This is a genomic window from Thiocapsa marina 5811 (genome assembly GCF_000223985.1).
GTDB lineage: Bacteria > Pseudomonadota > Gammaproteobacteria > Chromatiales > Chromatiaceae > Thiocapsa > Thiocapsa marina.
Window position 1 is genome coordinate 1 of record NZ_AFWV01000021.1, and the last position, 56,276, is coordinate 56,276.

Below are 56,276 nucleotides of genomic sequence, written 5' to 3' on the forward strand. Positions count from 1 at the left end.
GACAGGTCGTGCGCCACGCGCTGATCTGCTCGGCGAACAGGCCCTTGCGTCGACAGTACGCGCCCAGCTCCAACTCGTTGAGAGTGGCGGTCTCCACCACCACGGCAAACTTCTCCTCGCTGTCGAGCGTGGCGTCAGGTACCGTCGATGCCCGCGGTCGACGGGCCCGACCCAGCGCCTCGCGCCGCCAGCCGTAGAGGGTGTCGCGCGGGATGCCGGTTTGCGCGGCCAACTGCGGCACGCCGACGTTGTTGGGCGGCAGCAGCTTCGTCAGGATGCTGTCTTTCAGCTCACTCGAATAGGTCGTCATGTCGGTCGCCTTGTCATGCCTCGGGGCGCTTGCGTCGCGCCCTCCGGGGTCAGCCGTTCAGTCGCCCTACGGGCTCCTTCCCGGCTGACCCCGGAGGGCGCAAAGCCCCGGGTCGGTGATGCCCCATCCTCCCACACATCCTCCCAAAGGGAGGCGACATCTATCCTGACACCTGGGGCCGCCGAGCAGGTGGTGATGCTCAAGACCCTGCGCTGCCGGGTGCGCGTGGTCTGGGTCTACCGACGCACCCAATGGATCGCGCTGGTGACCACGGACCTGACCCTGACGGTTGCGCAAATCATCGAAATCTATGGGGCGCGCTGGAAAATCGAAGCCGGATTCAGAGAAATCAAGCAGGAGATCGGCAGTGCCCAGACGCAGACCCGCAATCCCGATGCGGTCACCAACCATCTCCAGTTCTGCATGGCGGCCACCACCATCACCTGGATCTACGGGGCCAGCTTAGAGCAGGCCCCCGCGCGGCGATACGCCGCCGCACGTCGTACCGAATATGCCTTCGCCGACCTGCGCCGAACGCTCGCCCATGATCTCGCCGACGTGGGTTTCGGGGTCGATTGCGGCGATCCCGGCCACGGCGCCCGAAATCCCCTCATCGCTGCAGTCATGGGGCTGGTCGCCTGAGGAAAACGAGAAACTTCAGATCAACAAATGATCCATCTCAAAGAGCCCTCGATACGGATGTTGTTGTTCTGTTGCCTGATCGGTTTCGCGATGGCGGCGCTTGCCGCGCCCGCCGATCCGTTGATCGCGAGTCTGCAAACGAAGTTGGCCGAGTCCGGCCACGACCCCGGCCCGGCCGACGGCGTTTGGGGCAAGAACACGGAACAAGCCTTGCGGGCGTATCAGCAGCAGGAGGGGCTAACGGTGAACGGACGATTGGATCAGACGACCGCTCGGCGCCTCGATCTGGACCTCGGCGCCGTGGATCAGTCCCCCGGGGATATCGTCGACCTCCTCGCTGCGGGTAAGATCACGGTCGAAACCGAGTGGAGCGGCATCCAACAGGTCCTGGTCAAGGTCAAGCCGCGGGTTCCCTATCCGGTCAGTGTGCGGATCCCGGTGGGTACCTTTTTCGTGTCGCGAAACGCTGCCTCGCAGAACATGGTAGCGACGGGAGCGGAAACGATCAGGCTCACCGACGATGACTGGGTGACGGTAGCGATGCCTGCGGCGTGCGCCAACCGTCCCAGGAACGTTCCGGACGGCGGAGACAGCTTTAGGGTTCGGCGGTCGCCCAAACAGGCCGACCTCGGCCGACTCATGCCGGTCTTGGACCGGGCGAAGGTTGGTTTCGCGGTGCGCCAGGCGGCGGTCTGGATCGTGACGGACAATGCCGATTACGCGGATCTCGGAATCTTGATCCAGAACATGGGATCTCGGGCCATCGACGCTTCGGATGCCGCGCGCGCGATGCGCCTCTGCGATGAGGCCGGGATCGATGTGGAGCGCAAGGCGATCTGGCGCGACCGCAAACAGATCGCCGCGCAATTGGGCGATTCGGATCTAAAACGCTGGCTCGAGCAGAAGTGATTTCGGCGATCTGACCGTGCCCGGTCGCTCTCAAGCGGGCGGGACGGGCACGCCCGCGCACCGTCGGGGATCGCCTTCAAGCACATCATGCGGGCTTTGCCCGTCCTACGAGAGCGACGCCATGCTCAGACTCCGCGCCCCCGGGTTTGCCCCGCTCGGAGCGCCGTGCGCGCCGGTTCCGGGGTTGCTGCGCGCGCTGCGCGGGCGGCTCCCTGCCTCGGGCATGCGGCCGGTCCTCCGGCGGCTGCCCGCGGTGGCGCTCGTCGCCGCGCTGATCCCCGCGGCCGCGGCGACCGCGGCCGAGGCGTTGCGCATCACCTGGGATCGCGATCTCTACAACCCGCAGGCCGAGGTGGACGACGTACTGGTGCCGGTGCCCTGCGGCGGGGCGATGGTGTTTCGCTGGGTGGCGGCGGACGGGACGGTGCCGGCGGGGTCGAGCGCGGCGACACGCGCGCTGTATGGGCTGCGCGGTCCGTTCGCGTATCGCGCCCCGGGCGAGGGGACGGGGCAGCCGGCGTTGCTGGTGGGCAAATACGAGGTGACCGCATTGCAGCATGCGGCGCTGCAGGCAGCCTCGGGCGGGTCCTGTCCGGCGGTCGATGCGGCCGGTCGTCGGGTGCAGGGTCGGGTGGCGTGGCAGGACGCGGTGCAGGCGGCGGCGGGGTGGAGTGTCTGGCTGGCCGAGCGGGCCGCGGGGGTGCCCGACTGCGCGAGCGCGCTCGTGCTGTGCGTGCCGCGGGTGGCGGACGGGGATCGGGTGATGGCGCGCCTGCCGACGGAGGCGGAGTGGGAGTATGCCGCGCGCGGCGGGGTGAAGGTCACCCCGGAGCAGTTTGCCGCGCCGCTGTATCCGATGCCCGAGGGGCTGCGCGGTCACGCCTGGTTCGCCGACAATGCCGACGGGCGGGTGCGCCCGATCGGCTATCGCGCGGCCAATCCGCTGGGTCTGCATGATGTTTACGGCAACGTCGAAGAGCTGCAGCTGGGGCTGAATCGCGACCGGCGTTATCCCGGTCAGGTGGGTGCGGCGGTGATTCGGGGCGGGAGCGTGCACAGCGGGGCCGAGGACCTGCGTGCGGGTCGGCGCAGCGAGGTGCCGCTGTACGGTCCCGGCGGGGTGATTCGGGCCCCCGACAACGGCTACCGGCTGGTGCTCGATCGCGCGCCCGGAGCGGTTGGTCCCATCGCACTGGCGAGCGGACTGGCGGCCCCGGGCGCGGCGCGCACGCAGCCCGGACATCTGCAGGTCAACGTCGATGTCGCCGCCGAGGTCCGTCTGGACGGCCGTGCGGTCGGGCGTGCCGCGCCCGGTGCGCCGCTGGCGCTGCGCGGCCTGGCGCCCGGGGAGCATGCGCTCGAGGTGTCGGCGCAAGGGTATGGTCGGGTGCGCGAGTCTCCGACGGTGGAGGCGGCGCGCTGGACGCAGGTGGCGGTGGCGTTGCCGGCGGCGCGCGGTTTGTGGGGCTGGTGGGCCGATCTGTCTCTGGCGTCCGAGCGGGCCGGGCTGCCGTCCTGGCTGCCGTCGGGGATGGTGCTGCTGGTGCTGACGGGCGTGACCCTGCTGTGGCGCCGGCGTCGGTTGGTGGCGCGTGTCGGCGCGGGCGGCGAGGCGGGCACGGCGCCGTCCGTGGTTCGCGCGACCGAGCCGGAGGTGGCGGAGCGGAGCGCGCCGACTATCCTGAAGGTGGCAGCGCTCGAGCGACCGACGCTGATTAAGCCCACGCAAGCCTTCGAGCCCGAGATGATCGCGCTGCCGGGCGGGGAGTTCTGGATGGGCTCTTCGGAGTATGAGCGAGGGCGCTCAAGTGACGAGGGTCCACAGCATCGGGTGCGGATCGCGCCCTTTGCGATCGGCAAGACGGCGGTGACGTTCGGTCAGTACGACGCGTTCTGTGAGGCGACAGGTCGAGACAACCCTTCGGATGCCGGTTGGGGACGCGGCGAGCGTCCGGTCATCAATGTGAGTTGGGACGATGCGGCGGCCTATGCGCAGTGGCTGTCGAAAGAGACTGGCCTGGCTTATCGGTTGCCCACCGAGGCCGAATGGGAGTATGCGGCGCGCGCGGGGACGCGGACGCCATTTTGGACGGGGCAGTGTATTCACACGGACCAGGCCAACTACGATGGCAACCTTGACTACGCCAACTGTGGTGCGAAGACCGGGGTGTGCCGAGTGAAGACGGTTCGGGTAGGGAGCTTGCCGGCGAACCCGTGGGGTTTGCACGAGGTGCACGGGAACGTCTGGGAATGGGTCCAGGACACCTATCACAGGAGCTATGCCGGCGCGCCTGCGGATGGGCGCGCCTGGGAGACAAGCGGCGAGTCCAATCGGGTGGTGCGCGGCGGCTGCTGGGGCGGCGACCCGAGGAGCCTGAGGGCGGCGTTCCGCCTCCGGTACCGACCCGAAGACCGCAGCCACTACTTCGGTTTTCGTCTCGCCAGGACCTTATCCCCTTAACTCTTTACCCCTTGATAGCAGGAGCGTTTCAGGCATGCATCCGAATGGATTGGGGGTCCAGGGGGCGGAGCCCCCTGGTGGCCGCGTCGGCGTCTCGCGTACAGCCCGTCTTGTCTTGCGTAGGATTGGCAGAGCGGGAGCGATGCCCACCTTTCCGGCTCCGATGCGGGCCTTCTGTCCGCCCGGGCTCGCGCGTGGTTGCCGTTCCGGGGTCGCGCCGCATGGTGCCTGATTGGTGGCCGGGACGACGGGCACTGCTCTCGCTCTGCACGTCCTGCGGGCTGCGGTCAGATCAATCGATCGGTCTCGCTCGGGGCATTCCCATCCGGCTCCGCGATCCCTCGGGAGAGCTCTCGCGGGCGCCTGTGTTCAAGTCTGATCCTCGATCGGAGGACCGAGCAGCATCGTCTCAAGTGCAGGGTGTACGACCGGGATCCCGGGCGGTGGCTATACTCTCTTCGGCGACGGCCCTTGGATCCCGACGTCGTCGGGGCGAGTCCGTCGCGGAGATCCGCCATGACCGCAGCGCCCCGGCGCATCGCCTCCGAGTCACCTACCCGTCCGCGCTCGCCGCCCTCGGCGTCGCTGGCCTTCCGGGTCGGGCTTCTCGCTGGGCCGATCGAGTGGACGGACGGGACCGGGGTTGACCGGCTTGCGGGCATCCTGGGCGAGATCCTTGCCGCGGTGCGAACGGCCGTGGTCGACTTTCAGCGGGCCCATCCCGGACTCTATGCGGAGTCCGCGCCGACACTCCGGGCGGTCACGCGGCTCGCGCAGGGCGCGGACCGCGTCTTCGGCGAGCAGGCACTGGATCTGGGCTATGCGCTCTGCTGCGCCTTTCCCTTCGCCCAAGCGGAGTCCGAGGGTGACGCTCATGATGCGCCTGAGCACCAGCCCGGATCACTCGGGTGCGTTCGTGCGCTGCTGGTGCGGGCGGAGGCCTGCGGCGGGTTGACCCGGTTCGAGCTGGAAGGTGACAGGGCGGATCCGGCGGGGGCCCATCTCGCGGCGGGGCGCGTGGTGCTCAATCAATCGGATCTCCTGATCGCGGTGCGCGGCGATGGGCAGCCCCCTGGCGCGGAGGGGCTGGATGCCCTAATTCACGATGCGGTGCAGGCGCGGATCCCGGTGCTGTGGCTCGACCCACGCGCGCCCGCCGGCTGGCTGCTGGTGCGCACACACGCCGAGTTGGGGCGCGTGCCGAGCCTAGCTGGTCCCGCTGGCGTGTGCGTCGCCGAGGCACCCGATTGGACCGGGTTGGGGGCACTCGTGGACGAGATCCTGGATTTGCCGCCGACCATGGGGCCGGCAACGCACTTGGACCACCCGGCCCACCGCGAGTCGCTCTTCGACTGTTATCGCAAGGAACGTCGACCCGTCCTGAATCTCGCGATCGCCTGGCGGGTCTTTCGCGAGCTGCACGGGGCGCATCGCTTGCGGGTGCCGCCGCTGCGGGTGCCCGATTTCGAGCAGGCGGCGCTGCGCGACTGGCCGGATGCGCCGGATGTGGCCGGCTGGGTGAACCGGCAGCTTCGACCGCACTACGCCTGGGCGGGCAAGCTCTCCGGGCTCTACGCGGATGTCTATCGAAGCTCCTATGTCCTGGCGTATCTGCTGGCCGCTGTGGCGGTGACCCTGGCCCTGCTGCCCGGCGCGGTGGGCGCCTATGTCGAGATCCCCGGGTTTGCGACCTTTGCAAACGGCGCCGAGCTGCTGGTGATAGGCATCGTGCTGATCCTGATCTTCGGTGCCCGGCACCGGCACTGGCATACCCGGTGGATGGACTACCGCTTGCTCGCCGAGATGATTCGGCAACTGCGTTTTCTCATCCCTCTCGCCGGGCACTGGCCGCTGCCGCGCATGCCTGCGCATTGGGAGACCTACGGCAACCCGAGCCGGACCTGGATGGCCTGGCACATGCGCGGGATCGCACGCGCGACCGGTTTGCCGAATGCGCGGGTCGACCAGGTGTATCTCCGGAGCTGTCTCGCCTATCTCAAGCAGGTGATCGCCGGGCAGCGTGCCTTCCACGCGGACAGCGCCCGCCATTCCGAGGAAATCGACCACTCGCTGCATCGGTTCGCGCTCTGGTTGCTGATCGCGACCATCGTCTGTATCGTCGCCCACCTGATCCCCGCCCTGCATACCCTGGGGCCCATCCTGACCCTCGCCTGCGCCGGCCTGCCGGCCTTCGGCGCCGCTCTTCACGGGATCAAGAATCAGGGCGAGTTCTCGCGTATCGCCAAGCGCTCGCAGGCGATGGCCCGACAGTTGGAGCAGTTGCTCGGTGAGATCGCCGCCCTGGAGGGCCAGCCCGCGCTGCTTTCCGCGGACGTGACGCGGGTGGCGTACGATGCCGCCCGTCTGATGGTGGACGAGGTGCTGGACTGGCGGGTGATCTTCACCGATCGCCCGCCGGTGATTCCGGCATGACCGGTGCGGCGGGGCGGGTTCGGCGACGCCGGTGTGGCCAGACTCGGGCAGGGCCGGAAATCAGCGCGCCCGGACCCGCGGCCGATCCGACGCGGCGCTTGCCGCGCGGGGCAGCATCAGCGCCAGCCCACTACGAGGATCTGTCGAGGCGGCTCCCGGCGCCGGGCGTCTGACAACAAGGGATCAGGTCACGCGCCCCGATTCCACGCGATCCCCTGCTGGAGTGCATGCGATGTCAAGATCCGTCCTGCTGGCCCTCGGTCTGACCCTGCTGCCTGCCGCGCAGGCCTGCGACACGACCTGGGACATCACCCTGGTAACCTTCGGCGAGGGGGTGTCGATCGAGCTGCGTGCCGGTTCCCCTGGAACCTCGCGCGTCCTGGCGACCCGCCAAAGCTCCGGCGGGCACGTCGTTTTCAGCAATCTGTGTGCCGGGGACTACTTCCTCGCCATCGGCAACAACGAGACGGTGAACGTGACGCCGGTGCGCACCTTCGAGGACGGCGCCGACTACCAGAGCCGCATCACCGTTCAGACCGGTTCCGGGAACGTGTCCACACGGTCGCGCAGCTCGCTCTGAGGTTCACGCCTGCCGGCGCGGACGCGCGCGACGGTTCGCCGATCGCCCATCTGTCGACGTCGCGGGCCGCCAGGGGTTCCTCGGGCTGGGTCATTTGCGACCCCAACCGACAGGGTGTGCGCCATCACGGACACCCCCAGCACCGATAGCGACCTCTTCGCTCGCCGAGGCGCCGCGCGAAGCGTTGATCTCAGCCCACTACTGATAAACGACAGATCCTGCCCTGGTCGTCCGCTGCCTCCCGTGAGAACGGCGCCCGCGGTCCCGAGTAGCGCAAACATCGAGTCGAGGCAGGCGTGATGTCGCGGACAGGTGCGAACCCCCCGAGACCGGGATCTTCAAGGCGTCGAGATCATAATGCGAAATGTATGGTTGGCCTGCTCCGTCTCCGCCGCGGTCCTGTTCATCTCGACCCTGCTGCTGTTTCCGTGGCGCGAGCCAGGAGCAGTCATTCGACTTTCGACGGGCGAGTTCTTGGCGACTCCGGATATCGTGACACTCTCGCCACTCATTCTTGGTCGACCGCTGCCCCGCGGAGAACCGGCTTTCGTGCTCCATCTCAAGCCGGATATGGACGATTACGCGAGTCAATTACCGCTCGGCGAGTCCGTCGCACTTGTCGCAACCAGTGTCGCGCGAAACGGCTATGGCGTCGAGTCACGAAACGCCTCCGTCGCCTGGGGCGAATGGATCATGTCCCACGCTGCGCTTTCGATGGTGGTCGGATTGGTCGTGTATGGGTTGTTGCAGCGGCGTTGACAGTGCTCGACGGTCTCTACTCATGCCGGCATGGATGCTATTTCGAGGGTCTGTCGGAAGGTCGAGATGAACAAAAATGGCGCTTTGAACGTGAATGCGAGGCGATTTCCAAGGGGATGAGATGGACAGAGGCGCACAGGCGGTCGGGCGAGCCAGCCGCTACGCAGTGTCCGGCCGACGCGATCGAACGGTTTCATGCGGCCGGCACGCTCATCTTCAGATCCTCCGAGCCGGTCAGACGCGCCAAGGTCGGAGCCGTCGGGTAACCGTCGCAATGGGCAGGCGGATGTCGATGGGTTCGGGCGGCCGGTGTGCGCGCCTCAAGCGGTGCGCACGGTCTCGGCAGTTCATTCCGGTCACTCTTCGGCACGATCGTCATCCCGTTCGATGTGCCCATTCGCGGCAGGGGCAATCGATCGCGCTCCGACCGGCAGGAGTCTCTCAGCCCACTACGCGAGTTTGAGGGTCCAGGGATACACGGGTTACCCATACCGGGGGTGCGAGTTGGCCTTATGACGACCTGCACGCTCGTTCAACGCGAGGATCGATTCGATGGTGAGCTCGAACGGCTGGATCTTTCGTAACGAGGTCCGGAGCGGGATGGGGCATCCTCGCGGGAGCGAGACAGTCACTGCGTTCGCGAGGAGAAACAAGATCGGTTGCGTGACTTCGAGTCCCGAACCGCGGTGCGGGTCGCGGCTCCCGATGGTTTCTATCGATCCGGCATCGCGGCAGAAGGCAGGCGCGGCCTTATTGGCCCCGGTGTGCGACGGCCTCGGGGCAACAAGCCGCAGGGAGGTCCGTCGGCAGGGATCGAATGTCGCGTTCTCGCTCGCGACAGAGGCGTCGCTTCGACCAACACAGATCGACACCAGCGTCGAATGGTGTAAGTATTTACAGACGGTTTATCTGGTTAATCCATTCATATCCACGGCAGCTTCGTCCCCCGCAACCATGCTCAATGACACACACAACAGCCCGCCACCAACACTGATCAGCGGTCAGTCCACGACCCTGGTTCTTCCCGGGCGTTGGGGTGTTTGCCGAGGCCCCCACGACCGCTCAGGCGGAGCACCCCGGCGGGTTCGGAGGTATCGGTTTGCGGTTCGTGGACACGCTCGCGCCGGACCCGTCCGAACGGGCGGGTCAAGACGACCTCATCGGCCAAGCGACCGAAGCGGCACTGCTGCGAAACCCGGTCGCCGAGATGGCCCTCCCGTTCTTGGTCTCCGCCTGGCCGATCGCGGCGCCGGAGTCCACCGACGTGCTCGAAGGGTGCTGGAGTTTGCTGGGCCGACCCGCCCTCGGCAACCAGCCCCTGCCGGTCAGTCCTCTGATGCCGCCATCCAGCGCACACCCACGGTTCTTCGTCGACAAGCAGCGGGCAACTGCGCCGCCGTGGAAAGCATCTTCCAGCGGCTACGGTTAATGAGCCAATAATCCAATACAACAGCACAACAACGAACAGAAATAGAAATAGCCATGCCTGCGAACATCGCCAAATTCGTAGAGGTCATTTTGGAAGCCATTGGCGACTTACGGGAAGGAATCTCCGGAGAGAGCCTTACTCTTAACGGGAGCCGTTTGCGAAGAGGACATCTTGATTGCTGGCTGCCAAGTGCCCTGGCCGAGTTGTTGTCGTAAGGAACCACTCGTCCGTTTCAACGCAATCTACCGCGCTTTCAAATCAACGACCGTTTTGCTCAACGAGGTTCAATCATGTCACAAGAAGAAGCTCAAGCACTCCTATTTGGCTTTGTAATTTTCTCTCTGATTGTAAGCGTTCTGCTATCGTCGTCCTCATCTTCTAAGGGTTACAGTGGTGGGCTGCTTTTTACGTACGGAATGGCATCGTTGTTTGGTCTCGGGCCGATCCTGTGGCCAATCGGGTTGGGGGTAGCTTTGATCTTGATCACAGCGGCATTTTTCGCAAAGAATCTCAGCGAGATCAGCGATTCGGAAAAGCGAGAGATGACGCGTAAGAGCGTGAACCGTGCCGCATTGCTTATGACGATAATTGGCGGCGGATTTTTCATACTCGGTGTCATGGTCTGAGTGCGGCGTGGATAGTGCGACGAGAACTAAGGCTCTTAGCCGCCCCTGCGCTCTGGTTGTAAAAGGAAGAGATGTACCGAAACTTTAACCTTAAATTCATTTGGAAACAGCGGATCTCGAGCAGAACATGAATACTGTCGATCAAGCATTCGAAATCCATCGGCCGTCGAAACGTAATCGTCGAAATGGCTTTTGCAAAAGGCTGTCCGTCATTGGCATAGCCATAACGATCGGAGCGTCTGGAAATGCTTGCGGGGACCCAGGCTATGACCTCGTGCAAGCGGCCTTCGCCGGCGATGGGGCGGACGTTGAACGTCTGCTCGCCGCGGGAGTCCCAGTCAATGCTCGCGCCGGCGACGCCTCCACGGCACTCATCTCGGCTTCCCAAGCCGGACATACGGAAGTCGTCAAAGTACTCATCGCCGCCGGCGCAGAGCCAGACGCGAGAGCTAAGAAAGGCATTACTGCCCTAACCCAAGCGACCCAATCCGGCCATTCCGAGATTGTCGAGGCTTTATTAGATGCCGGTGCCGACCCGGATCTCGCCCGAGATGACGGTACTACGCCGCTTTTAATCGCATCACAGTTCAATGATCTCGATGTCTTAGATGCTCTTCTCAAAGCAGGGGCCGACGTCAATGCGAAGCGGCAGGATGGCTCCGTCGCCCTCATTCCCGCGGCAGCTGCTGGAAATATCGAAGTCACAAGTCGGCTCCTTGATGCCGGTGCCGACGTCAAAGCGATGAACGGTAACGGCGCGACCGCACTGTACGCCGCCGTCAGCACCGGGCGGCCGGACCTTGTGAAACTCCTGATCGACGCCGGCTCCGACGTGAACACAAAAGCAAAAGGGGGCTTCACGCCCCTGATCCAAGCGGTACTGCGGCCCGGGAACCGCGGCGTCGTGGATCTTCTGCTCGGCAATGGGGCGGCCGTCGACGACACGTCTGATGACGGCACGACAGCCCTCATGGCGGCAGCCCATTCCGGGGACGTGGAGGTCGTCACCGAATTGGTGCGTGCCCGGGCGAACGTCAATGCCAGGAGAAGTCACGGCGCCACCGCGCTACACAATGCAGCCGCTGGAGGACATTCAGAGATTATCAAAGCGTTGGTGGCCGCAAATGCCGACATCGACGCTAAAGCCGCGAGCTCCACGAAAGAAGGGAGGAACGAGGCCACAGCCTTGGAAGTCGCAGCGCATCTTGGTCACCGGGATGCCGTCAGAGTGCTCCTGGCTGCAGGGCCTGATTTGACCGCCGCCTCAAACCCGATCCCGCTCGCCATCAACATGATCCAATCCAAACTCGTGGAAGGAGGGTTCGGCTCCTTAGTTGTCGACGGAGAACTGGGTTCCAAGACCCGAGATGCATTTGCGAGATATCAGAAAACAGCGGGCCTCGATGTGACTGGCGACCCTGACCCACCAACGCTTCGCCTCCTCTTCTTCGAATCGAAAGATGCAAGCGCCGCAGCCAATGGCGAGCAGTTGGCAAGCGCTTCCCATCCGTCGATAGCGAGGGATCAGCCGCAGAAACCGGACCAGGAGGTGTCGGAAGCTGAACGGCAGGTTATCTACTATAAAGCTATAGGAAAAGACCTGGTAGCGGCCGTGGAGCTTGGGAAGACGCTGCAGCGAATGGCTCCGCAGGTGAACCTATCAGTCAAAATCGTCGGGGACAAATTGATTCCGCTTGCTGCGGATCTCGAACGACCCGGCTCATATGGCGCTGATCTCCGTAAATTGGAAAAGCAGTTGCGGAAGGGTGCCAATCAGGCCCTCGTGGTCATTCAGGGCTTTAAGGCTCCCACAACCGCTCCTGACGGATATGATGCGTTGCAGTGGCGACTCATCCAAGGACCAGGAGAACCTGGGGAGGTCGTGCCCGCCTATCAGCGCGGGAGAACGCTCTTGTCCTACTGCGAAGCGAACGGGCTTGTCGAAGCGTGTGACTTACTAAGACAATTCCCCGGGCCAGACTGAGAAGCCGGTTATCGCGGCAACGAAGCGGTGTTCCCTATTGCACCATCAGGGAGAAGACGGCATGAACGTTAGTAAGCTTATACTTCTGTGCGTAGTCGTGTCGGTTGTCGGCTTAACTTCGACCTTGGAAGTTCGGGCATCAGTGTCCGATCCGATCATTGCGGATCTTCAAGCAAAGTTGCTGATTGCCGGATTTAGTCCGGGACCAGCGGATGGATATTGGGGAGGAAAAACAGAAGCCGCCCTGAAGGCGTTTCAAGAAGCCGGTGGTTTGCCTTCTAGCGGGCGGCTCGATGCTGAAACTGCAGCGCGCTTGGAGATCGATATTCCGGGCACGGAGGGAACTCCTCAGGACATCCATGACTTGATCGACGCCGGGAAGGTAGAGGTCAAAGCGTCCGCTCGGGCAATGGATCTAGTCGGCATCGAGCTGCGGTCAGGGAGGCCTTACTCGATCAGCGTACGTATCCCACTCGGCACCTATTTTACCGCGGGGTCTCCAGATCTACAGAACATGCTGACTACCAAGGAGGTTATCCGCAGTCTTAACAGCGAGGACTGGGTTTCAATAAGTATCCAGGCTGCGAGCACAGACCGTCAAAGAGGAATTCCCGGGGGCGACGTGCGACTCAAGGTTCAGAAGCTACCGGGAACGTCCGAACTACCCAAACTGTTTCCTGTGTTCTCCTCCTCAGGGGCGTCATATCCGGTACTGCAGGCGGCGATCTGGATCGTCACCGACAATTCCACATTTGAAGAACTCGCGGTGTTGATTCAGAGTCAGGACGGTTTCTCTGCGACCCGCAGTATCAATGAGCCGGAGGTTGCAAGGGCGATGCGGATTTGTAGTGAGGCGGGTATCGACATAAAAGCTAGAAAGATTTGGAGTGATCGAGCAACGATTCGGGGCGAGTTAGCCGACGAGACACTAAAGGAGTGGTTGGAACAGGACCCCTAGCTTTTCGTTCCAGGAACAGGGAAGGGTTCCTTGGCTCGAACGTATTTCGGCAATGATGACTGGTTAGACGCGAATGCGGTAGTCGAATGGCTCTTCGCCAGCTTTGCGGAGATCCCGTGCGGCAAACGACCGGAGCTGAAAGGGACGGGATGCTTTGCGACATTGCTCGGTGATTCGGCCTTGATGTCGTGAACTTGGGTGTGCGTTGGCTCATTCCCATGAGCAAGGACGGTTCGTCCAGAAACTCTTTGATTAATCGGGGGTGTCGGGGAGAGCTATGATTAAGTGCCTGAAGGTCTGTAGAATTAATGGCGGCGCCCAAGGTGAGGATATTGGGCTGCTGATGGGGGACCTTATACTTAGCTACGACGGTGCTCCCGTTAGGACGAACCTGCAACTGTCCAATGCCGTCTATTCTGCTCAGCGAAGAAACAAAGACTCCGCAACAGTGATCGTTCGTCGTGATGGACTTCTGATCGCTTTGGAGGCGAATCCCCGCCGAGAACTTGGGATCGGCTGCGAGGAAGTGGACGTTGCAGACGACCTATCGGTTGGGAGTAGTGCTTTAGGGGGCACTCGAGATTTAACTCCGGGTCAGGCTCTGTCGGATAAGAAGAAAGGGAGCAGTCCATTTAGGGAGTTGTTCGTAGGCGTTATTGCGGTTGCATTAGGGTGTTTATTTCTCTACATGAGCACGGTTTCCGCCGAAGGGTCGATGCAAGCCCTCCTTGGCGGCGTGGTCTTTTTAATTGCCGGATCTCTTTCTATCCTGGCTGGCGCCTCAAGGTTGTTGGACTCGCGATCCCGTCGCGGGGTAGCGGATCTTGATAAGGCCGCCGATCAAGCGGTGATGGCCGTGAGCAAGTTCGAGAAGGCTTGCGGAAAGTATGCGGAGGGAAATTACGATGAAGCACGGAGGCTTTTTCGGGAACAGGTGGATGAGAAGCCGGATTCCGATCTCGGAAAGGCAGCGAAAGTCCAGCTCAGGTTTCTTGGGGCAAACCCGTTGCCATGGCTACCTGTGTGGCCAATTGCGTTGATTGGGATACTCTTTTTCAGTAATGCCCCACGGGGTGTTTATTTAGCTCCAAGCATCCCCGACCTGTATAGGCTCGGCCCCTATTGGGTTGTTGGGATTCTGACACTCTATTGGCTGATTCATTCGTTCGTCTGGCCTACTGTGTTCGATGCTAGTCAGCGTTTTGCGAGCGCGGTTGGTTGGCTATGGTTCATCGGTATTTCGACTTTAATTATCGGACTCTTGGAAGCGGCTCAGATTATTGCCCTACTGGACCTCGCGCAGGAAGACGTTGTGTACATTATAGCAACAGGGGCTGTGGTGCTGTTGGTAGCCTTGGCCGCAGGAAGAGCTCCGCCACTGGTTGGGCTTATGATATTGATCTTCGCATCCCTGGCATGGGCCGTTGATACCGCCTTAGTCTTGTCCATAGTAGCCGTTTCGTTCGTTAGTTCACACGTCGCAGTTGAGCCAGTTTTCTATGGTTGGGCGGTTGTTCACTTAATCGCACTTTCGTCCTTATTGCGAGGCGTGGGCGGAGCCAGGGCGCTTTATGCTTTGAGTAGGGAATCATTCTCAGAAAACGCCTCTTGGGAGTTGGTAGGGGGCAAAGGCACGGGCACAGCCGGAGAAAAGAAGTATTAAATAGGGACTGATCATCATACGAGAATGCTGCGGTCGCTTCCAAACACGCGGTCAGTCGGGGGTCGCACTGCTGACCTTTGGCCAGCATCGCCCGACTGGCCTCGCCGCCGGTGCGGTGCTGTGGGCAGATGTCGTAGGCCGGGGTCAGCCGATCGCTTTGGCCATTGCAGAAGGCTGCGTGATTGCGGGCACGCTCGTCGGTATTGTCTGAAACGACATTCATCACAATGCTCCATTCAGCTCCACGAGTGCCTGACGCGAATCGGCGAATTCTCGGCGTACGCCGTGCGCCAGATCCTCGTAGCTGGCCAAGGGCGCTTCCATCTTGCGCAGGCCGATGAGAATAGGGGTGAAGAACATGATCCGGCGCTGCCATCCCGTGCGATCGCGGACGCGTTCGATACTCTCGACCAGTAGTATGGTGCGGTGCAGGGCCTGGGTCAGGGCAACCGCGCCAACGTCCGCGCCTGCCCGATCCGCCAGACGCATCGCCAGATGTTCGGCCTTGACCAGGTTGTACAGATCGGCCCGGCTGGAAAGCCTGGCGGTGAGTTCCAGACCCCGAAACGCCTGTTTGCAGTCATGAGCGCCCGGACGGCGCGGCCGGCTTGACGAGTCGAAACCCCAAATACCCGCGACAGACCGTGGGATGGTAATCGCAGCGGTTGCTGCACCGGGGATACTCCGGGGACAGGTTGTTCCAGCTTCCGCCCCGAGCGACCCGGGTGGCTCCTTGGTTTGGTCCTTGGGGGTCGAGGGGCCGGGGCGGATCGGTGGATTCCGACTGGTCCTCCCACCATTCATCGATCTCATCCGCCGGATGGTCCGCATTGTCCGCATCCACATCCTGGTCCCGGGCGTTCTCATCGTCCGGGATTTCCGGCGCGTCTGGATCGAGGGCGTACCAATCCGCGCACCATTCCTCGACGTTGCCGCTCTGGTTGTAGGTCCAGTACCCGGAGACGCCGAGCGGATACCCAGAGACCGGACAGGTGGTGTGGCTGCCTCGGCTGCCGTGGTAGCGCACGCGTGTCGCGTCGCAGGCGTTGCCCCACGGAAAGCTCAGCCCCCGGGGTCCGCAGGCCGCCTTCTCCCATTGCGCCTCGGTCGGGAGCTGACACCCGGCCCAGTGTGCATAGGCGAGTGCATCATGCCAGGAGACGCAGACTACCGGATGGTCGGCCTTGTCTGCCGGGAAGCGGCGGCCCTGCCACACCGCCGGGGCGGCGCGAAGCTCGGAGTGGTCCGGTGGGGGGTGTCCGGTCGCCTCGACGAAACGCAGATACTGCGCGTTGGTCACTGCGTACACGCCGATCCAATACGCGGACAGCAGCACCCGACGGGGTCCGCATGGTTGGATCTGCATCCTGAGCTCCCCCGCCGGCACGAGCACCATGACCGAGCCATCCCGCACGTTGACCGCGAGGGGTGGTCTGATGACGGATCCGCGGCGCTTGCTATCTCTGAGGAGACAGCGGTCACCGCCTCGGGAGGCGACTCCGGCCGGCCGCGGCAGGACGCGCCTGCGGCCTTGCGGTGCGTGGATCGGACTCGCGGGCCCGGCTGCCGTTGCCGCGACGGCATCGGCAACGACGGCATCGGCAACGACGGCTCGAAACGCATCGAGGATGCGCAGCAGGGCGTTGGTATCCGTGACATGCGACTCAGTAAGGGTTCCGGAGCCACTGCGAACACCTGGGCCAACAGCGTCCCGTCCTCGTCTTGCAACAATGCGAGGCGCGTGAGATCACCCGTGATGAGGGTGTAGAGTGCCTCCAGCGCCGGTGTGGCCGCATGCCGCCCCTGCGTGGCGATCAGTCGCTCGAGCGCCCGCGACTCACATCGCGCCCAAGCGGCGAAGATCGCATCGTTCAGCAGTGCATCGTCCGGGCGGATCGCCCTGGCCAAGACGACCACCGCTCGCATCACGTCCGTCGCGGCGTACATGACCGCCAGGTCCAGGATCGCGTGGGCGAGGGCGGTCGGGACCGGGCGTGGCGCCGGCCAACCAAGATCGGCGAGAACACTCGCCAACTGAGGCCGATGCCCGTCCGCGAGCTCCCGCCACAGGGCCTCGATCTGCGCGCCGTCTCGGGTCGGGGACAGTTGCAGCAGCAACTTGCCGGCTGGATGACCGGGTCTTCTGAGTGCGCGTGCGAGGGAAATCGCACCGGCGGGACCCGGCCGGCGATCCGGCTCGCTCAGCCGCGGGATGAGCTCGGACCACTGGCACCGCGTCCAGGCGAGATAGAGGCGATCGTTGGCCGCCAGATCGTCAGGCGGGATGGCGCCGGCGAAGGCAGCCCCTGCACGCACCAGGTTCACCCTGTATCTCAGGTTCGTCAACACGAGAACGCGACGGACAGTTTCGAGCGGGGGCGGGCGTCGTGCGGGCCATCCGAGCTTGGCGAGGACGCCCGCCAGGGCGACGTCGGGACGGTCTGCCAGGGCGCCCCAGAGTGCCTCGATCTTGTCGGCGTCCGTTTCCGGAGACAGCCCGGCAAGCGCCTGGATGATCTCCGCCGAGCTCGGGTGCTTTTGCGCCAAGGCCTCGGCCAGGGTCAGCACCCCTGCCGGGTCCGGTGTCGCCATGAGCACGTCGATGAGCTTACGCTCATGAGAGTCGTCACCCTCAGGCGGGTCCTGTAGACGCCGTTCGCGAGCCTCGTCCAAGGTCATTCGGATCGCCCCCCCGGAGATGCTGTAAGAAGACGCGATTCGCAACGCACGTGCGCCGCATGGTTCTGGTCCGGGTCTAGCCGGTGTCTGCAGGACGTGGCAAGCGCATGGCTGGTCTACGCCGTCAGCCGCGCAGAGTCACCCGAGCATCCGCCCCGAGGAGCTCGATTCGAAGTGATCCGGTCTCGGAGGGAGACGACCCAACCACGAACGCAGGGATCGACCGCGAGGCGGCCACGATAGACTTAGCCCCAAATCGTAGACGGCCGGCTCCATCCATCCGCCGGAATCAGGCCGCGCGTCGCGTCGGGGTCTTCGGGTGTGGCACGCACGCACCACTTGCTTCACACGCACCGATCCAAGCGGCTTGGGCGTTTTCGATCGCCGCGGCCGCCTCGGCCGCGGTTCGACCCCGAGCTTCGTCCTCATCGCTCCAAGCGATCTCGATGAGATTGCGGTTCGTAGGTTGTCTACGGACTTGCGGATCATCCTTGGATATGCCAAGACGCTTTATAAGGCAGATCGAGCATCGTCATGGCGAAGGTCTTGATGTCGAGCGCGGAGTGGCTGAAGGGACTCTCGCCCGCGAATCGCATTAGGTACCAGTAGACGAACAGAAAATCGTAGGCGGCCGGGTAGCCCACGAAGACCGGCTTGCCGGGCAAGGCCTTGAGCCAGGCCACGTAGCGCGGCATGACCTCGGACGGCGCCGCCGGATCGAGTCTTGACTGCTCCCAAGCCGCGGGATTGCGTCGCCACCAGGCCATGGTCTTCGGATGCCCGGATGCGCCGTCCAGCAGGGTCAAGTTGGCCGCAAAGGTCTCGATCAGGGTGCCGTCCGGCGTGAAGGCCGCGGACCCGAGGCTCAACATCGAATGGGGTCCGGGGATGGGTCCATCGGCTTCGATGTCGGTGGAGACATAGATTTCCTGCATTTGCTTCACCCTCCGCATGTCCCCGGGTCACCCCGACTGTCGGCGCCGATCCAGATCCGACTTCGGCGCGACCGGCCGCTGCCTCGCGCGGTCGCGTCCATCGCTCTAATCCAGCCCACTACTCCGGGGCATAAGGGCCCTCGACACCGGCCTCGGCATCTCCTGCCACGCACAATGTGGGGGATGGCGGTCCGGAATGCGCTGCTCGGCAGGCTGTCGAGTGGCACGGAGGATGTCCATCCGAAGCCACGCCTCGGGAGCACGCCGAATGATGACGAGCCGCATGACCTCGCTTTCCAGCATAGAGCTCGGGGGAAAGCACGTTTTTTTGAGCCCTTCCTATGATGCGGGCGCCCGGCACGCGGGAGATCTGATCGGCCACGAAGACGTGCTGCGCACCGTCCTGGCGGCCTGGCAACAGCAGCCGGGGATGCCGCCGATGGCGCCGCTGCTGGTCGGTCCGCCGGGTGTGGGCAAGAACCATATCGTCTACGAGCTGGCCCGCATCACCGGCAAGCGGCTCTGGATCCTGCAAGGCCATGAGGACGTCACGGCCGATGATATCTCCTGTGCGGTGCGCAGCAGCGACGATCCGACACGCAAGTTCGACTATATCCTGGCGTCGCCGGCGACCGCGATGCATGAGGGCGGGATCGTCTTGTTCGACGAGATCGGCAAGATGCGTCCACGCGCCCTGGCGCCGCTCGCCTCGGTCACCGACGAGCGCCGTACCCTTTTCTCCAACCTGTTGGGCGACGGGATTCTCGCGCATCCGGGGTTTCGATTCATCGCCGCGACCAACTCGGTGGACTTGGATGCGGAGGGGCTGCCCGACTTCATTCGCTCGCGTCTGCAGCCGGTCATTCAGATCGGCCTGCCCGGACGGCGCGAGATCGGCCGGATCGTTCGCAGCCGGTTCGAGCGCATCGGCGCGAAAGACGAGCTCATGTCCCAGTTCTGGCGTCTCTGGGACGCCCATCGCGACGGAACCCTGCCGTCGCCGCGCGAGACACTCCATGTCTTCGGCCTCGCGATGGGGCTCGCGGATGTCGACGCGGGGCTGACGGATGAAGCGACCGACCGGGTGATGTTGATGGTGCAGCCGCGGCATCTCGAAGAGGCGTTCTTGAGGATCTGCGTCAACACGAGGGCCACCACATGAACGACAACGCGATCCGGCTCGAGATCCGCGGCGCGACCCTGCTTGCGGTGCCTGCCGTGCATTTTCGACTGCCCTTCGCCGAGGCGGTCAACGCCGTGTGCCGGGATCTGAGCTCGCGCCCGGATGCGATTGCGGTGGAGCTGGGCCCCGCCGCCACGGCGGCAGCGCGCGCCTGGCTTCAGGAGCTTGGGGTCGGACCCGAGCATCGGCGTCGGCTGCCCTGCATGCTCGGTCTGCATCGCGATAATCAGCTGCTGCACCCGGCGATGCGCGAGCGTGCACTGACCTTGCAGCGCGAGACCGGTCGCGAGCTGCACCGGCTGCCGCCCGCGCTGCTGCAGGAGGAGCTGAGCTTCACCGGATTGGCCGTGATGCAGCTGTCGCCGACCGACTCGATCGTCGAGGCCCTGCGGTGCGCCTGCGAGCTGAACGTGCCGGTCTACGGCGTCGATCTTGAGATCTCGGCTCGGAGCAACCCCAGCCCGGTGCTGATGGAAGATCCTTGGTTGGCCCGAGGCGCCATTCGAGACTATGCCGAGCGCAACGGGCGGCGGGCCCTGAGCGATACCGACCCCCTGATCGACGGGCGTCGCGAGACCGTCATGGCCGCGCGGCTGCTTGCTGTCCTGGCCCGACACCGCCGGGTGTTGTTCACCTGTGGTCTGGGCCACTGGGTCCGATTGGCCGGGCTGCTGCAGGATCCTTCGCTGGCACCTGCAACGGTCGGTCTTGAAGCCGATGACGCCGAGGTCGGCACCTGGCGAAGAACGCTCGTGCATCCCGGCATCGCCGTTCAGTCTATGGAATGGCCGACGATTACTTGGCTTTGGGAGCGCAATCGTCCGCATCCTCTGCGCGGCGGGCCGGCCAAGCAGGATCCGCCGTCGTGTCACGAGGCACTGCTCGGCAAGGCATTGGAGCACGTTTATACCCGTACCCCTGGGGCGTCCCAAGAGCAAGGCGGACAGGATTGGCGCGCCTTGGGCCGTTTCACGCACATCCTTTCGGCCGAAATGCAGCTGACCTTGCGCCGGTTCCCGAACCTGGGCTTGGTGATGCGATGCGCCGAAGCGGCGCTCCCGAAACCGCTCTCGGACGCCTTGGGGCGCGCCTTGACGCGGTTCCCCTGGGCCAAGCCCGCCCAATTCCCGGACACCGAGCAACTGCTTGACAACCGCGAGGGCAAGGAGGGGGATGTGACCTTGAGCGGGCGAGGGCGTCCCTTTCGAGCCGGGTTGGTCCAGGGGGGCGGGATCTTGGTGCCGAATCCGGGCCTCGTGCGTATCGCCGAATCGCACTGGGAATCTCATCGAGGCTCGGACGGGTCTGCGTGGTCGTCGATGCTCTCTTGGCGGCCCTGGGAGCGTTTGGCGACGGCCTTGAGCGCGCAGGCCAGCGGTCACGTCCGAAAAACGCAACGCGTGAGGGTGACGGAGTCCTTCACGGGACAGCTGCTCGATGGGATCGATGTGCGTCGGACACTGCGCGAATTCGCCCGTGGGCAGGATCGGCTGATGGTTCGCGACTCCCGCCTCGCGCCGACGCGTACGCCGACCTCCATGACCGATGCCTTTCCGGTTGTTTGGATCTTCGACACTGGGGGGCCGCGCCATGGGGAAATGACCGTTCTGCGTACACCTCTGACCTGGCTGCTCCATGCAGGTCGGGACCGTGCAGCGCTGGAAGAACGACGGGATGGTGCGGGAGAAAACATGGCCGATCTCGTCTTGTTCACCGATGATCGGGGGACCGACCTCAGCGGCAATGCCGAGAGGAGCGGCATCTGGACCTACCTGACACGCGGCTGGCTGTTGTTTCGTCCGCAGTGTCCCAGTCTTCGCCAGGCCGCCGACTGGATCCTCCGAACCCGGTCCAGGCTCACCCCCATTTACAGCGATGCGTTCAGCAACGAGCTTCCGATGGAGCTTCGACATGCGCTTGCGCGCGATGGCGGACCCTGCCTCGCGGATCTGTCCTGGCAGGATCGCTTGCTTCGGGTCGGGCTCGCATTCGGCGGCCGTACCCTGACGCTGGTGGCCCCGATTGATTTCAGCCCGGCGTCGGCAATCCGCGACCACGCCGCTCGCCGGGGCCAAACCATTGTTCGCGTTCCCATCACAGCCTTCTCCAAGGCCCATGTCGCGCGCGTGCGCCGGATCGAGATGGTCCCGGGGCGCGTTCAGGGTGAGGACTGCCGAATCGTCTACGACGGACACCCGGGCGACGTCCTGGGCGAGCCGGAAGACGCTTACCGCGAGCTGATCCCGACGGCGTGGCGGCATTACCTCTGGTAAGCATGCCCCGCCGAATTCCACCTGTCGGAGCGCCGATCCATGCACCCGAACGATACCGAACCGAATCCGGGCCATCGCGAGATCCTGTTCTTCGATGACGCGCCTCTGGATGCCGTCCTGCACGGGGGGCCCGGCAGCGCCTCCTCGGCGGACCTCTTTGCCGTCCGGGCCGATGAGCGTGACGCGATCGCGCGGGCTTGGGCGGAAGGCCGGGTCCAGGATGCCTTGCGCCGAACCGACGACCTCCTTGCGAGCGGCGGTGCCTTGACCGAGCGGGAGACTCTCACGACCCTGTCGCGAATCTCGGGACTGATCCCCGAATGCGGTTGGCCGATAATCCCGGCCGGGTCTTATCCGTACGAGTCGATCCTCCGGGAGGTCTTCGAGCGTGCCTTGCGCGCCGGGCAAAACGGGTTGGCCGGGGAGGTCGGGCTGGTCCTCGCGCGTGCGCTTGAAGCCTGTGGACGATTCGACGGTTCCTCGGAGGTGTCCATGACCCTGCTGACATTGGCCCGGGTGCGCTCCAACCGCATCGAGATCGCCCAATACGCCAATAACCTCGGCTACGCACTCGCCCAGCGGGGCCTCTGGTCCGAAGCCGAGCGCTGCTGCGAGGAGGCCGTCGCCGGCTTCACGGCGATCGAGGCGCCGGGCCGTGCCAACAATGCGCGAGCCAACCTACTGAGCGCACGCCTCGATCTCTACGGGTTCCCCGATGCGACGTCGCTGGAGCCAGAGATCGAGGAGGTCGATCGCTATTACGCGAGGGCTGCGGACTGGCGACAGCGTAAAACGCTCGTCCTCCTTGCCAGGATCCGCGAGCACGTCGGAGATCTCGATCTGGCATTGAGGCTGATGGAGCAGGCGCTGCGTGTTGCGCGAAAAGTCAAGACTCGGCACCGTCTTGAGGATGCCGCCTATCGGCGGAAGCTCAGGTACAGGATCGCTCGCGAGGTTGACGGTCTTGACGAACAGGTGCGCGTCGGGGGGCTGCCGGCCTGAAACGCGGGTCGGTTCGGTAAAACCCGGAGCTGAGATCATGCGTGTTTCCGAGTGGTTGTTGCGGCATTCTCGATACTGTGTGCTGGTCGTCTCTCTGCCGATCATGGCTGTTGCAGCCGAGTCGAACGGGACCGACGGCGGCAGCGGAACCCCGGGATTGCACGCCGGCGGCACCGCAGCCGTGATGGACCGCAATGACGATGACGGCACTGATCTCGCCGAATGGGCCGACGTGATTCAAGTCGCGGACGGCGCTCGGCACAGCGTCGGTCTCAAAGCCGACGGTACCGCCGTGGCGAGCGGAGACGATTGGTATGGTCAAATACATGTGAATGGCTGGAACGACCTGATCCAGGTCGCCGCAGGTGTTGGATACACGGTCGGACTCAAGTCGGATGGAACTGCAGTCGCCATCGGGGCCAACCGATATGGCCAGACCGACGTCGCCCAGTGGATGTGGAGCGCCTTGACCCGGGTCTCGACGGGCTGGTTTCACACGGTCGGCCTCAAGGCCGATGGGACCGTGGTTGCCGTGGGTCTGAACAACTACGGTCAGACCGATGTCGCCGATTGGAACGGCGTGACCCAGATTGCGGCCGGGGGACAGCACACGGTGGGGCTCAAGGGCGACGGCACCGCGATTGCGGTGGGCGACAACCGTTACCGGCAGTGCGAGGTCGCCGAGTGGCGCGACCTGGTGCAGATCGTGGCGGGTGGAGCCTACACCGTCGGGCTGCGGCGCGACGGTAGCCTGGTCAAGGTCGGCCGGAACAACGACGGTGAAGGCGGTGCCGACTTTTGGAATCCGAACAGCGCGATCCCCTCCGGGATTCCTGATCCTTGGGACGCCGCCTATCGTGTGATGCTCGACGACAGCTCGACACTCGGACTTTTGCGCAGCTACCGCGATCAAGTTCTGATGCGTTCCGAGCGCGGGCGGCACTATACCGAGCTGGCTTACAGCCATTCCGAAGAAGCCCTGAACGTCCTGCTGGACAATCCACGTCTAATGATCGTCGCCGGCGAGCTCATCGAGCTGAACCGCGATGTTCTTGCCGCAGCACTGGAAGGCGAACCGGCAGAGGTTCGGGACGCCGGGGCAGTCGTGGACTTCCTGAAGAACTTCGCCGAAGAGGCGCCTCCGGTGCTCGGCGTGCTCGCGATCGGAATCGCGAAGGAGGTGAGTCATCGGCAGCGCGCGGGTGGAGAGATGTTCGGGTTTACGCTGCGTTAGCCCGTCTTCGACTATTCGCGCCCTTTTTGCGCGTAACCCATTGTTCAGCATAAGCCGCAGGGGCGAAGGTCGGCACTACAGGCGATTAGTGTATGAGGGCTTGGAGCGCGGCGGTGATCCTCGGTGGCGGCTGCGCGGGCAGTTGCAGATTCAGCCGGTCGAGCAGCAGTTGCTGGTCGGGTTCCGGCTCGGTGTAGCGGCTCAAAATCAGCGTACGTCCATCGGTTGTCGGCAGATGCACATCGACCATCTGGATGGCGGCGAATTTCTCCAAGGCAGACCTTGGGGTCAGACCTGGAGCGAGGGGGCGCAGACGGGCCTTCAGGGTGACTTGGAGACAATAGGCGAGGAAGGTGACAAAAATGTGCGCTTCGATGCGCCGATCCAATTGATGATAGATCGGCCGAACACTCAGGTCACCCTTGAGTTCTTTGAACGCCTGTTCGACTTCGGTCAGTTGGATGTACCAGGTCCAGAGTTGAACGGGATCGTTGCTGGTGAGATTGGAACGTAATAAGTAGCGCCCCTCACGGCGGCGGACCTGACGTAGCTTCTTGCGATTGAGCGAAAAGGTGAAGGTGTCGGCAGTGACGGATTCATCGGGTGCGGGCACCTGGATGCGCATCAATCCATAGGCGCGCCCGGCGTCTTTCTTGGCCGCGCCGAGTTTCAATAAGAGCTCGTCACGGCTGAGCGTTTGCCGTTGCAATTCCTTCAGGCGTTTGCATAAGCGCTTTAGACGCCGCCGGCGCATGGCCCGTTCCTTGTCTTGGCGCCCAGCGCTCCGAGCCAGGACTTACAACTCGCCGTCCTGGTCCAGGAGCTTGACCGTGACCTGGTCACGCACCGCGGCCCGGGGCTTGGTCAGAAAAGACTTTTCCAGCTTGGTCAAGCGCCCTTTGGGAGTGCCTACCAGATAGTGCACCGGGGGATCCGATGCACGCATCAGGGCCAGGATCTCCTCGGTCGGAATACCGCGGTCCATCACCCAGATGCGCTCGGCCTTGCCGTATTGGGCCTCGATCTTGGCGAGGGCGTCGGTGAGGGTTTGTTTATCCAGGGTATTGCCGGCGAGCACCTCGTAGGCCAGCGGAAAACCCTCCGGGGTGACGATCAAGGCGATGATCACCTGCACGCAATCAGAGCGCTTATCACGGCTGTAGCCGAATTTGCGCTTGCCATGCTCCGGCGGGTCGCATTCGAAATAGGTACTGGTCAAATCGTAGAGGAGCAGGTCAAAGCGGGCATCGAACAAGAGCCGCCAGCGCTCCTGAAGGAAGGTGAACAAGGCCTGCTTGTGCTCCACCAGATGATCAAGGCAGCGATAGAGGGTGTGACTCTGAGCAATAGAGAAATCCTCGCCGAGCAGGTCACCCATGGCACTGTGATCGAACCAGTGACGGTGCAGGCGCCATTCACTGCCGGGGTCGATCAGGCGATAGGCGACCAGCGTTTTGAGCACATTCAGCCAGCGCGTCCCTTTGCGGCTCGGTGGCAGTCGCGGCTGCCAGAAGGTGTCCAGTTGCAGTTGGTCCCACAACTCGCCAGCCAACCAACACGCGCCCCATTGTCGGGGACGACGCAGCTGCAATCCGCTCAACTTCACCTGGACCACTGCGCAGGCCAGTTCCGGCGCCGGGCGGTCCTCCGGAAACAGCGCCAACTGCGTCGCAGTGCCCGTGTCCTCGTCGAACACGGCAATGGAGCGGCACCAGGCCGCGCGCTGCACGTCGTTGATCTCCCCGAGATACAACACATGGCGCTGCACCACCCGCCCATCCGCGACACGACGGTTCTCCACCACACTCCAATAGCGGTGCTCTTTGCCGTCTTTCTTGCGAAGTTTAGAGCGTAGGAACATGCCGATAGTGTCCTCGGCCCGGCCCTCTGGCTCAAGGACCAAGGTCGGCACTACAGGGGATTCGGCATGAATCGCTCTAATACGATCAGAGACTTACACTAACGCTCGGGTCGATTTGGCCCGAAAATCGCGAAATCCAGGGTCGAATAGTCGAAGACGGGTTAGACGGTAATCACGGTATTCTCGGTCGACACCCGGCGTAGATTCGGGCAACCATGATCACATACCGTCGACGGCAGACAGCCGATCGTTATCCATGGCATGGCGTATTCGGCACGCTTGCCGGGCATTTGCTCATGTCGCCAGCTCGGCATCGGTGACGTCGCTCCCGGCACACCAGTCCGCCCATTGCTGCATCATGGCGCGGCGCTTGTCGAACAGATCGCCGCGTCGATAGGCTTTTTCGGCCTTGTTGCCGATGACATGGGCCAGGGCCATCTCGCAGACGTGGTTCGGGAAGCTGCTGACTTCACCGGCCCAGTCTCGGAACGACGAACGGAATCCGTGCGGAACCGCGTCGCCCCGCGTGCCGCCGACGCCGTACCCCAGGCCGCGCATGACCTGCAGCAGGGCCATATTGGAGAGCGGTCGACCATGCTTGGCGCCAGGAAACACGTAGGGGTGATTGACGATGCGCGGAAGGGTCTCGATGACGGCCATCGCGGCGTCGCTCAACGGGACGCGATGCTCGCGATTTCCCTTCATGCGCGCTGCCGGTATCGTCCACACGCGGGCCGCGAGGTCGATCTCGGTCCATTGTGCACCCAAGACTTCGCCGGTGCGGCATGCGGTCAAGATCAGGATCTCGAGCGCGCGTGCCGAGACGCTGGTCAATCTGCGCAATTCCACCAGGAACGCGCCCACATCCTGATAGGGTAAAGCGGGCTGCTGCCGGACCGTTTTGACCCTGGTCGGTTTCGGCAGCAATTTGTCGAGATGGCCGCGCCAGCGCGCCGGATTCGCCGGATCGCGCCACTGCCGGGCAGCGGCAAAGTCGAGGATGTTCTCGATGCGCCCCTGGACGCGTTTGGCGGTCTCGGTCTTCGTGGTCCAGATGGGCTTGAGCACCGTCAGAATGTGCTCGGTCGTCACCTTGTCCACGGGCCTGTTGCCGAGGATCGGGCGGGCGTAGGTCTTAAGCGTGGCCGTCCACTGTCGTGCGTGTTTGCGATTGTTCCAGCCATGCCGGTTCAGCCGGATGAAGGCCGCGGCGGCTTGGGTGAACGTCGGAACAACCTCGGGTGCGGTTTCGGGGGCGAGCGCTTGCGCGCGGTGCTCGATCGGGTCGATACCCTGTCGGCGAAGCTCTCGCGCTTCTGCGGCCCTTTGGCGTGCTTCCGCCAGCGTGACGGCGGGATATCCGCCCAGCCCCATCTCGCGCTGCTTGCCGGCGTTGCTGTAGCGAAAGACCCACAGGCGGGCATGGCCTTCGGGGTAGAGCCACAGATTGCCGCCGTCGCCGATCGGCTGAGTGGCGTTCTTCACCTGTCGATCGGTCAGACGATGGATGTTGCGTGCCATGAGCCGATCCCCCAAGTCATACCCACAAACGTACCCACAAAATGGTCTGTGCCTATGGTAGACGCTTTCGGATCTTGCTGCACGTGAAACTCGTCAAACTATTGTTTTTATTTTTACTTCTGGACTCATGAGGATATCTTTGATTGTCGTTATAGCGGACTCCCTCTCCGCCACTAACATTAAAAAATATAATAAAAAAATCGTTTAGAAATCATTAAGCTCTGAAGTAAACATTTCGCCCCCAAAATTGCCCCCAACCAAACTTTCTATCTGTTGAGTGGTGCATGGGGCATCGCGGATGCCGAACTCGGCTGATCCTCGCCTGATGTCTGCCTGACGGTCATGCTTGCCCCCGGCACTCGGCGATGCCGCCGTAGCGGATCTAGCGTCCCCCCCACGTCGCGGCGAATCGGCATCGATCCCGATGTTTGGGGCAGCAACGAGACGACCTTTCCCTTAACGCATCAGTCTGACCGCGTGGCCTTCCGTGTAAGATTCCGAGCACGTCATGCGTTGCGCACCCTGCACGACAGGATACGGGGCCGCGACTCGTTCCAGAGTTCAGGTTTCGCGAAGATGACCTTCCAACGTCACTACCGCCTTGGGACGCTCGGGGTGTCCGCAACGGTTGAGTTGTGCGCCTCTCGCAGTTGGACGCCCGAAGCCAATCGGCGCCGCAGTTCGCCGACAGGATTCGTCGACACTTGCCTCGGTCGATCCAATGGTTCGAAGGCCCGGGAGCATTCGTTTCAATTGCCTCGTTGCGATTCGGAAACGCCGTCGAGCTATGACGCCGCCTCCCCGGGCGTGCTCGCGGGCTGCCGTGGATGCTTACTGCTAGGCGAGGAGAGCAGAACAGCCCCGGTAGGCGTGTGCGCTATCGGTGTTGCCGACCTGACGAAGGGGCGCAATCCCGGAGTCGGTGAAGTGGATGCAACCTGCTGCGCGCATCCGACACGCCGCAAGCCATTCGAGGGTCCAGTCGAAGGACGCCAAGACGATCCTCGCGAAAGTCCCGCAGACAGCCGGTGAGCCAATGGCCTTTGCGCTCGACCGCCGTTTCGGTCGCGGTCTCATACCGGCTTCTCCCTCCCGTGTCCAAGCGGTCTGATTTCCTGTGCTTGTGTGCCGGTGGCGAGAGCGTTTGCCGGAAGCGCCCTCACGAGCAGTCGACATCCGTGTCGAAACACCCGGGAGAAGGCACGTGTCAACAACAGGGTCGATGCATCACTACGGCCGCCGAGAGAGTCCACGCTGAATGCAGTGCCTGCCGAAGCGACGTCGGATCGCATCGAGCGTCGCGTCGAGGCGATCATCCGAATGATCCTGCTCTCGGGTATCCAGGTCCGCGAACAGATCCGGCTGCACGGGCGCCTGCGCCCAGCCGGAGAGACCCAAACCGATCAGCCGCACCGCGCGACCTGAATGCGTGTCGGCCCGGTACAGGTCCCGGGCCGTGTCGAAGAGGATCCGATCGTCCGCGCTCGGTGCCGCCAGGGTCCGGGAGCGGGTATGGGTCTCGAAGGGGTGCAGGCGGATCTTCAAGGTGACCAGCGTGCCCTTGCGCGCGGCGTGTCGGGCCAGGTAGCCAACCTCCTGCGCGGCCCAACGCAGGGTGTCGTACAGCACGTCGCTGTCCACGACATCCTCGGCGAAGGTCGTCTCCTTGGAGATCGATTGCCGTTCGGTGGCCGGATGGACCCGGTCGTCGGCGATGCCGTTCGACTGCAGATGCACCTGGGTGCCGGTGCGTGCGCCCAAGCGTCGGCGCAGATCCGGGAGCGCCCGGGCACGCACGTCGCCGACCGTCCGCAAGCCGGCCCGTTCGAGTCGTCGGGCCGTCACGGCGCCGACGCCTCGCAGGGCGGCGAGCGGCAGCGGATCCAGAAAGGCGCGGACCTCCTCGGGGCGCACCACCAGGAGTCCATCCGGTTTGCGGACGTCCGAGGCGAGCTTGGCGATCAGGCGGTTCGGACCGATCCCCACCGAGGCGGTCAGCCCGACCGCCTCATAGATGGCCGCCTTGGTGCGCCGGGCGACGACCTCGGGCGGACCGACCAGCCGCTCCAACCCGGAAACATCCAGGTACGCCTCGTCGATCGAGACGGGCTCGACCAGCGGGGAGAGGGTGCCAAGCACCCGCATGATTTCCCGCGACACCTCGGCATAGCGCGCCATATCCGGTCGCACGTAGACCGTCTCCGCCGGCAGACGGTGCACCGCCTCGGCGATCGGCATGGCCGAGTGCACGCCGAAGCGCCGCGCCTCGTAGGAGCAGGTGGCGACCACGCCGCGCCGACCCGGCTCGGCGCCGACGACGAGGGGACGTCCGCGCCAATCCGGGCGGTCGCGTTGCTCGACGGCGGCATAGAAGGCGTCGAGATCGACGTGCATGACGAGGCGGGACATGCGGAGATGGACCCTCGGCGGGCGGGTTGCGGAGCGCGATCGATTCGACCGACGTCGATCACCGTAATGTTACTCCACCACGTCGGCGAGCTTCATCGACACCCCGCGGTTGAGGATGAATTCCGCCCCGCGTCCGGCATCGACCTCGATCACCGGCAGCAGCTGCTCGGCCATGTCCAGATAGTAGTTCGCCAGACGATCCATTGCCCCGCCGACGCCTTGTGCCGAGGCGGCACTCAGGGCTTGGGGCGTGAGCATGGACTGGAACTGCAGGTCCGTGCCGGTGCCGGTGTTGACCGGGATCGTCGGCATCCGGTTGAAGATCTGCGAGAAGGACTGCAGAAACCCCGCCTGCAGTGCCTTGGCGAGCAGGACACCTTGTTTGGAGACCACCCGCCCGCGCACCCCGACCTTGCCGTCCTCGCCCACGGCGTAGCCGTCGATGGGGATCTCGATCACGCTGCCGTCGACTTGTGTCGAGGCGTTGGAGACGGTACTCACGACCGGGTCGGCAAAGGGCGTGACGATGCGGTTGAGGTGCCCGATGGCGATCTCGACCAGCACCGTGGTGCCCGGCGTGACGGTGAGGTTGCGCGGACCCAGCTCCAGGGTCACCGGCAAGTTCCCGCCGGTGCGCGGCGCCGGCGTGGCTCCGCCGCCCATGACGGTGCGGATCAGGCCCTCGGGCGACGCCTCGGAGCGCGACGGCCGCAGGACCGAGGAGACGGCACTCGGCGTGCACCCTGCGTCGAGCAGCGTGCAGGGGACCGGGGGAATCTCGAAGGTCGGATCGGCTTGTGCGCTCGACGCGGCCAGGACGGCGACCAGGATGGAAAGACGTCGGGTGATCATGTGTTCGTGTCCTCGGGGTGGGCATCGCGCGCGCTGCGCGGATCGCCGCGATACACCTCCAGGTGGGTGATCAGCGGTCGGTAGTTGCGGAACTCGACCCGCAGCTCATAGGTGCGTCGGTTCAGCACGGGGGCGGCCGCCGGACCTTCGGTCTTGTGCTGTCCGGTGACGAAGACGGTGCGGGTGGCGGTGTCGTGGGCGATGGTTTGCGGGGCGAAGTGCATGGCGATGTTCTCGCGCTTGATCGCCTCGGTCTGATCGGCGATCGATTTCATGACTTCGCGGTGCAGGCCCCCGGAGAGCAGCGGATCCAGGACGCGCACTAGCCCGTCGACCGTGGTCGGGCCGACATTGCCGAGCAGCTGGGCGACGTAGACACCCCAGGACTCCTCGACGGCCTGGCTCGCGTACTCGCGCGCGATCGTGACCTCGCCTTCCAACACCGGCGGGACCAGCACCACGGTGCGCTCGACTTGGCCGACCAGTCCGACCAGGATCAGGTTGGAGGCGACCAGGACCAGCACCGTGATGCGCCAGACGCGGTTCTCGAGTGTCGTGCCGCGCCAGGTGGAGAGAAAGTCGCCGAGGGTCATGGCACGTAGTGCCGTGCGAAGGGGTTGGGCGTGGAGCGTGCCCCGAGCGGCATGAGGCCGAACCAGTAGATCAGATGCAGCGCGTAGCCGTCGGCTTGGCGGTCGCGAAACCGCCGGTAACCGTGCGAGAGCAGGGCGCCGAGCAGCAGGGCGATGACGAGCTGTCCGGCGAGGATGCCGGCGACGAGCGCCAGCACCAGCGGCATCAGATCGTCCATGTGCCACAACAGCAGCGTGGGCGGTTCGTCGATGTGGTGGGGAAGGTCGAGGGTCTCCATCGGGGGCCTGTGGCGCGGTCTTCGCGTGAGCGCATGGTGCGTCACGCCAAAGCGGCCGACTACGGCGATAACCCTCCGAAAGCATACGCTTAGCCGCAGGGGGAACAGCGTCGCGTCCGCCGTCACGGCGAGGAGGTGTCGCGACCCCGCGGTTTACAATGTACGGATGAGTTACGTACGATTATTGAAGAAACCGAGGACACCATGATGCCGAGAGAAACGATCCGCACCGCCCGCTTCGAGGCCCGGGTATCGCCCGAGGTGCTGGCCGTCGTCAGGCGCGCCGCCGAGCTCCAGGGACGCAGTGTCAGCGATTTTGTCGTCGACGCCGCTCGGGACGCGGCCCATCGCGCCATCGAGGAGGCCTGCATCATCCGACTGTCGGTCGAGGATCAGCATCGGTTCGCGGAGGCGTTGCTGAACCCGGAACCGCTCACGCCATCGATGGAGCGCGCCGTCGCGCGTTACCTTCGCCTGAACGCGTAACGCTCGTGGTCGGAGACGGATTTCATATCGAGCTTCTCGGAGCGCAGGATCGCGGGGCCTTTTGCAGCGGCGTCGACGCACTGGATCGGTATTTCAGAGAACGCGTGACGCAGGACGTCCGGCGTCGCGTGAGCAACTGCTTTGTGTTGCTGGACGCCGAAAACCAGATCGCCGGTTACTACACCTTTGCGGCGGCGGGCATCCTGCTGGCGGACTTGCCCGAGAGCCTGGCCAAGCGTTTGCCGCGTTACCCATCACTCTCTGCCGGACTGATCGGGCGCTTGGCCGTCGAGCGTCGTTATCAACGTCGGGGGCTGGGTGCACTCCTTGTCGTCGATGCCGTTGCCCGCGCATTACGGGCAGAACCGGCGATCTATGCGCTTGTCGTGGACGCAAAGGACGATCACGCGGCCGCGTTCTATGCTCGCCTGGGGTTTCATCGCTTTACAAGCCAATCCAAGCGTCTCTTTATCCCGATCGGCGAGATTGCAAAGCGACTTTCAGGACAGGGAGAGTGACCATCGCGATCTACGCCTCGGATGGATCCCGAATGGGTACGGGATCACAGGTTGAGTGAGGTTCCCTCGGTTTTTCGTCTTCCAAGGGCAGGGGTGCATGGGGCCTGCTTTTCGACTTCTCGAGGGCCGGTCAGAAATCGCATCGGGGAAGTGTAACCGAGGGTGAAATGCAGACGTTTGCGCTTGTAGAACAACTCGATGTGCTCGAAGGCGGTGTGCTCCGGTGGCGGGTCGATACCGCCCGGCAGTGGCGTGCGGCGCTCGCGCACTGAGGCGCCGGTGGCGGGCGGAGCTTAGGCGCGGACATGGAAGGCTACTTCGGACTCTTCAGTGCAGCCTTCATTGCCGCGACCCTGCTGCCGTTCTACTCGGAGCTCGCGTTGGTGGGGTTGCTGGCAGCCGGCTACGATGCGTGGCCGTTGTGGTTCTGGGCCACCGCGGGCAATACCTTGGGGGCGGTCGTGAACTACGTGCTGGGCCGCTGGCTGATGCACTGGCAGGACCGGCCCTGGTTCCCGTTCAAGCGCTCGCAGATCGGCCCCGCCGAGCGCTGGTATGCCCGCTGGGGCATCTGGTCGCTGCTCTTGGCCTGGCTGCCGGTCGGGGGCGATGCGCTGACCTTCATCGCCGGGCTGATGCGCGCGCCGTTCTGGCTGTTCTGCGTGCTCACCGCGGCGGGCAAGGGCGGGCGGTATGCGGTGGTGCTGGCGCTCTATGCGCTGGGTTCGGGGCCGCTGGGTCTTGAGCCGGCGACGCAGTAAGCGCCTGGCGCCGACGACCGGCGCTTGCCGAGTGCTGCTGCGGATGGCCGGGACGGCCGTCCCGAGCCGCTCGCATGTTTCGCGGTCTCGAAGCTTTTGATCCGCAGTCTTTCGGGCATCACGAGCGCGTTTGGTTGCCGACCCCAATGAGAGAAACCGCGCTTGACCTTGCCGACGGGACGTGTCCTGCACTTGACGAACGCCTTGCGCCGGTGTCTGCTTCATTGATCGACCAAACAGGTATGCCGATATGACGCGATACTTCGCCATCCTCGTTCTCGGGGTTCTCGTCGTCTTTGCGGGACAAGTCGGCGCGGTTCTGCCGCCGGATGCGGTGGATGGGCTCAAGGAAGACGCCGCGGCGGTGCTCGAGGTGAAGGTGTTGGAGGTGCAGAGCGCTGCGGATCAAACGGGGCGCTTCGACATCGTCTATCGGGTGGAGGTCGTCTCCGTGCTGCGATCGACCACAAGGGTGGAGCCGGGCGAGACCATCCTGGTGCGCTCTTACGGCGTAAGCCAGGCACTCCTCGACCGCGGCTTCGTCGGACCCAAGATCCCGGCCCTCTTGGAGGCGGGCTGGATCGGCACGGTTTACCTCGACCCCGATCCGCAGGCCTCCGGCCTCGACGCCGGGCGCCGGTTCGTGATCGCCGCACACGGCGACAGCTTTGTCGAGCTGCCGCAGGGTCCGCCCTCGCTGGAATACACCGTGATGCCGCCCGAAGGCAATCGGTGAGTCGACCGCCGCTCCGGGGCCCGACCGCAACCCCGACGGGTCGGGTCGATGCCGAAATCCCGAGTGGCCGAGCCGTGAGAGTCAGGCTGCGCACGGGAGACAACCGCGTGCTCAAACCCGAGGGAAACGGTTGATCTACCCCGCGGACCTCAAAGCGTTTCCCGTGCGGTTAGGCCCGGCCGCTCCAGTCCGACTCGCCAGTCCTCCACGAATGTCTCGATCGACTCGATGAAGTCCGGATCGTGCTCGGTCCGGTTGATGGTGCAATGCACGATCACCGCGTCCGACTCCGCCGTCACGGTCCAAGCCAGCGCGTTCGGGCAGCCGGGGAGGGTGAAGCGCACGCCGCCGCGGATCGGCTCGCGGCGCACCTCGAACTGCCCCCACAGGCAGTAAATCTCGCCCGCATCGAGATCCTCCCGCCAGTCCAGGACCCGATCGATCGCGTCGCAGCAATCGGCGAGCCGCGGTCCCGTGATCCGATCGCGCAGCTGATCAGGGGTGGCGAGAAGGCGGGCGGTGGCGAAAAACTCCATGCGTAAGGCTCCTGTCACGAGACGGCGGGATGTTCGGCGTTGCGACCCGGCGAGAATCGCATTGTCTGCGCGCGTGCCGCATCCGGCAGTCTTGATGGGGGCGTTCACTCCGGCGTTAAACCGCGTCCAGAGCGAGATGCCTTAAATCGCGTCGACTCAAACGGTCGTCAAGTCTGCCGGGGCCGATCCCGTCTAAAAACACGGCACACCGTGGTGGGCGTGGTCTAAGACCGGAAAGTTCAGTCGGACCTCCGTGCCCCTCGAGAGATCCGAATGGATGCGCATCTCCCCGCCGTGCTGCTCGACGAGTCGCCGCACGATGGCGAGGCCCAGCCCGGTCCCGTTGGTCTTGGTGCTGAAGAAGGGCTCGGTCAGACGTGCGAGCAGGTGCGCCGGGATCGGCTCGCCGCCGTTGTGCACGCGCAGCAAGATGCGCTGCTCCGGCGGCTGCAACTCGATGCTCCAAGTCACCGGCGTGCCCTCGGGTGCGGCCTGACAGGCGTTGTCGGTGAGGTTGACGAGGATCTGTCGCAGGCGATCCGCGTCCGCGAGGATCCGAACGGCTGCCGGTGTCGAGTCGATGCGGACCGGGTGTCGTCGGTCGCCGTCGGCATAGCCCGAAACGAAGTCGGCGAGTGTCGAGACCAGATCAACCGGCTGCAGATCCAGGCTCAGCGGCTTGGCGTAGAGGAGCATGTCTTCGAGCAGGCGCCGCATCCGCTCGGCCTCGCCCGAGGCCAGCGCGATGCGCCGCTGCGCGCGCTCCTCGAGCGGGAGTCCGGCGAGCGACTCCAACGCCATGGACACCGTCGTGAGCGGGGTGCGCAGCTCGTGGGCGATGCCCGAGGCGAACTCCCCGATGGCCGCAAGGCGGCTCTGCTCGGCGAAGCGGGCAGTGCGCCCGAACGCCTGGGTCAGGAGCTGCGCGATGTTGCCCAAGAGGCGCCGCCGAGCGGCATCGAAGCCCTCGGGGCGACGGGTCGCAAACACCACCACCGCCGGGACGGGCGTCTGCGTCTGCGCGGTGAGCGGCAGGAAGATCGCGTCCCGCATACCGAGCGCGACCAGGTGAGCGAGAAACTCGTAGGCCGGATTCTCGCGCACCCGGGCGACGGCATCGGCGACATGGATGGGTGCGGCCTCCGCCAGTGCGGACTCGAGCAGCGTGCCCTGCAAGCGGTAAAGCCGTCGATCGCTCGGCTGCGGCCCGCCGTCCAGCCAGCCGGTCTCCACGCGCGCGTTGGCGCGGGCATCGTCGATGAAGACGACCCCGATCCAGTCGAATCCGAGTAGATCCCGAAACTCGCCGCTCAAGAACCCCAGAAGCTCGTCGAGATCGCTGCCCTGCTGCAGGCGGCGAATGAGCTGGTGCAGCAGATCGAGCCGTACCGAGAGGCGATTGAAGCTGCCGGTCAGCTCCCGGATCTCGGTGCTGCCCTCGACCGGCGTGCGATGCCCGAAATCGCCGTCGGCGACGCGTTGGAAGCCGGCGATGGTGCGGCGCAGCGGTGCGAGCACGCGGTAGCGCAGGATCAGCAGTAAGGCGGCCGCGACCAGGACCACCACGACCGCCAGACCGAGCGCGCCTTGGACGACCTTGCGATACTCGCTCGCGGTCCAGTCGCGCAGGGCCCGTGTCAGCCTTGCGGTGGCATCGCCGAGGACGGCATGCTCGGCGATGGCGTGCTCGGCCGCCCATTCCAGACGCGGCTCCTCGGTGTCCTCGCCGATCGCCTCGAAGAGTGCGCCACGCCAGGTCTTCCAGGCCTGCTCCAAGTCCCGGATGGCGAGCGTCACGCCGGTGCCCAGGCGCGGCATCATCCAGGGCAACGGGGTCGGCACCTCGTGGCTGAAGTCGCCCTTCATGAAGGCATCGACGACCTGATCGAAGGTCGCGACGTGGGTGGTCAGATCCCGGTAGTAGAGTCGGACATCGCGGTAGTAGGTGGGATAGTCGCGCGGGGCGTTTTGCTTGTAATTCATCGCCTGCGCGTGGATCTGCTCGGCGGCGAGCTCGAGCTGCCCGGCGATCTCGACCAGGGCGTCGTAGGCCAACTGGCGCTGAAAGGCGCCGACGGCATAGAGACCCGCACCGGCAAAGAGCAGCACCAGAGCGAGGAAGCCGGCGGTGAGCTGAAAGCCGAGGCTGGAGAGGCGCTGAGAAAGGGTCATTGTCGAGGATGGCTCCCCAGGCGCGGCACGCGATGTTTTTGGATGGAATCGGCCTCGGCAGACTTGACGAACGCTCGAGTCGGAGCGGGGATGCCGACGCCTCGCTCAGAGCATTGTCCCGAGCAAAACCCCCCTGGTGCGCAGATCTTCCATCAATCCCGCCCCGAAGGCGATGACCTGATCCGGATCCGGATGGCCGAGCTCCGCTGCGATGCGCACGAGCACCTCGCGCCCGGTCGCGTGGCGCGTCTGCTCGTCGAGCAGGATCAACAGGCGCTGTGTCACGGCGTTGATCTCGAGGAAGGCGATGTCGTCGCCCGGCGTACGATAGACCACCAGATGGGTCGGCTGGTCCGGGGGTGCATCCGGTCGGCAGTCCGGCCCGATGCGATGGACCGGGAAGCGATAGCTGAGATTCCAGGCCAGCGGCGAGACCACGGGGCACCCCTCGAGCAGGTCGCCGCTCGGATCGATACAGGCTCGATCCGGCTCGGCGTCGCTGATCTGCAAGGCCAGCTCGACCCATTCGTAGTGCGCCAGCTCCAGAAGAAAGGGCGGATCCCGAGGATTATCCGCGCGCGAGGTTTGCAAAAAGTCTAGAAACTCCTGTCCCAGCTCGAGGAAAAGCGGCGTCTTTGCGCGATGACGGACGAAGAAGTCCCGGATCAGGTCGTCCCAGTGCGCGTCGGGAAGGATCCGACGAATCACCGGAAAGTTGCCCGCGAGCAAGGCAGAGGCGTTGTTGAACACCAGGTCGCGATAGATCGCCATGCGGCGATCCTCGACATCCTCGGGTTTCGGGACCCGTGTCGGATCGCGCAGATGGGCGGCGAAGGCGCGCTGGCGTCGGATGAAATCGGGTTGAACGACATCGGCGTGCTCAGGCATCGGCCGCGCTCCGCGCCGATCGCGCCGCATGGGCCTGCTGGATCTGTTTGATCCGATCGACCTCGCGAACCAGCTCGTCGATTGGCGGGATGTTGAAGTCGCGCTCCAGGAGCGTCGGGAAGACCCCGAAGCGCGCATAGGCCAGATCCAGCAGCTCCCACACCGGGTCGATGACGTCCGCGCCGTGGGTGTCGACCCGCAGATCCTCGGCCTCCACGTAGTGACCGGCGATGTGGCCGTAGCGGATCCGCTCCCCCGGCAGGGCGCCCAGGAAGGCGAGCGGGTCATAGCCGTGGTTGACGGCGTTGACATGGATGTTGTTCACGTCGAGCAGCAGATCGCAGTCGGCTTCGGTCAGTACGGCGTTGATGAAGTCGATCTCGGACAGCTCTTGCCCCGGCGCGCCGTAGTAGGAAACGTTCTCCAGAGCGATGCGCCGCTCCAGGATCTCCTGCACCCGACGCACGCGTCCGGCGACATGCCGCACGGCATCTTCCGTGAAGGGGATGGGCAGAAGGTCGTAGAGATGGCCGTCGTCGGAGCAGTAGCTCAGATGCTCGGTGTAGGCGCGGATGCCGTGCTCATCCAGGAACGCCTTGACCTGCCGCACGAAGTGCAGGTCGAGCGGGGTCGGGGCGCCGATCGAGAGCGAGAGTCCGTGACAGACGAAGGGATGGCGCTCGGTGAGCGCGCGCAGGCGGCGCGCATTCACGCCGCCCATGCCGATCCAGTTTTCCGGGGCGATCTCGTAGAAATCGACCTCTGCCGGAGACTGCTCCGCCAGTGCACTCAAAAAGGAGCGCCGCAGGCCGAGACCGGCGCCGTGAACGGGGTAGGGTTGTGGAGTCATGCCGTCAATGGGCTCCGGATGGGATCGTGATACGGATAGAGACCGCGCGATCGGAGGCGTTCTTTCGGTCGGGATCGACTCGACCGCCGCCGCGACGATCTCTGCGAGCACGGTGTCGGCGCCATGTGTTCGGTGCTCCGGCCAGGACGGTCGTGTCGCCGCATCCCGAGTGTGCCTGATTCCGGGCACCACCTCCGGTGCCGTTCGGCAGACGGTTTCCAGTCGATCCGACAATAATCGTATCGGGGCCGGCTTGATCAAGACCGCATCGACGGCATCGGCCGGGCTCATCCCCGCTCCACCAAACGTGCGCGCAGCGTTTGGCGCGCGTTCTCGCGCCGCACGATCGTGAAGAGCCAGCCCTTCACGGCCTCGCGGTTCTGCGGTGTGTTCAGCGAGCGCCAGGCCCGCAGCAGCCCGCTGAATCGGTGGGCTAAGCACATTCAACGCTTTGGTGGATAGAAATCCTCCGATCTGCCAACATCGTTTGCATCACGCCATCTCGGCAGTCGAAGGCACCCCGTTGGAGAGCTTCATCCAGACCCACGAGGCGACGATGCGATCGTGATGCTCGACTTCGTGATCTGGGCTCAGCACTTGTTGTTTCATGCCGTGCCCGCGCTGTGGCGACTGCACCGGGTCCATCATGCCGACCCGACTTACCCGATTCATTCAACCCTACGGAGACCAATGCATGAACCCTCGTCTTTACAGCGCCGGGCTTGCGCTCGCCACGGCATTGGCTGCCGGCACTGCAGCGGCCGAAGAGGTCACCCTGACCAACCGAGGCCTCACCCTGAACGCCAACCTGGAGACGACCGGCGCCCAATGGCAACAAGGCCCGGTGGTGCTCATGACCCACGGCACGCTCGCCCATGGCGGCATGGAGATCATGCAGACCCTGCAATCGGCCTTGCAGGAGCGCGGGATCAGCTCGCTGGCGATGACCCTGAGTCTGGGGCTCGACAACCGCAGCGGCATGTATGATTGCGCCGTGCCTCATACCCACCTGCACACCGACGCCGTGGGCGAGATCGGCGCTTGGCTCGACTGGCTGCAGAGCCAAGGGGTCGAAGAGGTGGCCCTGCTGGGACATTCGCGCGGCGGGAATCAGTCGGCCCGTTTCGCGGCCGAGCATCCGGACGCGCCGCTCGACGCCGTGATCCTGATCGCACCGCAGACCTGGAGCGAGGCCGCTGCGGCGCAGGACTACGCGAAGCGCTACGGCACGTCGTTGGAGTCCCGGCTCGAGCGGGCGCGCCAGCTCGCTTCGGACGGTCGCGGCGCGGAGATGCTCGAGCCGATCGACTTCATCTATTGTACGGAGACCGCCGCAACCGCCGCCGCCTTTCTCTCCTACTACGCACCCGATCCCCGCATGGACACCCCGAGCCTAATCCCGGAGATCAAGGCCTCGGTGTTGGTGATCGCCGGCAGCGAGGACGATGTCGTCGACGGACTGGTCGAGACGGTTCAGCCGATAGCGGACGGCGAGCGCGTCAACCTGATCGTGTTGGACGGCGCCGATCATTTCTTCCGTGATCTTTATGCCGAGGAGATTGCCGACGATGTACAGATGCTGCTCGGCGACAATTAGAGGGGCGGCGATGGCGCCGGCCGGCTCCGATGTCGGATCGACGAGCGGTCGCCTCGGCGCCGCCGCCCGGGTCTAGCCAACCGCAACAGTCAACCCGCGGAGCTCCTACGGCGAATATTGACAGCATCTGTACGGTAGTAAAATCCCCGCGATCGCCTAAATTTGTAGCCTGTGCAAGGGCGGGGCACGGACTCCATCGGGTCACGCGTACAGCATCCACCGTTTTTACTTGTCCTGTAGCCTCTGTCCAATTTGGCGACGATGATCAAAGCTCACTCTCAACGCGTGTTGCAGCCGTACTCGGCTCAAGTGCAAATCGCCGAATCCGATGATGCGCGAGCGCTTTCGATGGATGGCGATTTGTGGGAGTTCCATTTTATTTATTCAAACGCTCGCGGCGGAAAAGCAAGCGTCGGTCGACAGCAGGGCCGCTTTACCAGGGCAGCGCACATTAGGCGGTGCGATCTCGAGCGGGTGATCGAGAACCCGGTCACGGACGATGGCCGAGTTGACGAGCGCATCCTTGAGTTGGCGAGGTTTCTGATCGGAGCACGACTGCCGTTCGAGGCGGCCGATCGGTACGAGTACTGGCTCCTCGACTCGAAGGACCAATCGCCGCTCGCCTTGATTTTCTCTTGCGTCGACGCCTCGGAGATGGCGTCTTTTCCAAAACTCACCGATTGGGCGGCGCTTCCGGCTGCTGTCATGCCGATCGAAACGAGCGAAGCCGAGCGCAGCAGGTCACATGGACCCGTAAACTACAGATTGGAACGTTGCGTCGCGGAGCGTGCGGGTAGCAAACCGAGAGCGCAATGGTTCACCCGGAGGTACCACGAGACCGAGGATTTTCCGCCGTTCTTGGTCCGCGAGGACTGGGAGAGCGAAGAACACGGGGATCTTTGTCGACGTTACCTGCAACGCCAAGCCCCGCGTTTGTTGATGCTGCATGGAGTTAGTCTCGAGGAGCGGCGCAGAATGGAGTTGGCGGCACGCGCGAACGCGCTCGATGTGGCGCGTTTCTATCCGCTGTATCCGGAAATCGCCGATCCCGAGGTGATGGATAAATTGCGGATCGAAGCCCGGCTGCGGATGGCGGCAGGCGAAACAGCCTATTCGATGGGACGACGGGATGGCGTTCTATACCAATGATGCAGACGCCTCTGACCTCTCGGTATTGCAGCGAACGATTGCCACCGCGTTGAAATCGATCATGAACTTTCAGGCCGGCAGTCGCGGAGCCGAGATCGGGCGGTCTGGATCCGCGTCGCACCGCCGGCTTCGGCCTCTGCCTTCTGCGATGACTCCGCCGTCCCCGTGTCGATAGACGCCCGAATCCGGCGCCGCTCGAGTGGGCGATCCGACGCGGGGAAGGGTTTGCCGCGCCGACATCGTCTTTGCGTCGGGTCGTTCCCGGGCGACACAGGTCGTATCGGCGCTCGGGGGGCCGTCGATGATCGGGCCGGATCTCTCGCCAGCGGCGCGTGGAGTGGGTGCGATATGCGACGGAACACGAGGGGGGAATGGAAAACCCTTCCGAATCAAAAAGGTCTTTCTCTTTTTCCCATGGACGGCCGGCTCATAAGTAGCAGTTATGCGGCCCGAAAATGTCTGAGTCGCGCAGCATGTACTGAAACCCTTATACTCCAGCCCCAGTGTCGCCGGGAGGTGCGGAAAATAAGCCGCTGTCCCGGTGGAGCGGTTCGAAATCCGTTCCTTCGGCATCGCCACTCGACCTGATGCTGGGGCGGATCGGGTCACCGTTTCCTCGAGGTAGCCGAGGCTCACCACCTGTATGGAGTCACCTTCCAATGATCGCAAGTAACCCATTCGCGATTGTGTCCGAGAACCTTTCGCTTGATCCGGGCGTCATGCAAGCGTACGTCGTTCTGATGGTCATTCTGGTCATCGGCGGCACGCTGCTCGACGTCCTGCATAAAAAGAGTGCCAAGTACTTTTTCGAGAAGGGGCAGTCGCTGAAGAAGATTGCCAAGCGTGAAGTCGGGGCCGGCGAGAAGCTCGGTGTCGCGCTGAGCACGGTGACGAACGAGGTGTTGACCTCGAGCGAGTTCAAGAACCCCGACCGTCGTATCTCGCATCTGTTCACGATGTACGGCTTCGTCTTCTTCGTGGTGACGACGGCCGTGATGATCTTCGGCCTGCCGGTTGCCGAAGGCGAGGGCTCGGGTTTGGCGCCGCTCCTGTGGCACTTGGGCGCGCTGTCGATCTGTATCGGCGGTTACTGGTTCTGGTTCAAGATCCGCGTCGACGTGCGCTCCGAGGGTAACGAGTGGTACAACGTTCATCAGTCCGACATCTTCATCGTCTCGCTCTTGCTGATGGCGACCTTCGCGTTGATCTGGTCCTTCCTGCAATCGACGTCCGGCGCGACCTCCGCATTGAGCATCATCGCGTTTGTTGTCTTCATCGCCGCATCCACGACGCTCTTCAGCACCATCCTATGGTCGAAGTTTGCGCATATGTTCTTTAAGCCCGCGGCTGCGTTCCAAAAGAAGGTTGCGGTCGCAGACGGATCTCGCGACAAATTGCCCGAGATCCCGGACTTGTCCAGCACCGAGTGCAAAGAGCGCTATCCGGACATCCCGGAGTACATGGGCGCCAATCCGCCGAACATGGGGCTCGGCATCAAACGCGAAGCTCCGGCCCACTACTGATCTCGCCTTGCGAGCTCAGGTCACGAAGAGGAACACAATATGCCAACCTTCGTCTACATGACGCGCTGTGACGGCTGCGGTCAGTGTGTCGATATTTGCCCCTCGGATATCATGCACATCGATCCGGTGGTGCGCCGCGCCTACAATATCGAGCCCAACATGTGCTGGGAGTGCTACTCCTGCGTGAAGGCTTGTCCGCACAACGCCATCGACGTCCGCGGTTATGCGGATTTCGCCCCGCTCGGTCATTCGGTCCGGGTGCAACGTGACGAGGAAAAGGGTGTCATCGCTTGGCGGATCATCTTCCGCAATGGCGAAAAGGACATGAATCTCCTGGCCCCGATCACGACAAAGCCGTGGGGAAAGCACATTCCTCAATTGTCAGACGCGCCTGCTCCAAGTCAGGAGATGCGCGACGGCGAACTTCTGTACAACGAGCCGAAGTACCTCCGATTCGATGACGGTGGTTTGCACACACTCGAAGCCGCCGGGCTTCAACTGAAAGTAGGGGTGTACGAATGATGGGCTACAAGACAGTCGTTGAGGACGGCATCGACATCCTGGTTTGCGGTGCAGGGCTCGGCGGTACCGGTGCCGCCTTCGAGGCCCGCTACTGGGGCAAAGACAAGAAGATCGTCATCGCCGAAAAGGCGAACATCGATCGCTCCGGCGCGGTGGCTCAGGGTCTATACGCCATCAACTGCTATATGGGCACCCGTTTCGGGGAGAATAACCCCGAAGACCACGTTCGTTACGCGCGCATCGACCTGATGGGCATGGTCCGCGAAGACCTCCTGTTCGATATGGCACGCCACGTCGACTCGACTGTGCACCAGTTCGAGGAATGGGGTCTGCCCTTGATGCGCAACCCGAAGACGGGCGCGTATCAGCGCGAAGGGCGCTGGCAGATCATGATCCACGGCGAGTCGTACAAGCCGATCGTCGCCGAGGCTGCCAAGAAGTCTGCCGACAAGGTCTTCAATCGTGTCTGCGTGACCCATCTGTTGATGGACGAATCCAAAGAGAACCGCGTTGCCGGGGCCGTCGGATTCAATGTACGCACCGGCAACTACCACGTGTTCAAGTCCAAGGCAGTGGTCGTTGCGGCAGGCGGAGCGTCGAACATCTTCAAGCCACGTTCCGTCGGCGAGGGTGCCGGCCGCGTTTGGTATGCACCTTGGTCTTCGGGCTCCGCCTATGGGCTCATGATCGGTGCCGGCGCTAAGATGACCCAGATGGAGAACAGAATCGTTCTCGCGCGCTTCAAAGACGGATACGGTCCGGTCGGTGCGTACTTCCTGCACCTCAAGACCTATACGCAAAACGGCATGGGCGAAGAGTACGAGTCCAAGTGGTTCCCCGCCCTGGAAAAAATGGTCGGTAAGCGCTATCTGGACGTCGAGGCGTCGCACCTTTCGCATCGCCCGATTCCCACCTGTCTGCGGAATCACGCGTTCATCAACGAGGTCAACGCGGGCCGCGGTCCGATCCACATGGTGACGATGGAAGCGTTCCAGGACCCGCATCTCGAAGAGATCGGCTGGCACAACTTCTTGGGCATGACCGTCGGCCAGGCCGTGTTGTGGGCAGCGACGGATGTCGACCCCAAGTACGAAAACCCGGAGCTCACCACCTCCGAACCTTACGTGATGGGCTCTCACGCCACCGGTTGCGGTGCCTGGTGCTCAGGTCCCGAAGACATATCCCCGCCGGATTACTTCTGGGGCTACAACCGAATGACGACCGTGGAAGGTCTGTTCGGTGCCGGTGACGCTGTCGGTGGTACGCCGCACGCATTCTCCTCCGGCTCGTTCACGGAAGGCCGGCTTGCAGCCAAGGCGGCCTGCAAGTACATCGATGACGGGAAGGCCGAGGGTATCCGCGTCTCCGATGAGCAGATCAATCGGCGCAAGGAAGAGGTCTACAAGCCGATGGAGCACTACAAGATCTATCGGAACGAGATCACCGCCGGCTCGGTCAATCCGAACTATATCAACCCGCGTCAGGGGTTGGATCGCCTGCAGAAGCTGATGGACGAGTATTGCGGCGGAGTGACGGTCAGCTACATGACCAACGAGAAGCTGCTGAATATCGGTCTCAAGAAACTCAAGCTCCTGGAAGAGGACCTCGAGAAGATCGCTGCGGAGAATGTTCACGAGCTGCTGCGGGCTTGGGAGCTGAAGCATCGCCACCTCACTTCCGAGGCTGTCATGCATCACACGCTGTTCCGCAAAGAGACCCGCTGGCCCGGCTACTACTATCGCGGTGACGCGATGAAGGTGGATGACGATAACTGGCATGTGCTCACCGTCTCCCGCCGGGATCCCGAGACCGGCGAGTACACGATGGAGAAAGCACCGTGCTATCACCTGATCGAGGACAAGCACGAAGCTAAGGCTGCATAAGCCTCTGCGCAAGCCGAGGCCCCGGAACCGGGGTCTCGGGCTTCTTCTTTCGGTACGACCACGCTTGTTGGACGAGCGCCAGGCTGAGAGGTATGGGCGCTCGTGTAGTCGCCACCCAAAATGCCCGGTGTCTATCCGAGTCGTTCGATCGCTGTAAAGCCGGCGGCCGAGGCTTCAGCTCCTAACAAGATTGCCGAGACGCACACCGATGGCGATGCGAAATGAACATTAACGATAAATCGGACGAGGAGATACTCGAGATCGCTCATCCGATGTGGGACGAGCTGGTTCAGTTCTCGAACAAGGGGCAATACGGAAAATTTATCAGGAAGTTCTCGTACGAGCTGCTGCTCGGTTTAAACGAGGTCGAGCTTGGTAAGCAGTTCGCGCACAGCGAATTGTCCAGAAACCTGGTCGAAGAGCGCGACTTTCTTGGTCTTATTCGGCGTGGCGAGCATGTCACTGTTCTCTATCGCATGCGAAGTACGACGAAGGAAGGGGAGTGGCTGGGACGAATGGTTCTCGGCTATGAAAAAGGCGAGGTGCGTATTTTCGCCGTGTCGATTTTCTGAGAGTCATGACAGATATCATCCAACATAACAAGTACGTCGAGCTCAAGTACCGAGTCGTCGACGCCAAGAGCGGCCAAGTCTTAACGGCTGTCGATTTTCCGTTGGGCTATGTCCACGGTGTCAACGACGTGCTCTCATCCCAAGTCATGGCAGAGCTCGAGGGCAGAGCAGTCGGTGATGCGATAACGGTCGAGCTCGACAGCAACACCTTGTTCGGTTCTCGGGACGAGTCTCTCGTCGTAACGGACTACATCGAGAACGTTCCCGAAGAGTACCGAGAGGTCGGTACCACGATTCTCATGGAGAACGAGCAGGGCGAGACGAAGACGTTCCTGGTCACGCGAGTCGACGAGAAGACAGTGACCATTGACGGCAATAATCCGTTGTGTGGACGAGACGTCGTGTTCGAGCTTGAGATATTGTCGGTCCGCGATGCCACGGAGGCAGAGGTGGCAGCCGGCGGCAAGGTCGAAATGCCGCCTGCGGTAACGGGCATGAAATCCGTATCCCTCTAGCGAACCAGCGAAAAAGACGAGAGTCAGAGCTTCCCCCTATGAGTAAAAAAGAATGCAGCTGAACCTCGATCCGACGCTATTTGACGAACAGCAATTCATCCTCGTCCGCGAGCTGGTTCAGAGTATCAGAGTCAAGTTGCAGGAAGCGGGCTTGAGTGGTGAAAATCTGGAAGACGCGACAGCGAGCATCGCGTTCAGTGTCGCCAGTACGCTCGATGACACGGCGGCGATTGAAGTCGACGGGATGGAGGTCCATCCGTATCTGACATTTCGCACGTCGGATGAAGAGTTAACGCACTGCGGTGAAAACTCGTACACGCATGAGTTCGTGTATGAGGCCCTGCAAATTCTGTCCAAAAGACCAACCGAATGATCATGCTTGGGTCGCGGTTCATTTCGAGTCCGCTGCAAGGCTGTCGTCGATGCGCCCTCTTCGCGAGGGATCGCACGGGTCGCGGCCAGTCAAGTGTTGATATTGGTTCCCTGACCGGCGCCCGCGGTATCGTTGGCGCGCTCCGTTCAGTCCACAGTGGCATGTCTAGAGAAGGTGACTTATGAGCGAACAATCCAAGACCAGACCAAAGGTTCCGGAAGGTAAGGTGCGTTTCCACAGGACCAAGCAAATGGAACCCAACGAGAAGGGTTTTGTCGGATACCAGACGATCTGGGAAACGCTTCAGAAAGAGGTCGAGTACAAGGCCCCGAAGCGGCCCTAGTCTTCTCCGGGGCATGAGGCTTGCCGGGTTGTCGGCGGCCTCAAACCCCCCGCGGCCTCACACCCCCGCGAGGATCAAGCGGTCGGGGAACTCCTTCAGTCTGTTTCGGTGTCTCGATCGTCCAAGCCGACAAATCATCCCTCGGGAGTTTCCTCGGCTTTCCCCCCGTACGCTTTCTCTTCGTCCGTCGCATCGCGAACCAACAGGACTTTCACCTGGTAGATGACCTCCCTGCCGCAGAGCGGGTTGTTGCCATCGAACGTGATCTTGTCCCCTTCGATTTTGGTCACCAAGAAACTTTTCATTTGACCGAGATTGTTCTCCATCAGAATCCGGGTGCCGACCTGGCGATACTCGCGCGGCACGAGAGCGACCTTCTCGGTGACAACGAGTGATTCGTCCCTTGCACCGTACAACGCATTGCAGTCGACCAGTAGGTCGACCCGTTGACCTTGAGTCTTGCCCACAAGCTCGCGGGTGATGATCGGCGCCAATATCTCGTTTACCCCGTGAACGTAGTTGAGCGGGCGCGAGATCTCCGTCAGGACATCTCCGGTTGTGCTGTCGCGCACGAGGTAGGTCAGCTCGACATACTTGCCGTCGGTAATGGTATTGGTGCTGGTTTCGGTCATGGTGAGGTTCGCTCGTTCTTTTGTGTTTCAACGACAGGGTCATGCGGCCGGTTTGAAGTCATACGCTCCGCCGCTCATGATGACATGCGAACGACTTGTTTTCGATTGAGCCGATGCAACGCCGCTCATGGCGGAATGCCTGAGACCCGGTCGGTCGGCCGGGGTAATGGTCGGCAAGGCGGCCTCAAAGATAGCGCTGGGCGGCGGAAACGAAGTCCTCCTGGTGGGGCAGCTCTCGCGGGTCGATCGCGACCGGCAGGACGACGGCGCGCGCACCGAGGGCGCTTTGGAGCTCGTGGAGGACCATGACGCGAGCCGAGGGGTCGTCGGGATCACGCAGGATGTTCATTGGTCCCAGGCAGAGCTGGATGTCCTCCGACCACACCTGATGCTCGGCCTCTGCGAGACGGTCGGCAACAATCTCCAGATGGGCCTTCAATAGACCCGTGTCTGCGCCGAGCATCTGCAAGTGTTGCGAAACGGCGTCGAATTCGGCTTGGATTCCGGCCGCGTCCGGGTCGTCCGGACTCGGTTGATCGAAACTCAGCGTCCCGCGTTGCATGTTGCGCAGCTGACGCCGCAGCAGATCGCACTGGCGTGTGAGATCCGCACGCTCGACCTGTGCCTCGGCGATCCGGGCTAGGGCGAGGGCGAGCAGATGATCGAAGGCACGCCGCTTGAGAAAGCGCCTGCACTCCTCGTCCATGGCCCGGGGCTCCAGCAGGTGGTGTCCGGAGAAGCTGACCGTCACTTGGGCGACGTCGCGGCGCACCTGGTCACCCACCACGTCCATCCCGAGGATGTTTCTCTCCTCCCGACGCGCCATGAGAAGGGCCGTCACCCGCTCGGCACCACGCCCCTCGTTCCCGGAAAGATACTCCGACAGGGCCCGGTCGCGGGCGAAGACTTGCAGCATCTCCTCGCCAGAGGCGAACAGCGCCGAAAGCCGCGGATCGTTGCGATAGTCGCCGAGTCCGGCCGCCACGGTCGCAGGGATGCCGTCCACGAGGGCCACTACATGGTCGATCGCGTGGATGACGGGTTTTCGCAGCCGCTTGCGGTAACCGGGGACCAGTCGCAACCGGGGGTCGGTGCCGTCCACGGTGCGCTCGATGGCCATCTCGATCAGAGACTCGGGATAGTGTCCGACGGCCTCGCGGCCGCCGAAGATGGATTGAAAGAGCTTCATCGGTTCTCTTCCGGTTGGGCCGTCTGCGACCGGTAGCGCTCCACGGCCATCTGCAGATTGAACAGCATGCGCTCGCGGCCGAGGGTCTCGCCGAGAGGCGAGCGCTGCACCATGCGCAGGACCTCCGGGTTCAACGCCACGAGCCAGAGCGAGGCACCGCGCTCGCGCAGACGCTCTTCGCCCTCGATCAGCATCTTGAGTGCCGAGTACTCGATGTCGGGCACCGCGCTGAAATCCATCGCGACCACCTTGGGCTCGGCCGCGTCGATCAGCGGCAAGAGTTGTTCGCCGATGCGTTGGGCATTGGCGAAGAAGATGCGTCCTTCCGGGCGCACCATCAGGAGACCGGGGAAGGTCTCGTCGTCCGGATGTGTCGCCGACTCGGGGCGAAAGACATCGGTGCCGGGCTTGCGGCCCAGGACATAGAGCCGTGGATGGGCGGCCTGATAGGCGAGGGCGACGAGCGAGACGATAACCGCCACCAGGATCCCCTTCAGGGTCCCGAGCACCACGACACCGGCGAAGGCCACCAGTGCCCAGACGAACTCCATGCTCCGGATGCGCAGGATGTCGCGAAACTCGGCCGGTTGGATCAGGCCGATCGAGTAGACGATCACCACGGCGGCCATGGTGGCCTGGGGCATCAGCCCCATCAGCGGCGCGAGGAAGATCAGCGTCGCGAGCGCGGCGATCGCCGTCACCAGGCCCGCCACCCGGGTGCGGGCTCCGGCACGCCGGTTCACCGCCGTCTGAGAGGTGCCGCCGCCGGCGGGCATGGCGCCGAACAGTCCGCCGGCCACATTGCCGAGCCCGGTCGCCAAGAGCTCTCGGTTCGGCGCGGGGCGCGGCTCACCCGGACCGGCAAAGGCCCGCGCCGCGGCGATGGACTCGGTAAAGCTCATCAAGGCGATGCCCAGGGCGCCGGGCCAAAGTTGGGCGATGAGGTCGAAGTCGGGCGCAACGAAGGCCGGCAGCCCCGAGGGGATATGGCCCACGGTCTCCACGCCGTGCGCCTGGAGTGCAAAGAGACCCGAGGCGGCAATCCCCAGCCCGACGGCGACCAGCGGCGCGGGGGCGCGGGGGAGGAATCGCTCCATCCCGCCCAGGATGACGAGCATCGCCACGCCGACGGCCAGGGTGACGAGCGAGGTCTCGGGCAGATGCTGCACCAGCGCGAGCAGATTCTGCAAAAAGCCGCCTTTTTCGAAATGGATGCCCAACAGCTTCGGGACCTGATCGAGGACGATGACGAGCCCGATCCCCGCCTTGAAGCCCGTCAGGACCGGTTCCGAGATGAAACTCGCGACGACCCCGAGACGCAGCACCGAGGCCAGGATCAACATGATCCCGACCAGGACGGCTAGCGTCGCGGAGGCGCTCAACAGTGCCGCCGGATCCCCGCTCGGCACGACCAGGGCAAGCTGGGTGCCGGTCAGGATCGCGAGCGTTGTGGTCGTGCTGACGCTGAGCGGCCGCGAGGTCCCGAGGAGCGCGTAGATCACCATCGGCACGAAGGCCGTGTAGAGCCCGATCTCCACCGGCAGGCCGGCGACCGTGGCATAGGCCATGGCCTTGGGCACCACGACCGCTGCCGTGGTCAGACCGGCGACCAGGTCCAATCGCAGCCACTCCCCTCGGTCACCGTCGAGCCGCTCAAGCATCTTTGTACCCCTCATGCGGATTCAGATGGCCCATGCTTCCACTCGCTTCGGGTTGGTCGACGCCCACCGCGCCCTTCGACCCTGACGACCAGAGGAATCAAGGCAGCAAGAAAACGGCCAAACCTCGCGGAGCGATCACCGTTGGCAGGGTGCGCTGAAAGGTCATCATTCGTCAAAGGCTTGATCTTACCGCTACCGACACAGTTCATCTTGGCCCGGCACTCCCTGCTCCGGAATATCGGAGTCTCTACGACTTCTCGGAGGCGTGCGCGGCGAGATTGATCCGGATGCAGACAGCAAGGTGTCTATAGGGTTAGCATCGGTTCTCACGCCGGGGCGGCGTACGACGACATCATCCTTCGATCCCCGCAGCGGAGCCGCGCCTTGAGTTACCGAGAACGTATCACCCTCGAGCCCGACAAGCGTTCGGGACAGCCCTGTATCCCGGGGCTGCGCATCACCGTATACGACATCCTCGGTTACCTTGCCGCCGGGATGACCGAGGCCGAGATTCTGGAGGACTTCCCTGATCTCGAAGCGGCGGACATCCTCGCCGCGCTGGCGTTTGCCGCGGATTTTGATCGACGGCTGCTGATCGTGCCGAATCTGTGAAGCTCCTGCTGGACCAGAACCTCTCTCCGCGACTGACCGATTTGCTCGCAGACATCTATCCGGAATGTATCCATGTCCGTGAGCTCGGGATGGCAAGGGTCGTGGATGCGCCAAACGTCGAGCTCATTCGAAAGTGAGCATCTCGCTCTGATTCGACCTGGCGCCTCCTCTCGGCAGGCTAACGGGCGGTATCCATCGGCCTCCCGGGGAAGTCGTGGAGCCAGGCCAGAAACAGCTTATAGCCGAGCACCAGGACGACCGCACCGACGAACAGCCCGATGATGCCGGAGGTGATGAAGCCGCCGATCGCACCGACGAAGATCACCGCCATGGGCACCTGCACGCCGCGCCCGAGCAGGATGGGCTTCAAGAAGTTGTCGATGCTGCCGACGAATAGGCTCCAGATCACGAAGAGTATCGCCGGTACGGTATCCGCCGTCGCCAGGACATAGATCACGATCGGGATGGTGATCGGAAAAACGCCGATCTGGACCGTGCTGAGCAGCAGACACAGCAGTGCCCAGAGCCCGGCGCCGGGTAGGCCGATGGCCATGAAGCCGATGCCGGCGAGAATGGATTGGATCAGCGCGACACCGAGGATCCCGCGGGTGACGCTGCGGACCGTCGCCTCGGCCAGTTCAGCGAAGTCCGCTCCTCGCTCGCCGGCCAAGCGGACGGCGAGCGTTCGGGCGAATGCTCCGCTCGCCTTAGCGTTGGCGAGGAACACCCCGGCGATGATGATGGCGACGATGAACTGAAGGATGCCAAAACCCGCGCCGGCCGCGGTCGACAACAGCCATCCACCGACGGTCTTCAGTTGCGGCGCGATCTTCTGGACCGCCGCCATGAGGTTCCCGGATGCCTGGGACCAGAAGGTACTCAGAGCCTCTCCGACCAGTACCGCGTCGACCCCAAACGTCGTCACAATACTCGCGGATGGAGCGGTCCGACGAGCACTTTCCGCCGCGGGCGGTGTTCAGGATCGTGCCCGTGGCGTCTGCCGAGTACATCGAGAAGCTGACGCCGTCCGACGCGGATCGGCACCGAGCGGGTAGGGTTGGCCGCGTTCTACGGTATCGCTCATCGGATCACTCCACAGGAAAAGGCCGCGGATCCCAAGGGAAGGGAGTCGCCAGGCTCACCCTCTCGGGAAGGCCGAATAATCCACCGTGATCGTTTGCATCGATCCCCCTTCGCTGGGGTGTCAGTCTGTCCGGATATGCGCCCGAACCCATTTCCGGCGATTGCCGACAGTGCCGTGATCGGCCAGAATCGGAGAGTTCGACGATTCGCCCGCGCCAAGCCCACCGGCTTGCCGATGAGGTAGGCGGTTTCTCGGAGGTCCACACCTTGGAAGCGAAAAAGCTCCGTACGATCGACGACTTGCTGCGGTCCCCCGAAGAGCGCGTCGAGCTGATCAACGGCGAGATCGTCAAGCGGCCGATGGCCCGCTCCGATCATGCGCTGGTCCAATCCGGCCTCTCCGACGAGGTCGCTGTTCTGAAGAGAAAGAATGGCCCCGGCGGCTGGTGGATCATGCCCGAGATCAGCGTCAACTACAGTGAGACCCAGTGCCCGAGCCATGACTTGGCGGGATGGCGACGGGAGCGCGTACCGCGCAGGCCTACGGGCGTCATGGAGATCCTGCCGGATTGGGTTTGTGAGATTACCTCGCCGGGGCATGAGCGGAAGCACCTCTTTCACCACTTCATGCTCTTGCAGCGCCACGGAGTCCCCGACTACTGGATCATTTCCCCGGAAGACAAGGCGCTGATCGCCTATCGACTCGTGGACGGAAAGTATCATGTCGTGTTCTCGGTGGAATACGGCGTCGAGGCGGCGGCTGACCGGGTACGAATCCCTCCGTTCGAAGAGATCGAGATGGACCTCCGCTATGTCTTCGGGGGCGAAGACTGACCCCGACTGACGGAGATTGCCTCAGATGTCGCCCGGTTCGTCGGGGACATCTTCCGGTAAAGTGAATGGCGTCGCGAACAGCAGCGGGGTCATGAACAGCGCACCACCGCCGGGGCGATGGATGTCGGCCTGCTCGTAGATGCGATCGAAGAGTGCTTCCGCGTCGTCCCCATCGGCGACGATCCGGACCATGCGCACCAGGGACGGCTCGGGCAGTTTGCCCTTCCGCGTGACGGCCTCCCGCAGCACTGAATGTCCGCGACAGTAGACGCTCTCGGCCCGGGTAATGCCCTGCTCGCGCAGCCAGGTAAGCAGCCGCCGCTCGGTGCCGTCGTCGGGCAGGATGCAGGAGATGAGCTTGGCCGGCTGGCCGGGAACCCGCGGGGCTGCTTGGATCGGACTCATGCCATGTCCCCATGGTCCGAAAGCGTTGCGAGAACCTCGCGCGGGATATAGGTGGCCATCCGCTCGACCGGCGTGATGTAGGCCATGCCGGCGCCGGGCGCATGGAGGTCCGCGGCGCGGTAAACCGCCTCGAAGACCACGTCCTGATAGTCGGTAGCGACCAGGATGCTGACCACATCCTTCTCCGCCTCGATCGCGATCCCGAGGAGCCCGAGCCGCTCCCGCGGGCCGATGCCCCTGGCATGATGGACCAACGCACCGGCCGCTCCCATGGCCCTGGCGGCGGCGATGACCGCATCGCCGCGCCCGGTCGCGACGACGCAGGTAATCAGCGCGACGTCGGTCAAATAGGTGATCTTCGCGTCTTTCATACCAGTGCCTGGACCTCTTGCTCATGATGGATGGCCGCCTCGCCGTCGGCGGCCCTTGCCTGCCGGCCGGCCTGCATGCGCGCCCACAACCCCGTCAGCAGGACGCTGATGATCGGGCCGATGGAGGCCAGGCAGAGGATGCCGAAGCCTTCGACGGCGTGGGTGGCGTTGCCGAGCCCGAGCCCCATTGCCAGCACCAGCGGCACTGTGATCGGCCCGGTCGTGACGCCGGCGCTGTCCCAGGCGACGTTGACGAAGGCCTCAGAGGACAGGGCCGTCAGCGCGGCGGCGAGCAGATAGGGCGGGACGATGAGCCAGACCAGCGGCAGGTCGAAGACGAGTTTGGTCACGCCCAGCGCGATTCCGCAGGCGACCCCGACCGACACGGCCAGGATCAGCGTGCGTTTCTTGAAGAAACCGTTGGTGAGCTGCTCGGCGGTGACGCCCAAGGCGTTCAGCGCCGGCTCGGCGATGGTGGCCCCGAATCCCAGCACCCAGGCGAACGCCAGCGCGATCGTGACACCGACCGCGTAGCGGTACAGCGGTGAGCCGTCCGCGCCCGGGATCTCCATGAAGGCGGCAGGGACCAGCGACCCCGCGCTCCCCCCGAGATTGGAGAGCCCATAGGTCAAGCCGAGGTTGAAGAGGCACATGCCGATCACCGTCAGTCCGATCCCGAGCATCATCTCGCGCGGGCGGGGCAGGCGTTCCTTCAGTACCAGCTTCAGGATCAGCAGCAGGAACAGCACCAACGGCAGGATGGCGCGAATCCCCATCACCACCTCCAGACCGGGGCTGCGCCGATACCAGGGGAGGGGGCCGGTATCAGCCCCCGTCGCCGCGGCGGCGGCAACGATCTCGGCAGGGGTGACCGTGCCGGCGACGTAAAGGCTCAACAGCAGGACGCCGATGATCGGAAACAGCGAGGCCAGGGTGACGATACCGAAGCCCGAGAGACCGGAATCGGCCCGACCTGCGGCGGCCGCGATACCGATACCGAGCGCCAGCACCAGCGGCACAGTGACCGGGCCGGTAGTCACCGCACCGGCATCCCAGGCCAGCCCGAGCACCGTCGTCAGCTCCGGATCGGCCGAGGCGTACAGAGTCAGGCCGAGCACCGGCACCAGGGAAGCGTAGATCAGCGGCTTCAGGCTCCAGCCGTACAGGAAGCGCAGGGTCCCCACTACTGCGGCGAGCCCGACGCTCGCACCGATCACGAACACCAGTGCCATCGTCCATTCGTTGAGCAGCGCCCACAAATAGGGCGCCTGCTCGGCCGAGACGTTCTGCCCGGCGGTCTTCAGGGCCCCGATGGCCGGCTCCGCGAAGGTCACGCCGATGCCGAGCAGCAGCGTGATGAAGAGCACCAACGGCAGCGGCGACTTGCGGGGCAGGGTGTGCCCGATCAGCTCGCCGAACGGCATCAACCCCAGCTTCAAGCCCTCCATGAAGAACATCAGACCGAGGATGACGGCGAAGAGTCCGCCGGTGACGAGCCAGGAGTCGTCGATGAGCTGGCGAAGGATCAGGATCTGGAACAGTGCCAGATAGAGCGCCAAGGGGACCACCGCCTTGAACTGCTCCATGAAGCGCACGGAGAGATAGGGCCGCAGCAGGGCCGCGATCTCGTCTGGGTGCAGGCGGATCGGGCCCGGGGCAGGGGGCGGTACGGCCCGTCCTTCCGCGTCCCGTCCGACCGGCGGTGCGATGGCGTTGAAGCTCAGCTCCCGACGTCCGGCACCGATGGTCTGAAGATAGTCGGCGTAACGTACTGTCGGTTTCATAGGCTGTCGGTGATCTGCGTTCGTTATCCGGTCAATGTCCGCCGAAGACCAGGACTTGGAACGGGATCAGCAGCGCCTGGATGCGCAGGATGATGGCGTGTACCAGACCGACGGTGTCGATGGCATGCAGACCGAGGGCGTGCCAAAAGCCGATATCCGGATCCTGCAGTGCCTCGTGATTGTTGGTATAGAGGTTGGCAATGCAGCTGCCGCCCATGGGAAGGCTGTCGAGTTGGCCGGCGTAGAGCGGCTCCATGATGACGGAAATGCTGCCGGGATGTCCCAACTGCCGAATATCGAGCAGGGTTTCGGTCGGTTTTACCTGGCCTGAAGCGATGACGGGCTGGACCTCGGTCACCACCATCGGGACGATCTGCCAGGGCTTGGCAAGGCAGGCGACCTCGCCGATCATGCCCTTTTTGATGACCTGCGATTCGATCTGGCCAAAACCGGCCAGGAGTCCTGTCGTCGGGCGCTCCGGCACCAAGATGCCGGCCGGTCGCAGCATCGGATTGACGATGTCACCGGGGCGCAGCGCGAACTGCTGCAGCATCCCGTGCGTCCCGGCGACCACCAGCGTCTTGCTCAGGGCGACCTCGGCCTCCGCCAGCGCCGCCTCGGCAGTGGCCTTCTCGGCCGGGAGTTGAAACTCCCTCTGCGAGGCGATGGCATCGCGGCTCGCCAGGGCTGCGTCGAGAGCGCCTTGC

General features: G+C 63.7%; 54 protein-coding genes and 3 pseudogenes (1 of these 57 running past the window's edge). 31 read left to right on the top strand and 26 right to left on the bottom strand.

Features of this window, described 5'->3' with window-relative positions:
* Positions 1-310 (bottom strand): annotated as a pseudogene (locus tag THIMADRAFT_RS22230) (IS3-like element ISGur6 family transposase); the annotation flags it as partial.
* 195 nt (positions 311-505) lie between these two features.
* On the opposite strand from THIMADRAFT_RS22230, the gene THIMADRAFT_RS22235 reads away from it, so the two are divergent.
* The 11 genes from THIMADRAFT_RS22235 (at position 506) to THIMADRAFT_RS27220 (ending at position 14,754) form a co-directional block, all read left to right on the top strand.
* Positions 506-952 carry a transposase gene (locus tag THIMADRAFT_RS22235; protein ID WP_007195379.1) on the top strand — a complete coding sequence of 149 codons (447 nt, stop codon included), beginning with the start codon at positions 506-508 and terminating at the stop codon, positions 950-952.
* Positions 953-979: 27 nt separating this feature from the next.
* Positions 980-1,861: a peptidoglycan-binding domain-containing protein gene (locus THIMADRAFT_RS22240; protein WP_040733827.1), complete on the top strand. Its 882-nt coding sequence runs from the start codon at positions 980-982 to the stop codon at positions 1,859-1,861.
* Positions 1,862-1,982: 121 nt separating this feature from the next.
* A complete protein-coding gene (locus tag THIMADRAFT_RS22245; RefSeq protein WP_007195381.1) occupies positions 1,983-4,322 on the top strand; it encodes an SUMF1/EgtB/PvdO family nonheme iron enzyme in 2,340 nt (779 codons plus the stop codon).
* Between the two features lie 516 nt (positions 4,323-4,838).
* Positions 4,839-6,755: a hypothetical protein gene (locus tag THIMADRAFT_RS22250; protein ID WP_007195383.1), complete on the top strand. Its 1,917-nt coding sequence runs from the start codon at positions 4,839-4,841 to the stop codon at positions 6,753-6,755.
* 232 nt (positions 6,756-6,987) lie between these two features.
* A complete protein-coding gene (locus THIMADRAFT_RS22255) occupies positions 6,988-7,335 on the top strand; it encodes a hypothetical protein (protein ID WP_007195384.1) in 348 nt (115 codons plus the stop codon).
* 357 nt (positions 7,336-7,692) lie between these two features.
* On the top strand, positions 7,693-8,094 hold the full coding sequence (locus tag THIMADRAFT_RS22260) for a hypothetical protein (protein WP_007195385.1): 402 nt from the start codon (positions 7,693-7,695) through the stop codon (positions 8,092-8,094).
* 1,099 nt (positions 8,095-9,193) lie between these two features.
* Entirely contained in the window at positions 9,194-9,523 is a 330-nt protein-coding gene (locus tag THIMADRAFT_RS22275; protein WP_139052964.1) for a hypothetical protein, read from the top strand.
* A 290-nt stretch (positions 9,524-9,813) separates the two neighbouring features.
* Positions 9,814-10,149 carry a hypothetical protein gene (locus tag THIMADRAFT_RS22280; protein WP_007195387.1) on the top strand — a complete coding sequence of 112 codons (336 nt, stop codon included), beginning with the start codon at positions 9,814-9,816 and terminating at the stop codon, positions 10,147-10,149.
* Positions 10,150-10,276: 127 nt separating this feature from the next.
* On the top strand, positions 10,277-12,133 hold the full coding sequence (locus THIMADRAFT_RS25095; protein ID WP_139052965.1) for an ankyrin repeat domain-containing protein: 1,857 nt from the start codon (positions 10,277-10,279) through the stop codon (positions 12,131-12,133).
* Positions 12,134-12,194: 61 nt separating this feature from the next.
* Complete coding sequence (locus THIMADRAFT_RS22290; protein WP_007195389.1) at positions 12,195-13,091, top strand: peptidoglycan-binding domain-containing protein; 897 nt, start codon at positions 12,195-12,197, stop codon at positions 13,089-13,091.
* A 277-nt stretch (positions 13,092-13,368) separates the two neighbouring features.
* Positions 13,369-14,754: a tol-pal system YbgF family protein gene (locus tag THIMADRAFT_RS27220; protein WP_007195390.1), complete on the top strand. Its 1,386-nt coding sequence runs from the start codon at positions 13,369-13,371 to the stop codon at positions 14,752-14,754.
* A 127-nt stretch (positions 14,755-14,881) separates the two neighbouring features.
* Here THIMADRAFT_RS27220 and THIMADRAFT_RS28680 read toward each other — a convergent pair.
* The 5 genes and pseudogenes from THIMADRAFT_RS28680 to THIMADRAFT_RS22310 form a co-directional block, all read right to left on the bottom strand.
* Positions 14,882-14,977, bottom strand: a pseudogene (locus THIMADRAFT_RS28680) (hypothetical protein); the annotation flags it as partial.
* Positions 14,977-15,243, bottom strand: coding sequence for a hypothetical protein (locus tag THIMADRAFT_RS27225; RefSeq protein WP_007195392.1), 267 nt, complete (start codon positions 15,241-15,243; stop codon positions 14,977-14,979). The pseudogene THIMADRAFT_RS28680 and the gene THIMADRAFT_RS27225, both read right to left, overlap by 1 nt.
* A 91-nt stretch (positions 15,244-15,334) precedes the next feature.
* Positions 15,335-16,090 (bottom strand): formylglycine-generating enzyme family protein, encoded by a 756-nt coding sequence (locus THIMADRAFT_RS25110; protein WP_007195393.1) that lies wholly within the window; start codon positions 16,088-16,090, stop codon positions 15,335-15,337.
* Complete coding sequence (locus tag THIMADRAFT_RS22305) at positions 16,051-17,433, bottom strand: serine/threonine-protein kinase (RefSeq protein ID WP_007195394.1); 1,383 nt, start codon at positions 17,431-17,433, stop codon at positions 16,051-16,053. The genes THIMADRAFT_RS25110 and THIMADRAFT_RS22305 overlap by 40 nt, the downstream gene beginning before the upstream one ends.
* Positions 17,434-17,918: 485 nt before the next feature.
* On the bottom strand, positions 17,919-18,368 hold the full coding sequence (locus THIMADRAFT_RS22310) for a hypothetical protein (protein WP_007195395.1): 450 nt from the start codon (positions 18,366-18,368) through the stop codon (positions 17,919-17,921).
* Between the two features lie 328 nt (positions 18,369-18,696).
* Here THIMADRAFT_RS22310 and THIMADRAFT_RS22315 point away from each other — a divergent pair, with 328 nt between their 5' ends.
* From THIMADRAFT_RS22315 to THIMADRAFT_RS25115, 4 genes are read left to right on the top strand one after another with little or no spacing between them, the layout of a single operon-like run.
* A complete protein-coding gene (locus THIMADRAFT_RS22315) occupies positions 18,697-19,530 on the top strand; it encodes an AAA family ATPase (protein WP_233490329.1) in 834 nt (277 codons plus the stop codon).
* On the top strand, positions 19,527-21,824 hold the full coding sequence (locus tag THIMADRAFT_RS22320; protein ID WP_007195397.1) for a hypothetical protein: 2,298 nt from the start codon (positions 19,527-19,529) through the stop codon (positions 21,822-21,824). The genes THIMADRAFT_RS22315 and THIMADRAFT_RS22320 overlap by 4 nt, the downstream gene beginning before the upstream one ends.
* A gap of 39 nt (positions 21,825-21,863) precedes the next feature.
* A complete protein-coding gene (locus tag THIMADRAFT_RS22325; protein ID WP_007195398.1) occupies positions 21,864-22,826 on the top strand; it encodes a tetratricopeptide repeat protein in 963 nt (320 codons plus the stop codon).
* Positions 22,827-22,863: 37 nt separating this feature from the next.
* Positions 22,864-24,060 (top strand): RCC1 domain-containing protein, encoded by a 1,197-nt coding sequence (locus THIMADRAFT_RS25115; protein ID WP_007195399.1) that lies wholly within the window; start codon positions 22,864-22,866, stop codon positions 24,058-24,060.
* A gap of 85 nt (positions 24,061-24,145) precedes the next feature.
* Here the strand turns inward: THIMADRAFT_RS25115 and THIMADRAFT_RS22335 are convergent.
* The 6 genes and pseudogenes from THIMADRAFT_RS22335 to traL form a co-directional block, all read right to left on the bottom strand.
* Positions 24,146-25,921: pseudogene (locus THIMADRAFT_RS22335) on the bottom strand (IS1634 family transposase).
* Positions 25,922-26,215: 294 nt separating this feature from the next.
* Complete coding sequence (locus THIMADRAFT_RS22340; protein WP_007195402.1) at positions 26,216-27,442, bottom strand: tyrosine-type recombinase/integrase; 1,227 nt, start codon at positions 27,440-27,442, stop codon at positions 26,216-26,218.
* 1,230 nt (positions 27,443-28,672) lie between these two features.
* Entirely contained in the window at positions 28,673-29,851 is a 1,179-nt protein-coding gene (gene dinB, locus THIMADRAFT_RS22345; protein ID WP_007195404.1) for a DNA polymerase IV, read from the bottom strand.
* A gap of 69 nt (positions 29,852-29,920) precedes the next feature.
* Positions 29,921-30,703, bottom strand: a complete 783-nt coding sequence (locus THIMADRAFT_RS28115) for a TraB/VirB10 family protein (RefSeq protein ID WP_007195405.1) — start codon at positions 30,701-30,703, stop codon at positions 29,921-29,923.
* Complete coding sequence (locus tag THIMADRAFT_RS22355; RefSeq protein WP_007195406.1) at positions 30,700-31,296, bottom strand: TraE/TraK family type IV conjugative transfer system protein; 597 nt, start codon at positions 31,294-31,296, stop codon at positions 30,700-30,702. The genes THIMADRAFT_RS28115 and THIMADRAFT_RS22355 overlap by 4 nt, the downstream gene beginning before the upstream one ends.
* A complete protein-coding gene (gene traL, locus THIMADRAFT_RS22360; protein WP_007195407.1) occupies positions 31,293-31,574 on the bottom strand; it encodes a type IV conjugative transfer system protein TraL in 282 nt (93 codons plus the stop codon). The genes THIMADRAFT_RS22355 and traL overlap by 4 nt, the downstream gene beginning before the upstream one ends.
* A 204-nt stretch (positions 31,575-31,778) precedes the next feature.
* Here traL and THIMADRAFT_RS22365 point away from each other — a divergent pair, with 204 nt between their 5' ends.
* From THIMADRAFT_RS22365 to THIMADRAFT_RS22380, 4 genes are all read left to right on the top strand, one after another.
* Positions 31,779-32,060 carry a type II toxin-antitoxin system TacA family antitoxin gene (locus THIMADRAFT_RS22365; protein ID WP_007195408.1) on the top strand — a complete coding sequence of 94 codons (282 nt, stop codon included), beginning with the start codon at positions 31,779-31,781 and terminating at the stop codon, positions 32,058-32,060.
* Positions 32,061-32,065: 5 nt separating this feature from the next.
* Complete coding sequence (locus THIMADRAFT_RS22370) at positions 32,066-32,578, top strand: GNAT family N-acetyltransferase (protein ID WP_007195409.1); 513 nt, start codon at positions 32,066-32,068, stop codon at positions 32,576-32,578.
* Positions 32,579-32,883: 305 nt separating this feature from the next.
* Positions 32,884-33,339 (top strand): YqaA family protein, encoded by a 456-nt coding sequence (locus THIMADRAFT_RS22375; protein WP_007195411.1) that lies wholly within the window; start codon positions 32,884-32,886, stop codon positions 33,337-33,339.
* Positions 33,340-33,589: 250 nt separating this feature from the next.
* Positions 33,590-34,075: a hypothetical protein gene (locus THIMADRAFT_RS22380; protein WP_007195412.1), complete on the top strand. Its 486-nt coding sequence runs from the start codon at positions 33,590-33,592 to the stop codon at positions 34,073-34,075.
* A 149-nt stretch (positions 34,076-34,224) separates the two neighbouring features.
* Here the strand turns inward: THIMADRAFT_RS22380 and THIMADRAFT_RS22385 are convergent, their stop codons facing one another.
* From THIMADRAFT_RS22385 to THIMADRAFT_RS28685, 6 genes are all read right to left on the bottom strand, one after another.
* Entirely contained in the window at positions 34,225-34,611 is a 387-nt protein-coding gene (locus THIMADRAFT_RS22385) for a hypothetical protein (RefSeq protein WP_007195413.1), read from the bottom strand.
* Positions 34,612-34,803: 192 nt separating this feature from the next.
* Positions 34,804-36,783, bottom strand: coding sequence for a sensor histidine kinase (locus THIMADRAFT_RS25120; RefSeq protein WP_007195414.1), 1,980 nt, complete (start codon positions 36,781-36,783; stop codon positions 34,804-34,806).
* Positions 36,784-36,888: 105 nt separating this feature from the next.
* The gene (locus THIMADRAFT_RS22395) at positions 36,889-37,671 is read right to left on the bottom strand and encodes an HvfC family RiPP maturation protein (RefSeq protein ID WP_007195415.1); all 783 of its coding nucleotides are present in this window, start codon (positions 37,669-37,671) and stop codon (positions 36,889-36,891) included.
* A complete protein-coding gene (locus THIMADRAFT_RS22400) occupies positions 37,664-38,521 on the bottom strand; it encodes an HvfB family MNIO-type RiPP peptide maturase (protein ID WP_040733864.1) in 858 nt (285 codons plus the stop codon). Before THIMADRAFT_RS22400 ends, THIMADRAFT_RS22395 begins: the two co-directional genes overlap by 8 nt.
* A 287-nt stretch (positions 38,522-38,808) precedes the next feature.
* The gene (locus tag THIMADRAFT_RS27230; protein WP_007195417.1) at positions 38,809-38,964 is read right to left on the bottom strand and encodes a hypothetical protein; all 156 of its coding nucleotides are present in this window, start codon (positions 38,962-38,964) and stop codon (positions 38,809-38,811) included.
* A gap of 49 nt (positions 38,965-39,013) precedes the next feature.
* Positions 39,014-39,193, bottom strand: coding sequence for a hypothetical protein (locus THIMADRAFT_RS28685; protein WP_007195418.1), 180 nt, complete (start codon positions 39,191-39,193; stop codon positions 39,014-39,016).
* 22 nt (positions 39,194-39,215) lie between these two features.
* Between THIMADRAFT_RS28685 and THIMADRAFT_RS22405 the strand changes: the two genes are divergently transcribed.
* The 9 genes from THIMADRAFT_RS22405 (at position 39,216) to THIMADRAFT_RS27595 (ending at position 46,998) form a co-directional block, all read left to right on the top strand.
* Positions 39,216-40,118: an alpha/beta hydrolase gene (locus THIMADRAFT_RS22405; protein ID WP_007195419.1), complete on the top strand. Its 903-nt coding sequence runs from the start codon at positions 39,216-39,218 to the stop codon at positions 40,116-40,118.
* Positions 40,119-40,379: 261 nt separating this feature from the next.
* Complete coding sequence (locus tag THIMADRAFT_RS22410; protein ID WP_139052966.1) at positions 40,380-41,267, top strand: hypothetical protein; 888 nt, start codon at positions 40,380-40,382, stop codon at positions 41,265-41,267.
* A gap of 659 nt (positions 41,268-41,926) precedes the next feature.
* Positions 41,927-42,790 carry a hypothetical protein gene (locus tag THIMADRAFT_RS22415; RefSeq protein ID WP_007195421.1) on the top strand — a complete coding sequence of 288 codons (864 nt, stop codon included), beginning with the start codon at positions 41,927-41,929 and terminating at the stop codon, positions 42,788-42,790.
* Positions 42,791-42,829: 39 nt separating this feature from the next.
* Complete coding sequence (aprB, locus tag THIMADRAFT_RS22420; protein WP_007195422.1) at positions 42,830-43,312, top strand: adenylyl-sulfate reductase subunit beta; 483 nt, start codon at positions 42,830-42,832, stop codon at positions 43,310-43,312.
* A complete protein-coding gene (aprA, locus tag THIMADRAFT_RS22425) occupies positions 43,312-45,195 on the top strand; it encodes an adenylyl-sulfate reductase subunit alpha (RefSeq protein WP_040733839.1) in 1,884 nt (627 codons plus the stop codon). Before aprB ends, aprA begins: the two co-directional genes overlap by 1 nt.
* A 221-nt stretch (positions 45,196-45,416) precedes the next feature.
* Complete coding sequence (locus THIMADRAFT_RS22430; RefSeq protein WP_007195424.1) at positions 45,417-45,767, top strand: hypothetical protein; 351 nt, start codon at positions 45,417-45,419, stop codon at positions 45,765-45,767.
* 5 nt (positions 45,768-45,772) lie between these two features.
* Positions 45,773-46,282 (top strand): FKBP-type peptidyl-prolyl cis-trans isomerase, encoded by a 510-nt coding sequence (locus tag THIMADRAFT_RS22435; protein ID WP_007195425.1) that lies wholly within the window; start codon positions 45,773-45,775, stop codon positions 46,280-46,282.
* A 52-nt stretch (positions 46,283-46,334) separates the two neighbouring features.
* Positions 46,335-46,655 carry a hypothetical protein gene (locus THIMADRAFT_RS22440; RefSeq protein ID WP_007195426.1) on the top strand — a complete coding sequence of 107 codons (321 nt, stop codon included), beginning with the start codon at positions 46,335-46,337 and terminating at the stop codon, positions 46,653-46,655.
* A 181-nt stretch (positions 46,656-46,836) separates the two neighbouring features.
* Entirely contained in the window at positions 46,837-46,998 is a 162-nt protein-coding gene (locus THIMADRAFT_RS27595) for a hypothetical protein (protein WP_007195427.1), read from the top strand.
* A gap of 134 nt (positions 46,999-47,132) precedes the next feature.
* Here THIMADRAFT_RS27595 and THIMADRAFT_RS22445 read toward each other — a convergent pair whose 3' ends face one another.
* From THIMADRAFT_RS22445 to THIMADRAFT_RS22455, 3 genes are all read right to left on the bottom strand, one after another.
* Entirely contained in the window at positions 47,133-47,630 is a 498-nt protein-coding gene (locus tag THIMADRAFT_RS22445; RefSeq protein ID WP_007195428.1) for an FKBP-type peptidyl-prolyl cis-trans isomerase, read from the bottom strand.
* Positions 47,631-47,814: 184 nt separating this feature from the next.
* Positions 47,815-48,819: a hypothetical protein gene (locus THIMADRAFT_RS22450; RefSeq protein ID WP_007195429.1), complete on the bottom strand. Its 1,005-nt coding sequence runs from the start codon at positions 48,817-48,819 to the stop codon at positions 47,815-47,817.
* A complete protein-coding gene (locus tag THIMADRAFT_RS22455; protein ID WP_007195430.1) occupies positions 48,816-50,480 on the bottom strand; it encodes a SulP family inorganic anion transporter in 1,665 nt (554 codons plus the stop codon). Before THIMADRAFT_RS22455 ends, THIMADRAFT_RS22450 begins: the two co-directional genes overlap by 4 nt.
* 384 nt (positions 50,481-50,864) lie before the next feature.
* Between THIMADRAFT_RS22455 and THIMADRAFT_RS22460 the strand changes: the two genes are divergently transcribed.
* Both THIMADRAFT_RS22460 and THIMADRAFT_RS28690 read left to right on the top strand, forming a co-directional pair.
* Positions 50,865-51,092: a DUF433 domain-containing protein gene (locus THIMADRAFT_RS22460; protein WP_007195431.1), complete on the top strand. Its 228-nt coding sequence runs from the start codon at positions 50,865-50,867 to the stop codon at positions 51,090-51,092.
* Complete coding sequence (locus THIMADRAFT_RS28690) at positions 51,089-51,229, top strand: DUF5615 family PIN-like protein (protein WP_158308411.1); 141 nt, start codon at positions 51,089-51,091, stop codon at positions 51,227-51,229. Before THIMADRAFT_RS22460 ends, THIMADRAFT_RS28690 begins: the two co-directional genes overlap by 4 nt.
* 41 nt (positions 51,230-51,270) lie before the next feature.
* Here the strand turns inward: THIMADRAFT_RS28690 and THIMADRAFT_RS22465 are convergent, their stop codons facing one another.
* Positions 51,271-52,017, bottom strand: a complete 747-nt coding sequence (locus THIMADRAFT_RS22465; RefSeq protein ID WP_233490330.1) for an AI-2E family transporter — start codon at positions 52,015-52,017, stop codon at positions 51,271-51,273.
* Between the two features lie 425 nt (positions 52,018-52,442).
* Here THIMADRAFT_RS22465 and THIMADRAFT_RS22470 point away from each other — a divergent pair, with 425 nt between their 5' ends.
* Positions 52,443-53,009: a Uma2 family endonuclease gene (locus THIMADRAFT_RS22470; RefSeq protein WP_007195433.1), complete on the top strand. Its 567-nt coding sequence runs from the start codon at positions 52,443-52,445 to the stop codon at positions 53,007-53,009.
* A 21-nt stretch (positions 53,010-53,030) separates the two neighbouring features.
* Here the strand turns inward: THIMADRAFT_RS22470 and THIMADRAFT_RS22475 are convergent, their stop codons facing one another.
* The 4 genes in view from THIMADRAFT_RS22475 to THIMADRAFT_RS22490 are tightly spaced (at most 31 nt apart) and all read right to left on the bottom strand, a layout consistent with a single transcriptional unit that may run on beyond the window.
* Complete coding sequence (locus THIMADRAFT_RS22475) at positions 53,031-53,414, bottom strand: hypothetical protein (RefSeq protein ID WP_007195434.1); 384 nt, start codon at positions 53,412-53,414, stop codon at positions 53,031-53,033.
* Positions 53,411-53,785, bottom strand: a complete 375-nt coding sequence (locus tag THIMADRAFT_RS22480; RefSeq protein ID WP_007195435.1) for a P-II family nitrogen regulator — start codon at positions 53,783-53,785, stop codon at positions 53,411-53,413. The genes THIMADRAFT_RS22475 and THIMADRAFT_RS22480 overlap by 4 nt, the downstream gene beginning before the upstream one ends.
* The gene (locus THIMADRAFT_RS22485; RefSeq protein WP_007195436.1) at positions 53,782-55,569 is read right to left on the bottom strand and encodes a DUF1538 domain-containing protein; all 1,788 of its coding nucleotides are present in this window, start codon (positions 55,567-55,569) and stop codon (positions 53,782-53,784) included. The genes THIMADRAFT_RS22480 and THIMADRAFT_RS22485 overlap by 4 nt, the downstream gene beginning before the upstream one ends.
* Positions 55,570-55,600: 31 nt before the next feature.
* Positions 55,601-56,276, bottom strand: partial view of an HlyD family secretion protein gene (locus tag THIMADRAFT_RS22490; protein WP_007195437.1) — the 3' portion only. Its footprint extends 554 nt past the window's final position; the window shows 676 of its 1,230 coding nt (coding positions 555-1,230); its start codon lies off the right edge, out of view — the gene reads right to left on this strand; its stop codon occupies positions 55,601-55,603.

Coding starts and splice junctions, on each gene's coding strand:
- THIMADRAFT_RS22365 (WP_007195408.1), top strand. CDS start 31,779: ATGATGCCGAGAGAAACGATCCGCACCGCCCGCTTCGAGGCCCGGGTA.
- THIMADRAFT_RS22240 (WP_040733827.1), top strand. CDS start 980: ATGATCCATCTCAAAGAGCCCTCGATACGGATGTTGTTGTTCTGTTGC.
- THIMADRAFT_RS22380 (WP_007195412.1), top strand. CDS start 33,590: ATGACGCGATACTTCGCCATCCTCGTTCTCGGGGTTCTCGTCGTCTTT.
- THIMADRAFT_RS22400 (WP_040733864.1), bottom strand. CDS start 38,521: ATGACTCCACAACCCTACCCCGTTCACGGCGCCGGTCTCGGCCTGCGG.
- THIMADRAFT_RS28115 (WP_007195405.1), bottom strand. CDS start 30,703: ATGATCACCCGACGTCTTTCCATCCTGGTCGCCGTCCTGGCCGCGTCG.
- THIMADRAFT_RS22480 (WP_007195435.1), bottom strand. CDS start 53,785: ATGAAAGACGCGAAGATCACCTATTTGACCGACGTCGCGCTGATTACC.
- THIMADRAFT_RS22290 (WP_007195389.1), top strand. CDS start 12,195: ATGAACGTTAGTAAGCTTATACTTCTGTGCGTAGTCGTGTCGGTTGTC.
- THIMADRAFT_RS22245 (WP_007195381.1), top strand. CDS start 1,983: ATGCTCAGACTCCGCGCCCCCGGGTTTGCCCCGCTCGGAGCGCCGTGC.
- THIMADRAFT_RS25115 (WP_007195399.1), top strand. CDS start 22,864: ATGCGTGTTTCCGAGTGGTTGTTGCGGCATTCTCGATACTGTGTGCTG.
- THIMADRAFT_RS22305 (WP_007195394.1), bottom strand. CDS start 17,433: ATGACCTTGGACGAGGCTCGCGAACGGCGTCTACAGGACCCGCCTGAG.
- THIMADRAFT_RS27595 (WP_007195427.1), top strand. CDS start 46,837: ATGAGCGAACAATCCAAGACCAGACCAAAGGTTCCGGAAGGTAAGGTG.
- THIMADRAFT_RS22250 (WP_007195383.1), top strand. CDS start 4,839: ATGACCGCAGCGCCCCGGCGCATCGCCTCCGAGTCACCTACCCGTCCG.
- traL (WP_007195407.1), bottom strand. CDS start 31,574: ATGGAGACCCTCGACCTTCCCCACCACATCGACGAACCGCCCACGCTG.
- THIMADRAFT_RS22415 (WP_007195421.1), top strand. CDS start 41,927: ATGATCGCAAGTAACCCATTCGCGATTGTGTCCGAGAACCTTTCGCTT.
- aprA (WP_040733839.1), top strand. CDS start 43,312: ATGGGCTACAAGACAGTCGTTGAGGACGGCATCGACATCCTGGTTTGC.
- THIMADRAFT_RS22320 (WP_007195397.1), top strand. CDS start 19,527: ATGAACGACAACGCGATCCGGCTCGAGATCCGCGGCGCGACCCTGCTT.
- THIMADRAFT_RS22235 (WP_007195379.1), top strand. CDS start 506: ATGCTCAAGACCCTGCGCTGCCGGGTGCGCGTGGTCTGGGTCTACCGA.
- THIMADRAFT_RS25095 (WP_139052965.1), top strand. CDS start 10,277: ATGAATACTGTCGATCAAGCATTCGAAATCCATCGGCCGTCGAAACGT.
- THIMADRAFT_RS22455 (WP_007195430.1), bottom strand. CDS start 50,480: ATGCTTGAGCGGCTCGACGGTGACCGAGGGGAGTGGCTGCGATTGGAC.
- THIMADRAFT_RS27230 (WP_007195417.1), bottom strand. CDS start 38,964: ATGTGCTTAGCCCACCGATTCAGCGGGCTGCTGCGGGCCTGGCGCTCG.
- THIMADRAFT_RS22260 (WP_007195385.1), top strand. CDS start 7,693: ATGCGAAATGTATGGTTGGCCTGCTCCGTCTCCGCCGCGGTCCTGTTC.
- THIMADRAFT_RS22440 (WP_007195426.1), top strand. CDS start 46,335: ATGCAGCTGAACCTCGATCCGACGCTATTTGACGAACAGCAATTCATC.
- THIMADRAFT_RS22410 (WP_139052966.1), top strand. CDS start 40,380: ATGATCAAAGCTCACTCTCAACGCGTGTTGCAGCCGTACTCGGCTCAA.
- THIMADRAFT_RS22375 (WP_007195411.1), top strand. CDS start 32,884: ATGGAAGGCTACTTCGGACTCTTCAGTGCAGCCTTCATTGCCGCGACC.
- THIMADRAFT_RS28685 (WP_007195418.1), bottom strand. CDS start 39,193: ATGAATCGGGTAAGTCGGGTCGGCATGATGGACCCGGTGCAGTCGCCA.
- THIMADRAFT_RS25120 (WP_007195414.1), bottom strand. CDS start 36,783: ATGACCCTTTCTCAGCGCCTCTCCAGCCTCGGCTTTCAGCTCACCGCC.
- THIMADRAFT_RS22405 (WP_007195419.1), top strand. CDS start 39,216: ATGAACCCTCGTCTTTACAGCGCCGGGCTTGCGCTCGCCACGGCATTG.
- THIMADRAFT_RS22325 (WP_007195398.1), top strand. CDS start 21,864: ATGCACCCGAACGATACCGAACCGAATCCGGGCCATCGCGAGATCCTG.
- THIMADRAFT_RS27220 (WP_007195390.1), top strand. CDS start 13,369: ATGATTAAGTGCCTGAAGGTCTGTAGAATTAATGGCGGCGCCCAAGGT.
- THIMADRAFT_RS22355 (WP_007195406.1), bottom strand. CDS start 31,296: ATGACCCTCGGCGACTTTCTCTCCACCTGGCGCGGCACGACACTCGAG.
- THIMADRAFT_RS22475 (WP_007195434.1), bottom strand. CDS start 53,414: ATGAGTCCGATCCAAGCAGCCCCGCGGGTTCCCGGCCAGCCGGCCAAG.
- THIMADRAFT_RS22435 (WP_007195425.1), top strand. CDS start 45,773: ATGACAGATATCATCCAACATAACAAGTACGTCGAGCTCAAGTACCGA.
- THIMADRAFT_RS22485 (WP_007195436.1), bottom strand. CDS start 55,569: ATGAAACCGACAGTACGTTACGCCGACTATCTTCAGACCATCGGTGCC.
- THIMADRAFT_RS22445 (WP_007195428.1), bottom strand. CDS start 47,630: ATGACCGAAACCAGCACCAATACCATTACCGACGGCAAGTATGTCGAG.
- THIMADRAFT_RS22280 (WP_007195387.1), top strand. CDS start 9,814: ATGTCACAAGAAGAAGCTCAAGCACTCCTATTTGGCTTTGTAATTTTC.
- THIMADRAFT_RS22255 (WP_007195384.1), top strand. CDS start 6,988: ATGTCAAGATCCGTCCTGCTGGCCCTCGGTCTGACCCTGCTGCCTGCC.
- THIMADRAFT_RS22430 (WP_007195424.1), top strand. CDS start 45,417: ATGAACATTAACGATAAATCGGACGAGGAGATACTCGAGATCGCTCAT.
- aprB (WP_007195422.1), top strand. CDS start 42,830: ATGCCAACCTTCGTCTACATGACGCGCTGTGACGGCTGCGGTCAGTGT.
- THIMADRAFT_RS27225 (WP_007195392.1), bottom strand. CDS start 15,243: ATGCGTCTGGCGGATCGGGCAGGCGCGGACGTTGGCGCGGTTGCCCTG.
- THIMADRAFT_RS22310 (WP_007195395.1), bottom strand. CDS start 18,368: ATGCAGGAAATCTATGTCTCCACCGACATCGAAGCCGATGGACCCATC.
- dinB (WP_007195404.1), bottom strand. CDS start 29,851: ATGTCCCGCCTCGTCATGCACGTCGATCTCGACGCCTTCTATGCCGCC.
- THIMADRAFT_RS22395 (WP_007195415.1), bottom strand. CDS start 37,671: ATGCCTGAGCACGCCGATGTCGTTCAACCCGATTTCATCCGACGCCAG.
- THIMADRAFT_RS22340 (WP_007195402.1), bottom strand. CDS start 27,442: ATGGCACGCAACATCCATCGTCTGACCGATCGACAGGTGAAGAACGCC.
- THIMADRAFT_RS22385 (WP_007195413.1), bottom strand. CDS start 34,611: ATGGAGTTTTTCGCCACCGCCCGCCTTCTCGCCACCCCTGATCAGCTG.
- THIMADRAFT_RS22450 (WP_007195429.1), bottom strand. CDS start 48,819: ATGAAGCTCTTTCAATCCATCTTCGGCGGCCGCGAGGCCGTCGGACAC.